This is a genomic window from Vibrio sp. VB16 (assembly GCF_015594925.2).
GTDB lineage: Bacteria > Pseudomonadota > Gammaproteobacteria > Enterobacterales > Vibrionaceae > Vibrio.
The window spans coordinates 575,142-630,911 of sequence record NZ_CP087590.1 but is presented as its reverse complement, the minus strand read 5'-3'; the positions used below and the strand labels follow the sequence as shown (position 1 = coordinate 630,911).

Genomic DNA, 55,770 nt, shown 5'->3' with positions numbered 1-55,770 from the left:
ATAAAAATTAGATTTTTTTATTGATAAACATCGCATCGCCGTAGCTAAAGAAGCGATACTTTTCATTCACGGCATGCTCGTAGGCTGCCATTACATTGTCATATCCTGAAAACGCACTCACTAACATGATCAATGTCGACTCAGGTAGGTGGAAATTAGTGATAAGACAATCAATTAACTGATACTGGTAACCAGGATAGATAAATATTTCTGTGTCATCGAAAAACGGAACCAATTCTGTCCCATTTTTAACGGCACTTTGTGCCGCGCTTTCTAAAGACCGAACCGACGTAGTACCCACTGCAATCACTCGACCACCACGGGCTTTCGTTGCGTTAACGGCGTCAACGACTTGTTGAGAAACTTCGACATATTCTGCATGCATATGGTGATCGAGAATATTATCAACCTTTACAGGCTGGAATGTGCCTGCACCAACATGCAATGTCACAAAGGCGAATTCAACACCTTTAGCTTGAATTTTTTCTAGAAGGTCATCATCAAAATGCAATCCAGCAGTTGGCGCAGCAACGGCTCCTGGGATTTCATTGTAAACCGTCTGATAGCGTTCTTTGTCTGCATCGTCGTCTGGGCGATCAATATAGGGAGGAAGTGGCATATGACCCACTTCGTTTAATATCTCTAATACCGCTTTATCCGATTTAAATCGAATTTCAAACAACGCACCATGACGGGCAACCATCTCCGCTTCGAATTGGTCATTTTCGCCAAGAAATAGTTCGGTTCCTGGTTTTGGCGATTTAGAAGAGCGCACATGTGCCAAGATTGAATGCTCATCGAGCATACGTTCAACGAGTACTTCTATCTTCCCGCCGCTAGCCTTACGACCAAAAAGTCGAGCTGGTATGACGCGCGTATTGTTAAAGACTAACAAATCGCCTTCTTCAACGAGATCGAGGACATCTTTAAATGTACGATCCGTTACCTCACCAGAAATGCCGTTAAGTTGAAGCAATCGGCTTGCTGTGCGCTCTGCCATAGGATAGCGAGCAATCAGTTCATTGGGCAGCTCAAAGCTGAAATCAGAAACTTGCATTGTGTTGTCTTTAACTCTATTTAACGAATAAATTTGCAGGAGCGTAGTATAGGGGGCATACCATTAATAGCAAGGCCTGCTAGCAATAAAGTGGACAAATACTCATCACGCATTCATCCCGCTTCTATCTCCTTAAAATATCATCAATTGTTGTTTTGTAAAAGTTTGTAACTGAGGCTAAGAATACTGCTTTGGCTCTCAGTTAATTCCTATAAACCCTCCTATAGTTAAGTCTATTCGTTCACTTTATAACGCCCCCTTTGGAGGTCGAGATGATCAAAATTGAAGACATGATGACTCGCAACCCTCACACGCTTTTGCGGTCCCATTCATTATCAGATGCAAAGCATCTAATGGAGGAACACGAAATTCGTCATATTCCTGTAGTAGATACCGAAAATAGGCTGCTTGGCGTTGTCACCCAAAGGGATGTTCTGGCAGCACAAGAATCTAGCTTACAAAAGATACCTGAAGACCAATCTCATACCTTGACTACCCCTTTAGATATCGCAATGCGCAGAAACGTAATGAGTGTTGATCCTCATGCTGGTTTAAAAGAAAGTGCGGTTTATATGCAAAAGCACAAAGTCGGTTGTTTGCCCGTTGTTTTTAATCAGGAACTCGTCGGTATTATTACTGATAGTGATTTTGTCACCATTGCCATTCATCTTCTTGAATTGCAGGAAGAAATAGAACCAAATGATGATGAGTTTACAGAACAAGAAACGGAAAAATATAACAACGAGTTTTGAGCTTGAGAGAATGAATACAGACATCATTTAACCAATAAAAATGATGTCTGTTGTTGTGCGGCTTAACCGAACGAAATGACCCCTTCATAGAGATGACGTCATTGAATAAAGTATGACAAGCCTCACCTTTGGAGTAATGAAGCTATCGCGCTTTAAGCTTTAAGCTTTAAGCGCATTGCGTGCAATACCGGTTCGGTATACCCGCTTGGCTGTGCGCATCCTTCAAAGACAAGTTCGCACGCCGCTGCAAAGGCAATACTTCCATCAAAATTAGGCGACATATTAAGGTAATTACCGTCACCCGCGTTTTGCTGGTCAACGATACCCGCCATTCTCTTCATGGTTCCCATCACTTGTTCTTTGCTGCATATTCCATGATGTAGCCAATTAGCAATATGTTGGCTAGATATTCGTAATGTTGCACGGTCTTCCATTAAGCCGACGTCATTGATATCCGGTACTTTAGAACACCCGACACCTTGGTCTATCCAGCGAACCACATAACCCAATATACCCTGGGTATTGTTATCCAACTCTTTTTGAATATCGTCCGCGGTCAGCTTTTGCTCCCCCAGTAGCGGAATCGTTAAAATATCATCGACACTCGCTTGCGTACGATGACGCAACTCCTCTTGGCGACTAGGTACATTCACCTGATGGTAGTGCAATGCATGCAGTGTCGCAGCCGTTGGCGAAGGTACCCATGCTGTGTTCGCGCCCGCTTGAGGATGACCAATCTTGGCCCCCATCATTTTGGCCATATTATCTGGCTCGGGCCACATGCCTTTACCGATCTGAGCCTTGCCCTTAAGACCGCACGCTAAACCTATATCCACATTTTGGTCTTCATAAGCTCCGATCCAAGTCATGGTTTTTAATTGAACTTTTGGTGCAAACGGTCCGGCTTCCATACTGGTATGTATTTCATCACCGGTTCGATCCAAAAAACCAGTATTAATAAAGACCACACGCTCTTGCGCTTCGCGGATGCACTCTTTCAGGTTAACGGATGTACGACGCTCCTCGTCCATAATCCCAACCTTAATTGTATTGCGTTCTAAACCCAGCGCGTCTTCAATACGACCAAACAGCTCCGTGGTAAACGCCACTTCTTCAGGGCCATGCATCTTTGGTTTAACGATGTTGATACTGTTCGCTGTTGAGTTTTGAAATGGGCTATTGCCTTTTAAATCGTGCATGGCTATCAGTGAGGTGATCATGCCATCCATAATACCCTCTGGTACCTCGTTACCGGCAGAATCCAATATCGCAGGGCTTGTCATTAGGTGACCAACATTGCGTATAAACAGCATACTGCGGCCTTTTAACGAGATTTCACCCCCGTGCATATTAGTGTAGTAGCGATCTGCGCTCATTTTGCGCACGACAATTTTGCCATTTTTATCGAATGATTCTTGCAAATCGCCTTTCATTAGGCCCAGCCAGTTTTGATAGGCTAAGGCTTTATCTTCACCATCAACCGCCGCGACAGAATCCTCGCAATCCATAATGGTGGTCAGAGCCGACTCAATAACGACATCTTTTACACCGGCTGTATCTAACTTACCAATAGGAGTTGTTGGGTCGATTTGAATCTCTAGGTGCAGGTTATTGTGCTTGAGAAGGATGGCCGTCGGCGCAGACCTATCACCCTGATAACCGATCAGCTGTGAGCTGTCCATTAAGGTGACTTGCTCGCCGTTGCTCAAAGTGGCATTCAGCGTATTGCTAATCGTATAACGAGTCGCATCGTGATGTGACGCCCCATTTAAAGGGGTCGCACTATCTAAAAAATCCCGAGCGTATGTGACAACCTTAGCACCACGAACTGGGTTAAATTGCGTACCTTTTTCGGCTCCGCTTTCTTCACTAATAACATCGGTACCATAAAGAGCATCATACAGGCTTCCCCAACGAGAGTTAGCTGCGTTTAAAGCAAAGCGCGCATTCATAATCGGCACAACGAGCTGCGGGCCTGCTTGTGTAGCAATTTCTGGTTCAACGTTACTGGTCGACACTTGGAAGTCATCACCTTCTACAACGAGGTAACCAATTTTTTGTAGAAAATGTTTATATTCAATCGGATCTAGCGCCTTATCTGAACGCGCTTTGTGCCACTCATTAATACGACGTTGTAGATCTTCTCGCTTAGTCAGTAACGCTTTATTTTTCGGTGCAAGGTCATCAAGAATCGCTTCAAACGATTGCCAAAAATCGTCGGCATTAAGATCGGTACCAGGAATAATGTGTTGATTTACTAATGCGTAGAGGGTGCTATCAATCTGTAAGCCGCCCTGTTGAATGCGATTGCTCATAATATCTCTCTAGTTTTACCGATTATAGTATGTATTTTATACTAGAGAGAGGATGATAATTTAGATAATTTATAGTTTTTATATTCAGTATTTTTTACATGAATATAGCTATGTCTATTTATTGAGCAGTAATGCCACTTTCTAACTCACTTGCTACATCCTTAATAAGACGACGCATCCACTGATGACCGGGGTTACTTTGCAACAATGGACTCCATGCCATCTTTAGTTCAAACGGTGCAACAGGGAATGGAACTGGCTTGATCATCAGCTTAGGATTGTTCATCTGTAACTGGGCGGCTTTGGTTGGAATGGTTACAATCAGGTTTGTTTCTTCCGCTAGGAGAACGGCCGCTAAATAGTGCCTAGTAAATACCGTAATATTGCGCGTTTTCCCTAGCCGAACTAATTCAGCGTCCACCCAACCTAACTTTTGAGAATCGCTAGGATTCACTCCGACCCCTGTCCCCATCCCTGTTTTGCTGATCCACACATGTTGCGCCTGAAGATAAACATCCAAATCAAACTGTTTTGCTGCTGGATTATCACAACTGAATAGGCAGGAGAAGGTGTCATGCCAAATATTAGTTTGATGGAACGATTGTGGAATATGGTCGAAACGGTTAATTACAATATCTACTGTACCCTGTTCCACATCTTGGTAGCTCACGTCACTTGGTGTCATAATATCCAAACGAACTTTTGGGGCGATGGTACCTAATCGCTTCAATAGTGCTCGAATCAGAGTCGATTCAGTATAATCACTCGCCATAATACGAAACAGCCGATCGCTATCTTCACAGCAAAATTCGGCTGTCGGTTGCACCGCCTTTTCAACGTTCGCTAAAACATTCCTGATAATTGGCTGTAACTTCTGAGCACGTTCAGTTGGCACCATTCCTTCGCTTGTTCGTATCAATAATGGGTCACCAAATAAGTCACGCAGACGTTTAAGCCCATTGCTCATTGCCGGTTGTGTGATACCAAGTTGACTTGCAGAACGAGTGACATTTCGCTCTCGAAGCAGTACATCTAAATATACCAATAAGTTGAGATCGATTCTGGCTACATTCATATAATAAATACCGAATATAATAGCTATAAATTAGCTAAATCATCACATGAATGGTTAAACTTTGTCCATGCCTAACCGCTAGCAATCGACCAGTTTTTTGGTCTACATCTCAACTTCATGGAACGAGGAATACCTATGTCACAAATAAATAAAGACATTGACACAATCGGAGCTGCTAAAAATGCAGCTGGTGCCCCGTGGGATGCAATTAGTCCAGAATCTGCCGCTCGTATGCGTGCTCAAAACAAATTTAAAACGGGTTTAGATATCGCCCAATATACCGCAAACATTATGCGTGCTGATATGGCCGCTTATGATGATGATCACTCCAACTACACTCAGTCATTAGGTTGCTGGCACGGTTTTATTGGCCAACAAAAAATGATTTCTGTTAAGAAGCATTTTGGTGGAAAAACAGATGGACGCTACCTTTACCTTTCTGGTTGGATGGTTGCTGCACTTCGTTCTGATTTTGGCCCTCTGCCTGACCAATCAATGCATGAAAAAACCTCGGTGGCAGGCCTAGTTGAAGAGCTGTACACATTTTTACGCCAAGCCGATGCAAGAGAGCTGGGTGGATTATTCCGCGCTTTAGACAATGCCCGTGAATCTGGTGATACGACAGCACAAGCATCGATTCAAGATCAAATCGATAACCATGTTACCCACGTTGTTCCGATTATTGCGGATATTGATGCAGGATTTGGTAACGCTGAAGCCACATACCTGATGGCTAAGCAGATGATCGAAGCCGGTGCTTGTTGCTTACAAATTGAAAACCAAGTAGCGGACGAAAAACAGTGCGGCCACCAAGATGGCAAGGTGACGGTTCCTCATGCGGACTTCCATGCAAAACTTCGTGCACTCCGTTATGCATTCTTAGAGCTAGGTATTGATAACGGAATTATTGTTGCCCGTACCGACTCACAAGGTGCTGGTCTTACGAAAGAAATCGCTGTGGTTAAAGAGCCCGGTGACCAAGGTGACGTATATAACTCATATTTAGATGCTGAAGAGATCGATGTTGCAGAGATGGCTGAAGGCGATGTTTGCTTTAATCGTGATGGCAAACTGGTTCGTCCTAAGCGCCTTCCTTCAGGTTTATATCAATTCCGCTCTGGAACGGGTGAAGATCGCTGTGTATTTGACTGTATCGAAGCGATTAACGCAGGGGCTGATCTCTTGTGGATTGAAACAGAGAAACCGCACATCGGTCAGATCAAAGAGATGATGGACGGTGTTCGCGCTGTTCACCCTAATGCTAAGCTTGTTTATAACAACTCGCCCTCTTTCAACTGGACGCTTAATTTCCGTCAACAGGCCTATGATGCCATGGTAGAAGCAGGAGAAGATGTCTCTGCTTACCATAGAGAAAGCTTGATGAGTGTTGAATACGATGAAACTGAATTATCCATTCGTGCCGATGATAAGATCCGCTCTTTCCAAGCTGACGCATCTCGCGATGCCGGTATCTTCCACCATTTAATTACCCTACCAACCTACCATACCGCGGCGTTGTCTACCGACAATCTAGCCAAAGAGTACTTTGGTGACCAAGGAATGTTGGGTTACGTTAAAGGCGTACAACGTAAAGAGATCCGCCAAGGTATCGCCTGTGTTAAACATCAAAACATGTCAGGCTCTGATTTGGGTGATGATCACAAAGAGTACTTCGCTGGTGAAAATGCACTGAAAGCCGGTGGTGCTTTGAATACTTCCAACCAGTTTAACTAACCCCTAGCTAAAGCTAAATCCGCCATCCTCCTAATGGATGGCGGAACTAAACGCCGATATGAGGATGCCTAAGATGACTCGAATTCCAACTCACCTTCAAGATGCAAAACAATTACTCACATCTGATGGTTTTGAAACGAATGATGTTTGGTACCACGGCACCTCTTCAGCTTTGCTCACTTCAATTCAGGGACAAGGATTAAAGCGTTCAGGAGATAAAGCATTGAACCAAGCCGCCGTCAGTACCATGGCAACCATTGGTAATCGCTATACAGAATCGCAAGAACCGATTTTCTTAACCCAAAGTAAAGAGCTGGCTTATTATTGGGCCGAGCAAGCCGTTCGAAACCGTACGGTACGCTTTGACGGAGAGGAAGATCCCATTGTGTTAGCGGTAAACTTATCAGAAAAACAACGTGTTAATGTGAAACCCGATGTAGGGGCAGCCAGTCTATTATTAATGGAAACTGGTGAGCATTTTATGGCGCATTTAGCAATAATCTATGAACGTTGTGGCCTTGCTGCACCCGACATTGATCTTATGAAAGCCGACCGTATGGCTTTTCTCAACAAATTGGGAATGGCCTATATCGACCAAGACGTTAGCCTTGCTTGCGTTGAGGTAGTACCAAACTAAATTGAACAGACTAGGTAAAATAGAACTAGCGCGTAACTGACTAAATAAAGTTTCAGCATTGGAAGGCCAAGCCCAACTTCCAATGCTTTTTTATTTCTTATGGGTATGAAAATAACGGCGAAACCAAGCTCAGAAAATTTATGTTCAGTTAATTCTTCAGGTTGGCATTACATAAGTTCAGAAACTACTTCAGCTAATTTCTCAAACGTCTCGTAACGCGAGGAACTTGGCCTCCAAACAAGACCGATATCTCGATAGGCCTGTTGACCGGGAGGATCGACAACAATCAAATTTTGGTTTTCTAATAATCCATGTTCGATCGCCATCTGTGGGATAAATGTTGTCCCTAACCCATTAGCGACCATCTGCACCAACGTATGTAAACTCGTGGCTGTAAATGGATTGATCTTATCTTTGTCCGTTAATTTACAAGCTGAAACCGCGTGTTCCGTTAAGCAGTGTTCATTTTCTAATAAAAACACGGATTCGTTTGGCAGTTCGTCATATTTTATTGGAACTCGAATCGCATCGGCCTGATTACGACTAATTACCATCCTGAAAGGATCCTGCCCAACAACCTTGCTGTGCATATTTCCAATATCGACTGGTAGAGCCAAAATTAACACGTCCATCTGGCCATGTTTCAATGCTTCCAGTAAATTTGTCGTAGTATCTTCTCTTAGCAGAAGGTTCAATTGCGGAAATCTTTGATTCACTTCTTGGACTAAATCGCACAGGAGAAAAGGAGCGATTGTCGGGATACAGCCCACTCTAAGTTGGCCCTGCATTGTTCCACCTTGGCAGAGTTTACCCAACTCGATGAGGTCCTGCCCTTTAGCCAGCAGCTCTTTGCCATGAGTAACAACCAATTCGCCAGCCTGCGTAAATACAAGCGGACTTTTTTTATCTTTTTTCTCATAAAGAGGACAGCCAATCATCTCTTCGAGGTTTTGTATTCCTTTGCTTAGAGTAGATTGACTCACAAAACATTTTTCTGCAGCATGACTAAAGTGCCGTGTTTCATGTAGTGTGACGATATAGTGCAGCTGTTTTAGACTGGGCCATTTATTCATATTATCTATCCATGCCAACCATTTTATTTACTGTTTAGTTTCTCAATAAGACGCAAATCAACCTAATCGCTTTTTTCGATTAAATCAATCTATTTAATTCGCTTTTTTAGATGCACAATTATGTACTATAGTTTGCTTGTAGAAACACAAACTCAGACCAAATGGTTTGAAGAAAATACTTAATTAGGAGCAAGAAAATGGTACTAGTAGGACGTCAAGCCCCAGATTTTACTTCTGCAGCTGTTTTAGGTAACGGCGAAATCGTTGATAACTTCAACTTCGCAGAATTCACTAAAGGTAAAAAGGCGGTAGTATTCTTTTACCCACTAGATTTTACTTTTGTTTGCCCATCAGAGCTAATTGCTTTTGACAAACGCTTCCAAGACTTCCAAGACAAGGGTGTTGAGGTTATCGGCGTTTCTATCGATTCTCAATTCTCTCACAACGCATGGCGTAACACGGCTATCGCAGATGGCGGTATTGGTAAAGTTCAATACCCACTCGCTGCTGACGTTAAGCACGAAATCTGCCAAGCATACGGTATCGAGCACCCAGAAGCTGGTGTTGCTTTCCGCGCCTCTTTCTTAATCGATGATGAAGGTGTTGTTCGTCACCAAGTCGTTAACGATCTTCCACTAGGTCGTAACATCGACGAAATGCTACGCATGGTTGATGCACTTAACTTCCACCTAAAACATGGCGAAGTTTGCCCTGCACAATGGGAAGAAGGTAAAGCAGGCATGGACGCGACTCCAACTGGCGTTGCAGCATTCCTTGCTGAGCACGAAGACGATTTAAACAAGTAATTACTGCTAAGCCTGTCCTCAACACAGGTTTATGGTTGGACAAAATATAAAAGCGTAAAACGCACGCCAATCAGTTATAAAGTAATCATCAGCCCAAGATCAAAGCCCAAGCGAAAGCTTGGGCTTTTTATTTGATTATTTCCCTAGAATTAATACTAATTACATTAATTCTGTGTTCAAAATAAACTCGATTCCACAGACCGCTCAAGACACCCTTGTTCGCTTAGCAAAGGGCATCCATGGCCTTTGCTGTCTGCTCTGTCGAATACATTTCATCTGATAAGTTGTTTAGTGTCATTGGTATTATACCAATCTAAAAAGTTTACTAATCAAGAATAATATGCGGAATGTAGCGCGATAGGTCTTGCGTCACTCTTGACGTATCTTCTCGAATGGACATACCTGCGGGCTTGTCATTTATCAGCCAACTGCCTATCAACGTGTAGTTATCACCAAATTTTGGCAGTGGATTATATGCTTGATAAATAACACCTTCTTCTCCATAGGGGCCATCCGTTTGCAGTGTTTTTTTTCCTTTCTCTACAATGGATATATTGGCACCTTCACGAGCGAAAAGCGGTTTAATAACGTAATCACCTAAGGTACTTATCTTTTTATCGTCGGGGAAAAAAGAAGGAATCAAATTTGGATGATTAGGGAACATTTTCCAGAGCAAAGGCAATAATGCCTTATTACTAATAATGGATTTCCACATAGGCTCAAGCCAGTTAACCTTTGCTTCTTGTAAATTACCTGCGTACTCCTCTCTAAACATAAACTCCCATGGGTAGAGCTTAAACATCCAGCGAACAGCTTGGTCATTGAGATCAACAAACTCTTTTTTGTTGTTAAGTCCAATATCTTCAGTAAAAACAAAAGACGTAGATAAACCCGCCTCTAAAGCACAATCTTCAATGTATTGAACGGTACCACGATCTTCGACGCTATCCTTGCAGCAACTGAAATGTAGTGTTTGCCCTGGCTGCTGTATAGCAATTTCTTGGAAGCGTTCTATCAGTAACTCTTGCAGAAGGTTAAATTGGTCTGCATCACGGCGTATCTGAGAGCTATTCACCATGTCTTCTAACCATAACCACTGCCAAAAACCTGTTTCGTAGAGCGACGTAGGCGTGTCAGCATTGTTTTCATATAATTTTGCTGCCCCTTTTCCATCATAGGCAAAATCGAGTCGCGAATATAATGACGACTCTTTTTGCTTCCATGATGTCAGTACGTTTTCCCACATCGGTTCTGGTATTTGAAACTTTCGTAACCAATAATCATCTCCAACCACTTTATCCACCACCTGTAAGCACATTTGGTGGATCTCTTCTGTTGGATCTTCAATATCTTTTTCAATTTGCTCAAGGGTAAACTGATAGTAAGCCGACTCGTCCCAATAAGGGTTTTCATATACCGAATGAAAGCCAAAGCCGTACTCTTTTGCCAGCGCTTTCCAGTGCTTTCTTTCTTTCGCGTCGACCCTCAACATGATTTAACCACCCCAACTTTTACTTGATGATGATTTGCTGCTTCCCCAGCTAGATTTAGCAGAAACGGTTGAACCAAAACCACCTCTAGACATGGTTTTAGTTGCCGTAGGTTTCGGCTTCATCTGATCTCGCCCGACCTTTACTGTCGATTTTTTGTAACGACTGGATCCGTAATCCTGACCATCAGAGCTAACCCAGCGGTCATGAAAAATACTACCGGGATAGCGCGAGGAATACATAGGTTGAGAGTAGTACGGTCGATTATTCGTCATCATGCGGGCAAACATAAAGCCCGTCATTGCGGGCATAAACCAGTTAGAGCGCGGAGCTTGAACACAGGCATTCGCACCAAACTCTTGACTGCACTCATTTTCAGTATTGTACTTTGGCCCCGTACGGCCTGCTTCTTCTAGCGCGTATTCATAGGCAGCCTTGCATTGCTCGGCAAAATCCGGATTATCGCCAGAGCAATCATCGACACCTTGGTAGATAGTGGCATCTTCAGTATCACCGCACCCTGCAAGCATGGCGGAAACGACGGCAACCGAAAGAGAATTTTGTGCAAATGGACGCCATGATTTTCGCATTCGTTGCAAAGATACTTGTTTGGTTTTTTTCATCCTCACAATCTCCTTATCAGTAAGTCATACATGCTGCGTTCAACAATCCAACCGAAACTGACGTCGCGGCCATCACTATACCAGCAGGAATCTCACCTTTTTCTATTCGCTCGACAACCTTGGGCATAAAGGTAAAACGTACCAAGAAGAAAGCCACGATTTGCGCTAAAAATGCAACAACGCCCCAAACAGCAAAATCAACAATATTCACTGAATTACTTGCCGCGCCCGAAATGGCCAAACTATAACCAAGTATAGAGCCAGCAAGTGCTACCGCGGCTGAAATGTTCTTTCCATCTTTAATTAATGCCCATTCATCGTAAGGAGTAAACCGGACGTAAACCACCTTAAAGAGTAGTAAAAATGCCAAGGAGAGAGAAAAATAGAGCAAAAATGCCCCTACATTTCCAATGGAGTCTATTAGTAATTGCATGCTAATCCCTTAAATTATTATTGTTTAATCTTGTCATTACCATCAACCAATAATTCTAAAATCAGTTGGTGACACATCAATACTGGTGCTAAAAACAACACTTCTTTGTGTTTGGTTGTTTTCAATTTTTTCTTCCGCGATGATTTGTAACCCTTCAAACAGCTCTGAGTTAATTTCTCTTTCGTATACCATCGCAAATTGGTCTGTTTCAGTCACACTGCCATCTTCAAACCATGTTTTTTCCGTCATCGCAACCGGGCGTTCATTGTCCCAGGCTTTGTAAAATGTGTATTCATCCAGTTTTTTATTTGGTAAAACCAACTCGGTGGCAAGCCAATGCTCCCACTGCTTGTCACTGTCTACTGGTTTTGTTTCATAAAAATAAACCAGTTTCACTTCCGTTACATCGGCATCTGTTTTACCGTTTTGTAGCACCTGAAAGTAGCCATCATCATCGGTATAGAATCGTAACAACCTCGTTTGACCATCTAATTTCACCTCCCCAACCGCTTTAATAAGCTGAGTTCGAGCAGCACCTTCTATTGTCAGATACTCTTCTATTAAGCGAAACTTGAGGTCGTCTAACTCGATAGCACCACCTAGACGCATCCCTAGAACTTCAGGAGCACTAAGCGCTTCAGGTTGCTGTTCTTTCTTTTTAAACCAATCAAACATGTTCGCTCCTATCAAGGCCAGTTTACATCTGAAATTCGCTCATCTGAGATATAGAAAAGAGTCATACCCTCAGCTATCTCTGATTTTAGGTTTGGATTAATTTGCAGGCCATTGCCATTATCGACGGCAATTAATATGGCATCATGTTTCTGTTTAAAAGAGTGGAATAAGGTTTCAAACATCGTTGTTGGGTGATTCGAAGGATAGATAACAGAATATTGAGTCATGCCAGTCGTGGTACTCAGCAACTCTTGATGAAGAGAGCTAGAGCCAGGATCAACCGCAGATTTAGCCAGCATTTCAACCGATACCGAAGGGATACATTCGATATTTGGACAATGCTTTTTGAGAAGGTTACTCAATTCTTCGTTATTAAAATACGCCAAAATATGTGCATTTGAATTTTGACCGCTCACAAAAAGTGCCGCACTCAACGTCACGTCATCTTCGGGCGTATCAATTATAATACAGCTCGCTTCCGCTATTCCTGCTCGAGCCATTTCTACACTGTCTACGTAGCTTGGAACTGAGACAAACTCGATAACACCTGGGAGTGGGTTTTCTATCTCCGCACAGGCGCATAATACGATAGCGCGATTCTTTTTTTCTTCATGCAAAAGCATGTCTAACATATTTAATGTACGTTTCTCGTTCCAACCGAGCACCAATATATGATCTTTCATTTTAAGGCTCCGCTTCCCCATTAATCCTTTACGCCAAGATTCCACAAGAAGACTTGCCACTTGCCCTACAACGATTGCAAATAGACCGAGTCCCACTGGAATGATAAATAACGACGTTACCCATTTCCCGATATCAGTAGCAGGCGAAAAATCACCATATCCCACAGTGGACGCCGTCACGACTAAGTAGTAAATAAATACACTGAATGAATTCGTAAGATCAGACTCGCCAACAAGATGAAGAAGCAACCAACTTGTTGAAATATAACCTATAAGTAAGAAAAAAAGATTTCTTCCGGTTAACTGACCTAAGTGACGAACCGTCCATTGGCGCATCGCCAACCATAACGACATATTCGTTCCCTCTTTTCAAAAGACCACTATCTAAATGGGCGGCGCTAAACCACCCATCAAAACAAGTCTGTATAAATCAATGAAAGCACCTTACGATGCTTTCATTTTTACTCTGTTTTATTATTTACCAAGAATTCGAGCTAACTCATCTTCTGCTGATGATTGACCAGAGGTTATCCCAGCTTCTGCTAGTTTCTTATCTAGAGAGCTACCCGACGCTACATCTGCTATTTCTGCCGCGGCTTCAAGCTGCGCCGATCTCTCTTCCTGACGCTTTTTAATCCTATCCAACGATTCCACAGCGGTATGCATTTTTGCATTCGCACCTACATTTGTCGCAGAAACAGCGGACTGTGCTTTCTGCACGGCTTCATTCGCTTTCACAACATCGACCTGTTGCTCAAGTTGACGAAGCTTATCTTTCGCTTGAGCGATATTCGTGCTCATGCTCTGTGCAGATGATTTAAATTGCTCTAAATATACGTTTTCTGCTTCTTGTTCATTTCTTAAGTTAGCGACTTTTTGAGCGCACTCAAGAGCAAGTTCTTGCTGGCTTTTTTCCATCGCTACACGAGTATGATTTTCATATTCAGCGATGCTTTTATCAAACGCATTGACTTTGTTTTGTGACATTTTACGCTTTGCAATAATGCTCACTAGCGCCTCATCAGAACGGCGTAATTCTGTTTTCGCCTCTCTGATTTCTTGGTCTAATATACGCAAGGCTTGATTGTCAGCAACGGATTCAGCTGCTTCATTTGCGCCACCCTTTACCGCTGAGAATAGTTTTTTCCAAACACTCATTGTCCACTCTCCATTATTTGTTCACCCGCGACTAGAAACTCTTGATATAATTCGATAAATGCTTCGACATTACGAAACAAGGTTGCGACTTCTATAATGACACTTTCTAATTTTGACTGAGACGAAAGCGAACCAAACGCAACATAATACTCATCACCATCAATCTCATTGATGCCTATCGTTGTTAACGGGAACATCTTATGGGTTTTCAGCACATAATCGTTAAGATCTTGTGAGTTCTTTACTTGATCTTTACTAAATAGAAGAACCTCTACAAGGATCTGCTCACCGGATATGGCAAGAAAAGCGTCAATGTTATCTTCATTGGTAATGACTAATGTATTTTCATTTTCTTTAACTACCCAACCTTCATGCTCTTTAAGAGCTGAGATTAGATCTGGAGATTGACAAATCATAGTTCCACCGTATCTATTGAGAAAAACCGTATGTTATTGAAATAAAGTATATATTTTTTAACGCAGTAAATCACAGTCTACGCATTGAAATTCACCCTGTCCATAGCATAGTGCTGTCCGTAGCATAGTGTTACTGCCTGTGTCATTCCAAACAGTCGACTAATTTATTAAATAACATCCAACTTGCATTAACCCTCTCAATTTCATTTAGCAAAACTTTTTCTTTTTCTGATAGTTGCTAACATTATGGCAACCACGAGGAGATCTTGTATGGCAAAAACTGATAAAAAAGTATACGAAAAAGAGCTGGAAAAACTTCAGGTTGAACTGGTTAAACTTCAAAGCTGGGTAAAACAAGAAGGCCTTAAAGTCGTTGTTATTTTTGAAGGTCGTGATGCAGCTGGTAAAGGTGGTGTCATTAAGCGAATAACAGAGAAGCTTAATCCTCGTATCTGTCGCGTGGCTGCACTCCCCGCCCCGACAGAAAAAGAAAAAACACAGTGGTATTTTCAGCGTTATGTCACTCACCTACCAGCCGCTGGTGAAATCGTTCTCTTTGATCGCAGTTGGTACAACCGCGCTGGCGTTGAAAAGGTCATGGGCTTTTGCGATGAAGACCAATACCAAGAGTTTTTACGTTCCTGTCCAGAATTTGAACGTATGTTAACCCGTTCAGGCATTATCCTTCTTAAATACTGGTTCTCTGTTTCCGATGAGGAACAGGAAAAACGCTTTCTAGAGAGGATCCGCACTCCCATCAAACGCTGGAAATTTAGCCCGATGGACCTTGAGTCTCGCAGCCGATGGGCGGAATATTCCGAAGCGAAAGATAAGATGTTCAATTACACCGATACCAAGCAATGTCCTTGGTGGGTAGTAGAATCAGACGATAAAAAACGTGCACGACTCAATTGTATTAGTCACCTATTATCGAGTATCGAATACCATGACATAGAGTTTCCTGAAATTACGCTGCCCACCATTAACAAGGATGGCTACATAAGAGCGCCGATTGAGGAACAATCTTATGTACCTGAGTATTTGGAAAAGTAGGTATTCTCACGGCACCGTAACAAAAGAAAGGCTATTTGATGTGCTCATCAATATCATCTTCATCCAGATGACGTACATCTTTACCTTTCACAAAATAGATGATGTATTCGCAGATATTCTGACAGCGGTCGCCCACTCGTTCGATCGCCCTTGCTGACCACATGACTTGCAAAATACTCGGGATATTTTTCGGGTTTTCCATCATGTTCTTGGTAAGCTGCTCTATCACCGCTCGATACTCTGTATCCAGCTGGTTATCAAGCTTGTATACCTCTGCTGCAGCATCGATATCCATTCGAGCAAACGCATCAAGGACTTGATGTAACATCGCAATAGCCTGACGGCTTAAAGTCTCTAATGAAACATGGTAATTTTTATGTTTTGTTGAAGGTGTTTCCAATGCAACACGTGCAATCCTAGTCGCGACATCGCCAATACGCTCGAGATCTGTTATCGTTTTAATTATTGCCATCACTAAGCGTAAATCCTTCGCCGTTGGCTGACGCTTAGCGATGATCAACGTACAGGCCTCATCAATAGAGACCTCCATTGCGTTCACTTTGTGGTCATCACGAACCACCTGTTGTGCAAGCTCCATATCTTCTTTGTTTAGTGCCTGCATTGAGAATGAAAGCTGTTGCTCAACCAGTCCACCCATAGTTAACACATGGGTTCGGATGGATTCGAGTTCTACATTAAACTGTCCGGATATATGACGACCAAAATGCATTTTTTGCCTATTAAATTAACGGTGGTATCAATTCGACTCAATAACTGTACAGATGAAACCTGTTCGATGGAACAAGCATAGATTACCCGTATCGGCCAGTTATGTAATCCTCGGTACGTTTTTTTGTAGGCGAGGTAAATATTGAATCTGTGTCGTTGTATTCGATGAGCTTTCCTAGGTGAATAAACGCGGTATGGTCACTTACCCTCGCTGCTTGCTGCATGTTGTGAGTGACGATGACAACGGTGTACTTCGTTTTCAGTTCATTAACCAACTCTTCAATGGTCAATGTCGATATCGGGTCGAGGGCAGAGGTCGGTTCATCGAGTAACAGCACTTCAGGTTCGATCGCAATAGCTCTCGCGATAACTAACCTTTGTTGTTGACCGCCTGAAAGGCCAAAGGCATTTTCATGTAGCCTGTCTTTTACTTCATCCCACAGCGCCGCGGCTCGCAGTGACTGCTCTACGGCATCGTCCAATGTTCTGGCGGTTTTAATCCCTTTGAGTCGAAGGCCGTAGACTACGTTTTCGTAGATAGACTTTGGGAAAGGGTTTGGCCTTTGAAATACCATGCCAACGCGACGTCGTAGTGTGGCTACATCGACATCTTCTTGATAAACATTCTTACCATGTAAATAAACTCGGCCATCCACACGACACCCTTCCACCAAGTCATTCATTCGATTAATACAACGCAATAATGTGGATTTCCCGCAACCTGACGGACCGATAAAAGCGGTCACCTTGCCTTTCGGAATTCGCATTGAGACGTCCGTAAGCGCCTGACCATTTTTATAATGCAGGTTGAGGTTTTCTATCGCGATAGCCGTATCTTTATCAGCTAGGTTTTGCACATCTAAAGGTGATTCATAACCCAATGTTGAACTAACTGAAAACATGATTAATCTTGTCCTAATGCACGATATTTTTCTCGCAAATTATTGCGAATATTTATAGCCGTTAAGTTTAAGCCCACCACCACCATTACCAACAGGAAGGAAGTGGCGTAAACTAACGGCCTTGCTGCTTCTATATTTGGCGTTTGAAAACCTACATCGTATATATGATAACCAAGGTGCATAAATTTACGTTCAAGATGCACATACGGATAATGGCCATCAACGGGCAAGCTCGGTGCCAACTTGGCAACACCGACCAACATAAGGGGTGCCACCTCTCCCGCTGCACGTGCTACGGCTAGGATTAACCCTGTAATAATTGCAGGGCTAGCCATTGGCAAAACAATACGCCACAACGTTTCAAATTGTGTCGCCCCAAGAGCATAAGAACCATCTCTAACCGTAGAAGGGATACGACCTAAACCTTCCTCCGTAGAGACAATCACCACAGGCAGAGTGAGCAAAGCTAGGGTTAATGCAGACCAAAGTATCCCTGGCGTACCAAATGTTGGTGTCGGAAGTTTATCAGCATAAAAAAGCTCATCTATAGATCCACCAATAGTATAAACAAAAAAACCGAGCCCAAAAACACCGTATACAATGGAGGGCACACCAGCAAGATTGATCACCGCAACTCGAATCGTTCGGGTTAGCGCATTGTTTTCAGCATATTCGTGTAAATAAACGGCCGCTAACACCCCTAAAGGGGTCACAATAATCGACATCATTAGAACCAAGAATACAGTACCAAATATGGCAGGGAAGACGCCCCCTTCTGAGTTGGCTTCTCTTGGATCATCTAACAGAAATTTTTTGGCTTGCTTAGTCCAATGAAAAAACTGCTCCAAATACGTCATATCATTAGGATACCAAGCATCCAGAATATCAATGAGAGGGATCTGATGTACACCACCCGACATCTCCTCTACTACCAAGTATTCACTACTCAGTTTAGAACGAAGTTGAGCGAGTTTCGCTTCAGCCTCTGAGATAAGCGATTCTAATGCCTTTTTCTTCTCGTCATATTCATCTAAGTAAAGCGTCGTTAGCTCGCCTTCAAATTCTACTTTTCTTTTCTTGAGCCGTATCTGACTTAGCTCCCAACCAATCTCCCGCACTTCTACATTTAGAATACGATCAATTTCAATACGAATTGAATTACCAAAGTCGACACCATATTTAAGGTGAGATTTTACATTCGAAGTATATCGACCATTCTCGGTGACATACGCGAGTGGCTTACCAAAAAAAGAGCCATTTTGAGTGCGTTCTAATACCACCCAATCTTGGGGATATTCTGGCTCGGATAGATTCGGTTTCAATACGGATATAAAATCGAGTGGGTAAAGCTCTCTATTCGCAACCTTAATGCTAAGTTGTTCAACACTACCCGCTTCAATCACCTCTTTGGGCAGGCTCTCTTGCCTGTGAGACAAGCGAGAAACCGGAATAGTCGAACGCTGATAAACCTGCCCTGCAATTTTATTACCGCCCTCATCCGTCCACACAGACAACGGCATCGGCCAAAAATAGACGAGGCCTTTCCAACCAATCAGTAATAGTAGGCCGAAAACAGATACCAGACTAACGCTGACTGCTCCTCCTGTAAGCCAAATCCAAGGCTTTCCTGATTTTATCCATTGAAAAAACACGTATTAATTCATTCCTAAAATTTCTGGTTCTTTAAAACTGACCAGCAGAATGGCTATTATTCCTCAGTGACAACACAGTAATATGGGACAACCAATTTAGGCTCAACCTACATTGAACTGTATTTATCTTTAAGTCTTTGTCTAACCAATTCGGCGAGCGAATTTACGGCAAATGTAAATATAAATAGGATCAACGCCGCCAAAAATAGAACTCTATAATGCGTATCACCCACTTCCGTTTCTGGCATTTCAACCGCTATTGTGGCGGACAGACTTCGCATACCTTCAAAGATACTAAAGTCCATGATTGGTGTATTACCCGTGGCCATAAGAACAATCATTGTTTCACCTACCGCTCGGCCTAACCCTATCATTATCGCCGAAAATATACCTGGGCTTGCGGTTAGTAAAACAACATAAAGCAGAGTTTGCCATTGAGTGGCACCTAACGCCAAAGAGCCGTCGGAAAGGTGTTTCGGCACGGAGAAAATAGCATCTTCGGCAATGGTAAATATGGTCGGGATCACTGCAAACCCCATTGCGATACCAACCACCAGAGCATTTCGTTGATCGTAGCTAATACCGTTATCAGCAAGAAAAACTCGAACATCGCCATCAAATAACCAACGCTCAATGTCCACGGAGTAATGGATACTGGTGTAACCAACAATCAATATAACAGGGATAAGGATCACCACATGCCAACCGATAGGCAGCCGACTCATTATCACTTTGGGGATCATCGCCCACAACAGGCTCATCAAAATAGCCGATACGGGCAGCATAATGAGCATCAAAACCACACCCGTTAGGTAGGACTCTACGATTGGTGCTAACCATAACCCGGCCAAGAAGCCAATAATAACGGTTGGTAGTGCTTCCATAATTTCTATCGATGGTTTAACAATCTTTCGCATCGATGAGGACATGAAATACGCCGTATAGACCGCACCAAACACCGCAAGAGGCACAGAAAACAACATGGCATAAAAGGTCGCTTTAAGGGTCCCAAATGCAATGGGCACCAAGCTAAATTTCGCTTCAAAATCGTCACTGGCAGAGGTCGATTGCCACACATATTGAGGTTCAGGATAGCTTTCATACCAAACTTCTCTCCAGATGGAAGAAAAGGTGACCTCTGGGTGAGCATTTTTTACTTCATGGATATGTAGCTTTTTATCATCGAGTGCGATGAGATAGCTTTCATTGTTCGACATAGCAACTATGTTGGGCAGTTGTGGATAGATTTTCCCTGAAAATAGCTGATTTTCGCTGGTCGAATAAAAGCTCTGCATTAAGCCATTTTCTGTAAAGCTGTAAAAACCCTTGCGATAGGTATCCGTCAATAGAAATTGATTACCTTCGCTCAATGGAAACTCTCGAATTTTAGTCAGTACCCTTTCACCGCTTTTGAGTACATCAAACCACTGTGAAATCGTATTGTCCTTGTGTGTAACAAGAATAGAGTACGCACCTGAGAGCAGATTGATCTGCTTGACAGATTTTTCTGCCTTACCACGAGACAAATCGACAAACTCACGAGCATGGAATCGATTTTTCGTAAGCTGAGCAATCATCAAACCATCTTCCGATAATAGAAACAGTTGTTTACCATCTGGAGATATATTCAGTTGATCGATACGGTCAGGAAATGTAGGTAACTCTAACTGCTTTGCTTGCCAGATTGGTTCATCAGTCCCTGCTTGATTTTTTTTACTCACTCGAACCGCGTTAACATCACCGGAAGCCGACACCGTAACAAACGTACCTATCTCATCTTGGATAGAAAACGCGAGCTGCTCTATTCGGCCTTTTTTTTCATCGATTAGAATAGAGTTCCCATCATTAAAAACCTTTAGATCCGGTGTCAGTACGCGTCCATCACTTATAAAAGACACATTAAAGCCGGGATTTACTGCCAGTACTTCGCCATTATCATTTGCATAAGCATACCAACCTTGCGACTGAGCGCTCTTTGCAAATGCGGTTGGATTTTCAAGAATAGTTGTCGTTAGTAATGTTTTAGCTTCCCCTTGCTCGAACCCAACATAAACCAACTGACCTACATCATCGAATACGAACGCATTTTCGCCGTAATCCCCAACACCAAACCCTATCGCGTTGTTCTGTTGTTGATAGCTATAGTCTGCTAATAGGTTTACTTCGGCACGAGAGAATATCGGCAAAACCATCGATACAAGGTAAAAAAAGATAAGCAATATGGCCGCAAGGATACCAATACCACCACTCTTCACGACGAAACGAGCTAAGCGATCTTTTAGGTACCTCACCCTATCTCGTTCGTTTAAAGAAAATTCGGCGTTTGCCATGGTGAAATTAATCCTTTTTATCAGCGCATCAATAATATTTCGTTTACGTGACAGTTACATTACAATGAAGCTGTAAACGACTGAAAAACGCCACCAATAACAAAAGTAGGCAGCATTGAAATAATTATGTAACAGAAAGGGCCTACCTTTCACTATCTATTTTTCCCTGTTTTTAGGGGATGATCGGTAAACACCCTTAATATTTGTCGGAAGGTATCATGAGTGCAGAAAAACTTTATATCGATAAAGAGTTAAGTTGGCTATCTTTTAATGAGCGTGTATTGCAAGAAGCGGCAGACAAAACCGTTCCGCTGATTGAACGCATCCGCTTCTTAGGTATCTATTCAAACAATTTCGATGAATTTTACAAAGTCCGTTTTTCTGATGTAAAACGACGAATTCTTATTGCCCAAGAAAGCGGCAACAAAGACGACGGAAAAAACCTTCTTGCGAAGATGCAATCCAAGGCGGCTCAATTAGAGAAAGACTTTGCCGAACTGTACAACGAACTACTCTTAGAGATGGCTCGTCGCCGCATATTTTTAGTTAATGAAACTCAATTGAGCGAGCCGCAAGAGAAATGGATCAGAAAATACTTTAGAAAAGAAGTATTGCCCCATATTTCTCCCCTTATTATGACGGAAGATATCGATGTACTCTCTTTCTTAAAGGATGAGTACGCCTATTTAACGGTCGAAATGAGAAAGAAAAAGAAAAAAGACAAAGCTCAATACGCACTTATTGAGATCCCAACCGATCAATTACCTCGTTTTGTTATGGTTCCAGAACAAAAAGGGAAGCGTCGAAAAACCATCATCTTGCTCGATAACATTATCCGTTACTGCTTAGATGATATCTTCCAGGGGTTCTTTGAATATGAAGAACTGCACTGCTATTCGATGAAGATGACTCGTGATGCTGAATATGATTTAGGTTTCGAGGTTGAACACAGTTTACTAGAACAAATGTCTGAAGGTGTGGCACAGCGTTTAACCGCGATGCCTGTTCGATTTGTCTATGAGCGAGAGATGCCTAAAGAGATACTCTATTTCTTGTGTGAGACGCTTAAAATATCAAACTATGACAGCCTCATAGCCGGTGGCCGTTATCATAACTTCAAAGATTTTATCGGCTTCCCAAATGTCGGACGAGACTATCTAGAAAACAAACCATTACCACCATTAACCTGTGCCGATTTTGAAGGGTATAACAACAGTTTCGACGCGATTAAGGCTAAAGACATTCTTCTTCATTACCCTTACCACACCTTCGATCATGTTGCAGAATTGGTCCGTCAGTCCTCTTTTGACCCAAAGGTTCGTGGCATTAAGATCAATATCTACCGAGTCGCTAAAAACTCTAAGCTAATGAACTCGCTGATTGATGCTGTACATAGTGGCAAAGACGTAACGGTTGTGGTTGAGCTACAGGCTCGTTTTGATGAAGAAGCCAACATTGAATGGTCTAAGGTATTAACCGACGCAGGGGTACACGTTCAATTTGGCGCTCCCGGTCTAAAAATCCATTCAAAATTATTGCTTATCTCTCGTCGTGAAGAAGGTGAAATCGTTCGCTATGCTCATGTCGGTACCGGTAATTTCCATGAAAAAACCGCACGTATCTATACCGACTTTGCACTTCTAACCGCAGACAAAGAAATTGTTGAAGAAGTACGCAACGTATTTGGCTACATAGAAAACCCCTATCGCCCCGTCAAATTCAATCATCTGATTGTTTCTCCTCGCAACTCCAGAAGTCGACTTTATAAACTAGTCGACCAGGAAATTGCGAACAAAAAATTAGGTAAAAAGGCCGGCATAACTCTTAAGATCAATAACCTAGTCGATAAAGGGTTAATCAGTAAGCTGTATGGTGCGAGCGCTGCTGGTGTGAAGATAAAGATGATTATTCGCGGTATGTGCTCTCTTGTTCCCGGAGTCGAAGGGATTAGTGATAACATTCAGATTATCAGCATTGTAGACCGCTTCTTAGAACATCCTAGGGTAATAATCTGTGAAAACGACGGAAATCCATCGGTGCATATCTCATCGGCTGATTGGATGACACGTAACATCGATTATCGAATTGAAGTTACGGTGCCTATACGCGATGAACGACTTAAACAACGTATTATAGATATAATTAATATTCAGTTTACGGATACGATGAAAGCTCGTGTAATTGATAGCGGCATGAACAACGATTATGTACCTCGTGGTAACCGGAAAAAAATTCGCTCGCAACTTGCTATTTACGATTACATCAAGCAAGTTGAAAAGCAGACCAGAATAGAACATGAGAATCCGATAGAAGATGAATGAAAAAATAGACCTTCAAAGACGTAAAGTCGCCGCAATCGATTTGGGTTCAAATAGCTTTCATATGGTTGTTGCACACATTGTTGGAGAAGATCTACAGATAGTAAGTCGCCACAAACAACGTGTGCGACTTGCTTCAGGCTTAAATCCTAAAGACAAATTACTTAATGAAGCCGCCATCGTTCGCGGGCTGGATTGCCTCACGATGTTTGCAGAGCGATTACAGGGATTTGAGCCAGAAAATGTTCGTATTGCGGCTACCCACACACTAAGACAAGCTCGAAACGCGAGTGCCTTTATGCGTCGCGCACGCGAGGTATTACCTTTTCCAATTGAAATCATTCCCGGTGTAGAAGAGGCTCGCCTCATTTATGCAGGCGTTGCACACACCCAACCTGAATCGAAGAGTAAGCTAGTTATTGATATTGGTGGCGGCAGTACCGAAATGATCATCGGCCAAGCGTTTGAGCCAGAATTAGTCAACAGCACAATGATGGGCTGTGTCAGCTTTACCGATCAGTTTTTTGCCAACGGCAAGCTTTCTAAAACCAATTTCGCTCACGCCAGTATCGCTAGCCAGCAACGATTTGAATCGCTCATAAAACCTTATCGAAAAAAAGGCTGGGAAGCAGCAATAGGTTCATCTGGCACGATCAAGGCTATTCGCGAGGTGTTAATTGGTTTGGGCTTTGAAGATGGCGTTATAACCCCTAAACGTCTCAACAAGCTTATCGATACACTGTGTGAATTTGAATCCATCGATGAGATCGACCTTCAAGGTTTGACGATTGAACGTAAACCTGTATTTGCAGCGGGAGTTGCGATTCTGGAGTCGATTGTTACGGGCCTAGGTATTAAAGAATTACATTTCTCCGATGGGGCGTTACGCGAAGGTTTGCTCTACGAAATGGAGGCACGTTTCGAGCGATCCGATATTCGCATGCGTACTACCGAATACTTAGCCAGAAAGCATATTGTTGATTTAAATCACGCTGATAGAGTCAGAAAGCAGGCCATGAGTTTCCTAATGCAGGTATCTTCCGATACCGGTATTAAGAGAAATGGTGAACTCTCCTCATTGTTGGGGTGGAGCGCACTACTGCATGAGGTTGGTTTAAGCATTAGCTATCAAGGGCTTCATCGCCACTCTAGTTATATACTTCGACACACGACCATGCCGGGCTTCAACCAAGAACAGCAAATTGTACTTGCTACCCTCGCACGCTTTCAGCGCAAATCACTAAAGTTGCAGGAAATGCAGGAGTTCAACCTGTTCAAAAAAAGGCATATTATCCAACTGATTCGAATTCTTCGCCTATCCATTGTATTAAATGGCCAAAGAAACGAAGAAGGTTTACCTGAACTGAACCTCAAGATCAAGGGGGACGATCATTGGAAGATAGAGTGTGAAGATAAAAATTGGCTCAACAATAACAAACTGCTTCAAGCTGACCTAGAAACCGAAAGTGAATTTTGGCAAAAAGTAGATTGGGTGATTGATTTCTAAACGTCACAACCCAATATTTTCTAGCTCTTTATTGGCTAAATCGGCAGAAATCGCGACGTATCCATCTTTTTCGACCACCATCTGACCCTGCTTGGAGTAGATAAAACGGATGAATTCCGTTTCGATCAGAGATAGCTGTTTACCAGGATGTTTGTTGATATACACATACAGAAAACGCGATAACGGATACTCACCACTCAGAATTGTCTCTCTCGTCGCCTCGACATAATGCGTACCATCAACCGAGATAGGCAACCGTTTTGCGTTTGAAACGCTGTAGCCAACGCCAGAATAGCCAATTGTGTTAATCCCCGATGCGACGGCCTGAACGACCGAAGCTGAACCCGGAAGTTCATTAACGTTACGTTTAAAATCGCCACCACATAACGCCGTTTTCTTAAAGTACCCATAAGTCCCTGATACTGAATTTCGACCAAATAATTGGATTCGACGTTTCGCCCATTCACTCTTAACATCTAACTCGAACCAATATTCTAGAGGCTTATTACTACCGCAACGTAACGTGGACGAAAAAATACTATCGATCTGAAAAAAACTTAACCCTTCGATAGGGTTGTCCTTATGAACAAATATTCCAATAGCATCAATCGCTATCTTTAATTCTGTTGGTTTGTACCCATGCTCTCTTTCAAAAGCCTCAAGCTCTTTAAGTCGCATTGGTCTACTCATTGGGCCAAATTGTGCCGTCCCTTCCGTTAATGCAGGCGAAGCAGTGGAAGAACCAGAGGCCTGAACCTGCACATTAACATTGGGATAATACGTTTTGAAAGCCTCTCCCCATAGGGATAACATACTTGCGAGAGTATCGGAGCCTACCGAGGTTAAATTACCTGACAAGCCAGATACTTTATTATAGTCCGGTAGTTCTTTTGCCAACGCCTGAGGGCTCACACTGAACAAGCTCAAGGTGATAAAAAGTAAACGGATTATCGACAAACGGGTGACCACTCTCATTCCTAAACTACATTCCTATTTTACGATGAGTCGTTTTGGCAAAACAAAGGAAAATTGACTACCTACACCGACTTCACTACGGATATCTAAAGCTGAATCATGATGGCTTAATGCGTGCTTCACGATGGCTAATCCTAACCCACTGCCGCCCGTCTCTCGGGAGCGAGCTCTGTCCACACGATAAAACCGTTCCGTAAGTCGCACGATATGTTGAGGTTCTATCCCTTCACCACTATCTTCTACATCCAAATGCGCCCCCATATTGGTTTGATACCATCTGACATGCACATTCGCACCGTCCGGTGTATATTTGACCGCATTGTAAACAAGGTTAGATATTGCGCTTCGCAGTTGATCTTCATCACCAAGGATCTTTAACAACGGGTCGATATCGAACACAAATTTATGGCCTCTATCCCCACTCAGAGCTTGAGCCTCTTTTTCCAACACATCGAGCATGGATGGTACATCCACTACCTCATCAAGGTCGTGCATTGGAGCCGCCTCTATCTTAGACAACGTCAGAAGCTGATTGACCAATGCATTCATGCGATTCAATTGTTCCGTCATCACGCCATGTGCCTTGGGCCACATAGGACCAACGAGCATATCTTGGTCTTCTGTCATCTCAAGATAGCCTTGAAGAACCGTCATGGGAGTACGTAGCTCATGAGATACATTAGCGAAAAAGTTACGACGCATCCCTTCCAATTGATTAAGTTGGGTAACATCACGTACCACCATTAAATGCTCACCTTCCGTGTAGGGCACAATACGCAACTCAAGCATACGTTCAACATTCAGGGGAGATCGCATCTCTAACGGTTCTGTAAAATCGTTATTACCAAGGTATTTAATAAAATCAGGGGTACGTATTAGGTTAGAAATAGGTTGTCCGGAATCATCTGGCCACCGGAAACCCAAAAGGTGTTGGGCAAGCTTATTACACCAAACAATATTGCCTTCGTCGCGAAAAACCACCACCGCATCGGGTAATGACTCTGCGCCATTTCTAAAGCGCCGGATAAGATTAGTCAGGTCTTTACGCTTCTTTCTTTGTCTTTGACCTAAACGATAGATACCGTTAAACAACCCTTCCCAATGGCCAGTACCAGAGGGGGGTGTTAAACGCTTTTCATCCCACAACCAAGTCGATAGTCGTATCTGATTGTGAATATGCCATAAAAGCTGAATAGCCGTCGCCGCAAGAAGCAACCACGGCATATATCCAAACAACCAGCCAATCATAATCCATGGTGTGTAAAAAAAAGCTAGTGACCAGACTAGTTTTTTCCATGTTAGCTTCTCTACCATCTATTTATCCGAAAAGTTCCTTTAAGCCTTGGTTGAGAAACGATAGCCAGCTCCACGTACTGTTTGTACTAGCTTGTCGTGTCCTTCGAGTTCGAGTGCTTTACGAAGGCGACGAATATGTACATCGACCGTTCTATCTTCGACATAAACATTTGTGCCCCAAACATTATTAAGTAACTGCTCGCGGCTATAGACTCGTTCTTGATGCGTCATAAAGAAATGCAACATCTTAAATTCAGTTGGCCCCATATCAACCGCTTGATCACTAACGGTTACTCGGTGTGAAACTGGATCCAATTTAAGGCCTTGAACATCAATGACATCTTCTAGCGCTGTTGGCGATACTCGACGAATAACCGCCTTGAGTCTTGCGACAAGCTCTTTTGGTGAAAACGGTTTAGTGATGTAGTCGTCTGCACCCACTTCGAGCCCGCGAACTTTATCTTCTTCTTCCCCGCGAGCGGTTAACATCACAACAGGGATATTGCGAGTAAGTTCTTCACGTTTAAGATGTTTAATTAGATTGATACCCGAACCACCCGGTAACATCCAATCAAGTAATATGAGATCTGGGTATGGTTCGCACAGTTTATTTAGAGCAGCGTCATAGTCTTCTGCTTCCACTGCTTGATAACCCTTTTGCTCAAGAACAAAACACAACATTTCACGTATTGGTGCTTCATCTTCAACAACCAGAATCCTTCTAGACATAATTGAGCAACCTTTAAGTTTTAATCAACGCTAAGCATTATCTTCGCTAAGTATGACACTTTTGTGACCTTTGCAAACTATTTTTCACATAACTGTCGCATAGTGGTCACATCTTCACGTCGCCTAAAAATACCCTATCCTAGCGGTACTTATAGAAAGCACACTGTGCATTTTTTCGTAGCAACAGAGATTCTTGGTATAAAGCACTCAACAAATTTTGATTATTCCCCTATTATGTGTCGCCTAAATCTAAGATAAGAGAATGACTATGTGGTTTAAGAACTGTCTGGTATATCGCTTTAACCGTGATATTGAATTTGATGTAGAGCAACTAGAGAAGCAACTTGAAGAGTTTCGCTTCACGCCATGTAGCAGCCAAGATAAAAGCAAATTTGGTTGGTGTAATGTAATGGGCAAATTCGGTGACATGCTTACTCATGTATCAGAGAACCGTATCCTTATCTGTGCAAAGAAAGAAGACAAAATGCTACCGGCCTCTGTTATCAACGAATCGATGGCCGAAAAAATAGACGCAATGGAACTCGTAGAAGGTCGCCCTCTTAAGAAAAATGAGAAAGACAACATTAAGGAAGATATCGTTATCGATCTCCTTCCTCGCGCCTTCAGCAAGAGTCAATTTACCAATGTATTGATCCTTCCTAAGGAAGAACTGATCGTGGTAGACGCAAGTAGTTTCAATAAAGCTGAAGATGTGTTGGCGCTGTTACGTAAGACCATCGGCAGCCTACCCGTTGTTCCTGCTATTCCGGAACAACCACTCGAAGGCTTGATGACTGAGTGGGTCAAATCGGGTAGCACACCGCAAGGTATCACCATGCTAAATGAAGCAGAATTGCAATCGCTTAAAGAAGATGGTGGCGTTATTCGTTGTAAAAAACTGGAGCTCAGCTCGGAAGAGATCATTAACCATATTAACGCGGATAAGATAGTGACTAAGCTAGCGCTAAACTGGCAAGAGCATATCGATTTCATTCTAGCCGATGATTGCAGTATTAAACGCTTGAAATTCAATGAAGATTTAAAAGATCAAAATGAAGATATCCCAAGAGAAGACCGAGCAGCACGATTTGATGCTGACTTCTCTTTGATGAGTTCAGAGTTAGCGAGCTTCTTACCTAATCTTTTTAAAGAGTTAGGTGGGTTAACAAATAACGCCACTTAATCTTGGCCTAAATCTGTGACTAGGATGGTCGTTCTAATACCCTATCCATTATTAAGTCCAGCATTACTATCATTCTCGTGAAAACGGGAATGATAGTTTTAAAAATAGTAATATTAGATGGCATTACCCGAGCAACTTTCACTCGCATAAAAGCGGCACCCTCTACCTATTTCTCGCTCAATTTATACACAATTAAAAACCCAAACCACTAGGAAACTCCCCCCTTTTCGCGTAATATTCGCGCTCCCAATTATTGCGCTATTTGGTAGTGCAATTCTGACTTGCAATCAGACTAGAGAATATAAATATGTTTAAACCAGAACTACTGTCACCTGCTGGAAGTCTTAAAAATATGCGTTATGCATTCGCCTATGGAGCCGATGCCGTCTACGCAGGACAACCACGCTATAGCCTTCGTGTTCGTAATAACGAATTCAATCATGAGAATTTGCAGATCGGTATCGATGAAGCTCATGCTCAAGGGAAAAAGCTTTATGTGGTATGTAATATTCAACCGCATAACTCTAAGCTAAAAACCTTTATCCGAGATTTGAAGCCTATTGTTGAAATGGGACCGGACGCATTGATAATGTCGGATCCTGGTTTAATCATGATGGTCCGAGAGACTTTTCCTGATGTTGCAATCCATCTATCTGTGCAAGCTAATGCTGTAAACTGGGCTACCGTTAAGTTTTGGTCTACTCAAGGTGTCGAGCGAGTCATCCTTTCAAGGGAGCTCTCTTTAGAAGAGATTGAAGAGATTCGAGAGCATTGCCCAGAAACAGAGCTTGAAATTTTTGTCCATGGTGCACTTTGCATGGCGTACTCTGGCCGCTGCTTACTTTCAGGCTACATGAACAAGCGCGACCCTAACCAAGGCACGTGCACTAATGCTTGTCGTTGGGAGTACAACGTAGAGAAGGCTGAAGAGAGTGACTCAGGCCAAATAGTAGAGATCCAAGAAGCAACAGAACGCCCAGACAATACACTTGGCTTTGGCAAACCGATTGACGATGTTGTATTACTTTCTGAAAGCCATCGCCCTGATGAAAAAATGGCCGCATTTGAAGATGAACATGGTACTTACATCATGAACTCGAAAGATCTTCGTGCCGTGCAGCATGTTGAACGTTTAACTAAGATGGGGGTCCATTCATTAAAAATTGAAGGCCGAACGAAGTCTTTTTATTACTGTGCACGTACTGCACAGGTTTATCGTAAAGCCATCGATGATGCAGTGGAAGGTAAGCCTTTTGATGAGAATCTACTCGGTACCCTTGAGAGCTTGGCTCATCGTGGTTACACCGAAGGGTTCTTACGCCGACATACTCACGATGCATACCAGAACTATGAATACGGTTACTCTATTTCTGATACACAGCAATTTGTCGGTGAGTTTACCGGTCAACGCCGTGGTGAATTGGCAGAAATTGATGTTAAGAACAAATTTCTTGTTGGCGATCGCTTAGAGTTAATGACACCAAATGGAAACATTACTTTTACGCTTGAAACAATGGAAAACCGAAAGTCTGAATCGATCGAAGATGCAAAAGGTAATGGACACTTTGTATTTATACCCGTCCCAGAGGAACTGAACCTAGAATTCGCTCTGCTAATGCGAAATCTTGGTAACGGTCAAGATACCAGAAATCCCACTGGTAAGTAATTTGTATGTAAACGTTATCAAAAATCAGGTTTATTTATCAATAAACCTGATTTTTTAACGATTATATGAGATTTACTATTGTCATATGGTGATGAATTATGCATATTAATCACCATGTCAACCAAGTGGCAGTTTTCTGTTAAATAGATTCCAATCAATTTAAGCAGGGAATTGTGAATCTGTATTATGAATGATATCTACAAAATCGAAACGTATTGTGAGAAAAGTAAAGAGCAACTTGCTGATTTGATTATAAAATCTGGAAGTCAGTGTATTGTTCGTGGATGGGCACTGATTACAGATCATGTATTCAACGAATCACAAACTAAACAAGCATTGCATCTTGTGGCCCGTATTACTGACAATCTGACCGATGATGACCTCTACTCTTGGTCAACTGCGAGCAAAAAAGCAGCGTAATTATTTCCTGACATCACCTGTTTTTCACCTTCCTAGCCTGTGGTACACTTCGCGCCACTTTAAAATTATGCTCTCGATACTTATTGCGTATGAGCTTCGTTGTGCGTACGTATTGATACCAAGGTATATCTCATGGCTCTGCTAATTCAAGACACCTGTATAAACTGCGACATGTGTGAACCAGAATGTCCTAATTCGGCAATCTCAATGGGTGACGAAATCTATGAGATTGACCCTGATCTCTGCACTGAATGTAAAGGCCACTACGACATACCAACCTGTCAGTCAGTTTGCCCTATCACTAAATGTATCATCACTGATCCTAAGCATATAGAAAGTGAAGAAGCACTTTTAGAGAAATTTGTTGTTATACAAGGTTTAGTTTAACTAGAAAGTAATCCTTGCTTCACACCCACCATCAGCAAGATTTTCCAATACAAAACCCCATGAGAAACGGCGACAGAGGTGATCGACGATAAGCAGCCCCATTCCATGCCCTTTTTCGTCATAGGTTTCTGTTAACCCGTTACCTTCATCTCGAACAGACAAACTTTCTGGTTTCATCTCTATACTAATCTTGCCTTTGTTCGTCGCAGCAATGGCGTTTCTAATCAGATTTCCAACCACCATATTCAGCACCGCTTCACTGGCTTGAACTTGAGGACCATCTTTAATATCCAGTTCAAAATCTAACTTTTTATCCATCGCTTGAGCCCGATTTTGTTCTACTATTTTTTGAATTTCACTCGCCTTTAAACGGCGTACGGGCGCATCGTCTTTGCTTCTTTCATAACGCACCAAGCTGAGTAGTGCATCAACCATGGTGCTCATCTGATAGGTGGCATCGCTAATCCGGGTGATCTGCCTTTCTTGAAATTCATTCTTTTCACTGCGAAACAACAACTTTGTAGATCCTTGCATCACCGTGAGTGGGGTTCTCAGTTCATGGCTTGCATATCGGGCGAACGCTTGTTCTCTCTTAATTAGGGACTTAATTTCCGAACGATAGCTATTAAGTTCCTCGGTTAACGTTTGAAATTCAATAGCAGCGCTATCTGGCACCTCAAATTCCTGACTGAATTCGCCTCGACTATTTTCCAATTGCTGTGTTAACTCGTTAATCGGCTCAATCAATCGTTGAGAAAGTTTGTAAAGCAATGCACCAAAGGAGAACATCATTAAAGCGATCAAAGATATAACCGTAGCAATAGCATAAACCCGCTCCTCCACACTAAACTCAACCCGATCTATTTCTGATTCAAGAAGGATAGGAAACGAGACCCCATCATCGGTATACTCTCCTAAATAGAGCATACGAGATTCTGTCTCGCCTAAATAGTAGCTCTCACCCTCGATATATTGTGCAAGAACTTCTGGGACCAAAGAGAGGTCATTGTAAGCAACGGTAAGAATATCCAGTCTTATTTTTCCCTTTTCCCCGGCCAAAAATCGTTCTATCGCCTGATCTCTATCGAATAATATTCGTCTTTCACCTACTCTGTCTTCTGACCAATCCAATGCCACACTAAAAATGGCATAGCAAAAAATACCCACCATGATAGAGACGCCGATAAAAAACATCGCAAGTCGTCCGGTCATGCTTTTAGTACTGATAAAAAGTGGCTTTTTCATTCTCCACTCTCCAACCTAAAACCAATCTTGGGTATGGTGATAAGAAGTGCAGATTCAAATGGTTTGTCTAACTGATTTCTAAGCTGATAAATATGGCTACGCAAAACATCGTTATTCGGTTCATCTTCCTGCCAAAGTTGATAAGCAATCTGGTTACGTGTCACGACATCCGGTGCTTTTAAACAGAGCAGTTCTAAAATGGTATAGGTAGTTGGATTGAGTGCCAAAAGTTTGTCTCGACGGTAAGCACGACGAGTTTTTTGATCAATAGTAATTTCACCAAATATAAGCTTGCTGCTTGAGACCTTTCCTTTATAGCGTCTTAACAGAGCCTCCATTCGTGCATGTAAAATATCGAGGTCAAATGGTTTCGTTAGATAATCATCCGCACCATATTTAAAACCTTTTAACTGGTCATCTCTACTATCTAATGCGGTGAGCATCAAAATTGGGGTATTTTTTCCACTTTCTCGAAGCTTATTACAAACGGCTAACCCATCCATACGGGGCAACATTAAGTCGAGTAAAATAATGTCGAAATCATTCTCCAAAGCAAGTTTTAAGCCCAAAGCACCATTGTCAGCGTAATCCAGTTCCATATTCATGCTTTCAAAATAATCAAATAGCATGCCTGCAATTTCACGATTATCCTCAACCAGTAACACTCTTTTCATCTTAATTCGCCTTGTTCCCTTCAAGAAAGGATCGCTTATTTGATGTGGAAAATATGTCGACGACATCTCTTTCACATCACTTACTTTAAATTGCACTCTGTTGTTTATTATAGAGTAGTTAATTATGACCGCGCATTCTATCCATAGCATAAAACGAACCAGCCCTAAGTGTCATTCAGACGACCATATTACACTGTCTGTTATCGTACCATTCTATAATGAACAAGATGTGTTACCTGAGTTTCATCGCCGTTTAACCGCTACATTAGATCAGATACCAATTGTGAGTGAGATTGTCTATATCGATGACGGTAGTACGGATAAAAGCCAAGCTTTGGTTGAATCTTTTTCCCTCTCTTCGAGTTTGATACGTTGTATCTCACTCAGTCGTAATTTTGGCAAAGAGTCAGCCATGAGCGCAGGATTAAAACACTGCCAGGGCGAAGCTATCATCCTAATAGACTCCGATTTGCAGGATCCTCCAGAGCTCATCCCAAATTTATTAGCTAAATGGCGAGAAGGTAATGATGTTGTTAACATGCAACGTAGCGATCGCTTAGGTGAAAGCTGGTTTAAACGTTTCTCTGCGGCTTGTTTCTATAAATTACTCAATAGTATTGCAAAGCTAGAAGTACCTGAAAACGTAGGCGACTTCCGATTGTTAAGCCGTGAAGTAGTGAATCATATCAATCAACTTCCCGAACGTAACCGCTACATGAAGGGTCTTTTTTCGTGGCCCGGATTTAGACAAACCACGATGACGTTCCAGCGCGATGCACGCTTTTGTGGTGAAACTAAGTGGAACTACCTTAAACTGCTGGGACTAGCAGTGGACGGTATAACTTCTTTTTCCATTCGCCCATTACGCATTGCCACCATTATCGGAGCATTAACCGCTATAGCGGCCTTCCTTTATGGGTCATTCATCGTCACTAAAACTGTTTTTCTTGGCGAGCCTGTTTCGGGCTACCCATCAATTATGGTGATCCAATTGGCACTTGGTGGTATTCAACTACTTTGTATCGGCTTGATGGGTGAATACATTGGTAGGATCTTCATCGAAACTAAGCAACGACCACTCTATTTAATACAATCCATTCATGAACAACCTGCAAGCAAACAAACCGTTAAACTAGGACATACCGCGTGAATATCAATAAAAATCATTTATGGCTAATGCTCGGTTTTGCGATGTTATTACGCTTAATATCCCTTTCAACGTACCCATTAATGGACACCACTGAAGCGCGCTATGGCGAAATGGCCCGGCTTATGGTGGAGACAGGAAACTGGCTTACTCCTCAGTTCGACTATGGTGTGCCATTTTGGGGAAAACCACCCCTTTTCACGTGGATGAGCGCCGTTGGGATAAACGTGTTCGGATTAAGCGAATTTGCAGTGCGCTTTCCTCACTGGTTAGCGGGCTTATTCACGATTGGCTTAATTGCCTTGTTTGCTAAAAAATCTGGATTGAATGCGTTGGTTGCCGCGACAGTTCTTGCAACCTGTGGCATTTTCTCGATTGCGGCTGGCGCGGTAATGACCGATATGGCACTAACTCTTTCTATGACAATGACCATGTTAGGATTTTACTACTGCTGGTTAGCTCAACCAGATAAAGCAAAAAGGTGGGGATACCTATTTTTTGTCGGCCTTGCGTGTGGCTTATTAGCCAAAGGACCCGTAGCACTAGTCATTACCGGTATCGCGGTTTTCCCTTGGTTAGTTTTACAACATGGATTCGTTGGGGCATTTATAGAGTTTAAACGTCGCTTTCCATTGGTAACAGGCATCGTGCTTATGCTTGCTATTGCGCTTCCATGGTATTTTTTAGCGGAACTCGCCACGCCAGGCTTTATCGACTATTTCATTGTCGGTGAACACTTTAAGCGTTTCTTCGTCAGTGGATGGGAAGGCGATTTATACGGTTCTGCCCATGATCAACCAAGAGGCATGATCTGGCTGTTCTGGCTAGAATCTGCACTTCCATGGTCAGTAGTATTACCCGTTTTACTCTGGGTTCGTCGAAAGAACAACAGCCCAATACATGCTTCTCACAAAGGATTAACCAGCTTTCTGTTCTTATGGTTATTGTCCCCTCTCATTTTATTTACTATGGCAGGCAATATTCTACCCGCCTACATACTGCCAGGAGTGCCTGCGTTAGGGTTATTAGTCGCATCGCTGGTTACTAATAAGGATTTCAGGTGGTTTTCAGGAACAGCGGCTGTATTACCCGTACTATTAATGGTTGCGATGCTGGTCCTGAACTTAGGAAAGGCCGATGAGAAAAGTGACCGAGTTATTTTCAATCAGATTACAACTGACTCCCCTGTTTTCTACGTCAGCAAACGCCCATTTTCTGGACAATTTTACAGCAATGGCAAAGCTAAACAGCTCGACTCTGTTGATATGCTGACTGGACTTAACAACTACTATCTCATTGGTAACGCAAATAGCGTAGAGCCGTTAATGGCAGAGGAGAACCTGAGTTGCAGTACCGATTTCATCGCAAATTCAAAGCGCACACTCTATCACTGTCAGGTCAGTTATGGACGCAACTAAATTATTGAAGTTTGCCTTCGTTGGCGGTGTCGGTTTTGTCGTCGACACCTTGGTATTTATCTTACTTTACCAAATACTTGAACTCGACATGATGGTTGCTAGACTGTTCGCATTTATCGTTGCTGCCACTACAACATGGTTAGGGAATCGACTATTTACATTTTCTAGCCAATGTACAAGCAACAAGCTTATACAATGGCAAAGATTTATTTCTGTCGCTTGCTTTTCTGCAATACCTAATTTTTTAGTTTTCAAGCTCGTTATGAGCTTGATTAATAGTTATTTTCTGAGTGTTTATATCGCCCTCGCCCTCGGCGTATTGACCGGTATGGTAAGCAACTTTTTGTTAAGTGAACGATGGGTATTCGCGACACGCGAACCGAATTCAAATCAGTGAAGGTGATTTCTATTTATAACATCTAGAGTAGTTAAATTAACCGGACGAACGTGTACATATTAAAGGGACTCAAGATGTACACTTAGTAAATGCATACAACGAAAAAAAAATGATGAAGGTGGTTATGAAAGGTCGCTTAAATTGTCCCTATAAACCGTGACTTTATTTCTACCGTCACCTTTTGAGTAATACATCGCTTTATCCGCTCTCGACAAAATAAACTTAATATTATCGTCCGTGTTTATCAACCGAGAAATACCGATACTCACCGTCACATTAACCATGTAACCATCGATCTCACACGGACAAGATGACACTGACTTCCTGATTCTTTCGGCAATATCGACCGCCCTATCCATTTCAGTATGCCCTAAGACAATAGCAAACTCTTCTCCTCCAATTCGTCCCAAACAATCGACTTCTCTAATTCCCAATTGGCACAAATTCACGATATGTTTTATTACTTCATCCCCAGATTGATGACCCAATTGATCATTCACATTCTTGAATCGATCAATATCCAGCATCAATAACGTCACATTCGTTTGATACCGGTGATACCTTTTAAGTTCTTCGGCAAGATGAGACATGAAGGCTCTTCTGTTCAAAATACCGGTCAATTCATCGGTTTCAGATAACCTTTTGAGTCGTTCCTCTAAATAATAACGATGCGTGATATTTCGAGCCATCCAAACGACAGTTCTCTCACCATTCTCAGTGATAGGTAATGGTTTAATCGTGCCTTCAAACCATAGTTCTTTGGGAGGGGTAACATCATTAGGGAGCATAATCATATCTTGATTAGCAAAGTGATATTGAACAAACTGCGTTGCATTCTCATCTAATGCGCGACGAATATTGGAATGAAACTGAGTGGCCATCTCCGGAGGAGCAACATCATACAAAGAGCGACCTATAAATGGCTTACAATCGAAACCCGTTCTATTATCTTCCCCTCCGTAAACATCGATATAGATGCCTGATTCGGAGAAAATAAATACGTGATCAGGAAGCGAATCCAAAACCGTATAATACCGCGTAAGTAACTTATCTTTGCATTCCATGCGTCAATTAGTATTAGTAAGTAATTTCACCAGTATACATGAGCACTGTGTCAAAAGTGATATGCATTCCACAAAACACTTTCTGAATAGAGCAAACACTTTATAAACACGAAGTATTTTTTAACATTACCGTTCAGAACACTTCAGCCGTTTTGATAAAACCTTTAATTATGGTAGACGAAGAAAAGTCCCCTTACTCAACAGGTAAATTTCACCTCCCTTTACCGCCCTAAAAATCAATGTTTAATAACAAGGGAAAAGGCTGTCTCTGGTTACGTTTGAGAGTCAACATAAAATGAAGTCTCTCTCGGCAAAACAGGAAGAGATAGCGTCCTCTATCGATAAAAACAAAGTCAATTCACTTGAATAAATGTCTTCTGTAGAGCAGGTAGCAACTGCCGCTACCGAGTTATCATCGACGGCGAGAAATGTTGAGTTAACCACTATTGCACAAATAACGACGGCTGAATTAACCGAGTCTTTTAAACATGTATCCGACAGAGTATTGGCCATCTCAGAGGTGAATTCAATAGTAGCTACAGCAGCAGAAGAACAGAGCGCGGTAACGTTAGATATTTCAAATCAATTAGAGGATATCAGCAACCTTGTTCAAAGTAATCTTAATGGTATCGAGGACACTAATCGCGCCAATCAAACGATAAATGAGCTAACCGAAGAATTAAACGATGAACTGTCATTCTTCAAGGTTGGCGAGAAAACAGCATAATAGAGAGAGTTCGATAGTAAGGGCTTCAAATAAACAAAAGGCCGCTAGATTAGAGGCCCTTCAATTACAGAATCATTTAATTAAAATCAACAATCTTCACTCACTTTTGGACAGTTGCTTAATCTTGTTAGATTCATCCGCATAAGTAAGCGAGTCTTGATACCCAAAAATGTTTGTTCTATGCGTATCACTTTAATTGCTGTAAGACAAAATGGTTCAACTCGGTAACGGTTCTGATTACGTGGACATCTTTACTATTCGATTTTTCTTTTAACCTAGACATAAAGTCATCATTCCAGAACTTTGGACATAGCCTTAATACTTTGTAGCTTTCCATTGTTCCTTTCAGTACTGAACTACCATCAGGCCAACCTTCTGGTTTTACAAAGAGTCCCTTGAGAAAGCGCTTAGTAACAAACCAATAACTAACTGGATACGGGAGATCGATATAAACTAATGTATCCGCCACCTCCAGACGTTTGTTAAATGAGCCTATAGGTCCAAAACCATCAATGATCCAACTTTCCGAGCACAAAATACTTTCGTGTGCTTCATCAAATATTTCGCGTTCTACAAGTTCGCCATTCTTCTTATAAACTATTGAATCTAACTGATGAAGTGGTATACCTGTCGCTAAAGCTAACGATTTACTTACCGTAGACTTTCCACTGCCCGGCTTACCAAAAACGGCTATTTTTCTCATGTCAGCTCCTAGTGAGATAATACTCATCAGGCAGATACAAAAAACCCACCTTATGGGTGGGTTAGACAAATAAAAAGCGCATCAGAAGTCCCACCATTCCTATGGAATGATGATAATTCGTACTGTATGTTGCTCTACATTTGTATTCATTCAACCACTCTCATATAAGGGGACCTGATTGTCAATGGATACTATAAAAAACATCCCCTGACTCGTCTGCACAGAGGATTATACCTTTGCGAGTTCTTCTCAATAATTCAATAGCGTCTCTAAGCCGTACTTATCGTAGATTGGTTTTTTAGCGTATAGCGTTTATGGTGACCAGTTTCGACGACCTCTCTATCTACATTCAAGGCGACACTATTAGAAAGTCCGCTGGTAAGCGTAACGACAGCAAAAACCGTGTGGAAAGCTTCGAGTCAATGAACATGGCGTATGTGGTCGAGCAACTTGGCAAAGCGGCCACTATCGAATTCGATAATGTGAAGTTGAAAAAACTGGGTACGGACGTGTGGGCGTAACACTAGGATAATTCGCCAGAGAGACAAATATGTTTATATCCGATCAAATCTGCATTCTAACCGCCGGAATCGCCGTTAATGGTAAAGAAATTAGTCAGCAAATTATTGATGAAATGGCCGAGAGTTATAACCCAAGCGTATATACCGCTCGAATAAAAAAGACCAGGTGCAGTTCGGCGATGCGCTCGGCTCTGTTGCTTCGCTAGAAAAGCAGGGAAACAAGCTGTATGCCGTGCTAAAGCCTAACTCAAAGCTACTGCGTACCGTTGTGCAAGGACAACGGTTACATAGTGCTTGTGAGTATATAGAAGAGTTTGCAGGCACTGGTAAGTCTTGCTTTAACGGATAGTCCATCCTCTCTGGGTACCATTCAAATTCACCTTTCGGCAACGTCTAGCAATAGGGTTGTAGAGAAGAATTCATTCTATGAAAAAGAAGACCAAATTAGCGTGTTAAAAAGCAAAATAACCAAGTTATCGGCCCAACTCGACAGCCTCACCCTACAGGCTGATGCACTGACAAATAAGCCAGACATAGATGAAGAAGACGTTTATCTCTGAAGTGTTACGACGACAAAATACAAAAAGGCCGCTAAATTAGCGGCCTCGTTTATAAACTAAACTCTGCTACTCGAATATCGGAGCATCATAGTTCTCTGCTTCATCCGTATAGGCCGTCACTATCGCATCATCAACTAGGCCTGTCTCAGCGACAACCTGAGTATCGAAAAAGTTCTGTATTTGTTTTCTACGTCCGTGCGCCGCCCAAGATTCAGCATCTTTCCAAATCTCGTTAAAGACGATTGTGTATTCGTTTCTTGTTGCACTAGGGTGAGATATTTGACGAGTCAAAAGATATTGAACACAACCTTCTTCTCTATTCGCATCTGGTTCAAGCGCCTTAAGCACTTCAAACAATTCCGCTTCTTTATTTTCTTTGGGTTTAAATTGGGCTAGAACGTAAACTCGACTTGTCATAATACCAATTAAAGTAAAAATATGATCTAATTGAGGCTACTTGAAACAAACTTATTATCACTATGAAAAGCCTCAATAATATCGACTTCAAAAAGCTTGCTAGTCAGCAAAAATCTATGCAGATGAAAATGCGTTTTTTGGCCTTGGCACACTTCAAAGACGGAGCTTCTAGAACCCAAATTGCAAAATCTCTTAAAGTGAGCAGAACCAGCGTGAATAAATGGGTTCAAATCTTTCTAGAAGAAGGTATCGATGGTTTCCAAGAAAAACCACGAACTGGAAGACCAGCATTTTTGACTCTGGCTCAACGTGAGCAACTCAGCCAATACATCAAAACAGAAGCTGAAAACTCATCAGGTGGTCGACTGACTGGCAGTGATATACACGCTTACATAATTAATAATTTCGATAAGCACTATCACCCAAACTCCATCTACTATCTGCTCGAGCATATGGGCTTTTCTTGGATAACGTCACGCTCAAAACACCCTAAACAATCGCCACAAGCTCAGGACGATTTTAAAAAAATTCAAAATTGAAACGATCCTCAAGATCCCTGGTCACATAAGGCTTGAGCACGTTGATGTTTGGTTTCAGGATGAAGCCAGATTCGGCCAGCAAAACACGACAACACGACTTTGGGCAGAACGAGGAACTCGGCCTCGAGTTGTGAAACAACAGCAATTTGAATACGCCTATCTGTTTGGTTCCGTTTGTCCCGCAAGAGGTATAGGTGAGGCAATGGTCGTCCCTTGGGTCAATAAAGATATTATGATTGAACACTTGAAACAGATATCTGAAATGACCCAAATTGGGCGTCATGCAGTGGTGATAATGGATGGTGCAGGATGGCATACCGAAGATATCGTTAACCAATTCGATAATGTCAGTATCATCAAACTTCCACCATATTCCCCGGAGTTGAATCCTATCGAGCAAGTTTGGAGTTGGCTACGACAACATTACCTCGCCAACCAAAGTTTTGAGCGCTATGACGATATAGTTTCTCAAATATGCACCGCATGGAATGGCTTTTTAGAAAGCTCAAAGAGAGTCACGGAAATGTGTTCTAGAAGCTGGATAGACCTGACCAGTTAATTTTCCGGAATGGTATAATACTGCCTCTAAAAATGCCATGTTTTATAGCGTTAAATACAAAAAGCCCACTCCGAAGAGTGGGCTTTCTTTTTGCATAAATATGCAATTGTAATGGCAGGGGTGGAGAGATTCGAACTCCCAACACGCGGATTTGGAAAACCCTTAACGCACCTAATAAATCAATAGGTTAAAAAAAGGGGAAATATCATATCAGGTGTATATAGGTATATGTAGTCGTAGCATGTAGATCTGCACATGAAAATAGATTCAAACACATTTTAACGAGGAAGGGCGGAAGTGAATAGATAGACTGAAACATGCAAATATCTGGAAGTAAGAGGGGTTGTGTTGGGATTAAAAATTACGCCCTAAAAATTTAAAGCCACAGCCAAATAATACAGATAACCAACTTTCCTCTCAGAATATGAACAAAGTTAAGTATTTAGCTGCAAAATAAAATAAAATCGCATAGTATTTCTACTTAGAAAAACATTGTTTCATGGGCAATGTCCAAATAAATACTGTTATGTTTTCCTTAGGATATATCGATAAATGGCACAAAAAAATATTGTTACGATTGGCTTCGAATTGAACAACGACAATGTCAATCATTGCGAATTCAATAGCGATTCATCATTGTTAGATTTTGACATCATTTTATTCAAACCAGATATTAGTGAATTTATTTCGTACAGTGATATGTTTGAAGGTAAACCATGTTTAACTGATCATAAATCTTTCCAGCTGAAGGACAGGATTCAGCATTGGAGAAGAGAGATACTTGAATCTGTAGACTGCGGCAAAACAGTAGTTGTTTTCCTTTCTGAACTAACACAAGTATTCATAGCTACAGGGGAAAAATCATTTTCAGGAACAGGAAAGAATCGGCAAACAACAAGGCATGTAGGAGCCTATGATAATTATAAAATAATCCCTGCTGAATTAGATGTAGTTAAAACTCAAGGGCATGAAATTAAGATTGCTCCAAAAAGCTCAGAATTGATCGCTTCATATTGGAAAGAATTTTCGGAGGAATCTTGCTATAAAGTAACTCTTGGAGATAAAGTTCCACCATGTTTACTTACAAAGAACGGTGATAAAGCAGTCGGCTCTATTGTCAGGCATAAAAGTTCAAACGGAACCTTAATACTTCTTCCTTATATGGACTTTTATCCAGATAACTTTTTGGATCATGAAGGAGACTGGACTAATGAATCGGGAAAATTTGCTTCAAGACTCATCAAATCAATTGTAACGTTAGAAAAAGCCATAAAAAACACCGGTGAAGTCACTGCTGAACCTGAGTGGTGTAAATCAAAAGATTATAAACTTAAATCAGAAGATGCATTAGATACACAGTTACTTAAGGTTGAGTCTGAGCTTGAACAAATTCAACTAAAAAAAGAATCTATTATCAACAAACTGAAAGATAGTGGAACATTAAGAAACCTCTTATTTGAAAAGGGTAAACCTTTAGAGTTTTCAATTTTAGACGCATTAAAACAACTAGGCTTCTCGGTTTCACAGTTTGAAAATAGTGAATCTGAATTTGATGCTGTTTTTGAATCTAAAGAAGGCCGCCTTATTGGTGAAGCTGAAGGAAAAGATAATAAAGCGATTAATATAGATAAGCTTAGACAGTTGGCACTTAATATTCATGAGGATCTTGAAAGAGAAGAAGTTGAATCGCCAGCTAAGCCTGTTTTATTTGGCAATGCCTACAGACTTCAAGAACTAAGTGAAAGAAATGATCCTTTTACTACTAAATGTCATACCGCGTCTAAGACAAATTCCACAGCTTTACTGTTTACACCTGATTTGTTTATGGTGGCCAAATACCTTTCAGATAACAAAGACTTAAGGTTCGCTACGAAATGTAGGAAAACTATATTGAGCAGTATTGGAAGAGTTAACTTCCCTGAAATTCCAAAGGAAAAGGCTACAAGTAAAACACTCAAAAACGAATCATAACAAGAAAAACACTACATATGTTGGTTCAAAGGATTCAGTCTAACGGCATCCGTTAAATGACTAGGCGCAAGATGCGAATAGCGCATGGTTGTAGTAATTTCGCTATGACCAAGAATGTCTTTTAAAACAACTATGTTCCCTCCTCCCATAACAAAATGGCTTGCAAACGTATGGCGTAGAACGTGAGACATTTGTCCCCTTGGTAAGCTTATTTTTGCTTTTTGCACCGCTTTACGAAACGCACTTAAGCTAGACAAAAACAACCGTTCATCCCCTGACCTACCCAATGCTTGAAGCTCATTTAACAACGAATCATTGATAGGAATTGAACGGTTCTTACCTGATTTAGTATTTAGATAAGTGATCCGGCCGTTAGCGACTTGCGACATTTTCAGGTTTTCCGCTTCACTCCACCGAGCACCCGTAGCCAAACAGATCTTAACTACATAAATCAAAGATTTATTAGTAGATAGATCACAGGTGTCCAAAAGCTTACTTATCTCTTCATGGCTAAGAAAACGCAGCTCCCCTTCTCGCTCCCTGAACTGGCGAATAAGTTTAAGTGGGTTGTCATAATCGATAACACCAAGACGGGATAGTTCATTGAAAACAGCCCTTAAGTAAGCGTGCTCTCTGTTTACAGTTGTGGTGCTAACATCTTGCGCCCTGCGTTCGCGGTACTCGGCAAACAGTTCGCTGGTAAATTGCCGTGCAACAGGGTTACCAAGTTGGTCACTTAATCGGTAAAGAAGTTTTCTTAAACGAACATGGTCACGCAGTGTTTTTCCATGCAGACGATACCAAAGCGTGATTAACTCTTCTAACCTACGGTTGTCTTGAATTTTATCACTATCTCGTTCGGCTTGAAGCTGTAAGCGTTTTGCATACTGTAATGCGTCACGCTCTAACCTAAATGATCGCTTCGGTTCTTCTACAAAAAAATAGAACCCACTCGCATCTTTTTCTATCATTATCTTATATTTCCCGTGATGAGTTGCTCTGCGCAAACCAACAATTGGCAATATTGTACAAACCACAGCTTGTTTATAGCTATGGGATAAAGACATGATTAACTTAAAACAAAAACAAGCACTTGAAGATATTATTATTAAAGTCGAAATGCTCTCAAATGCGCTTGGTGCATGGGACACCAACAAGGTCGACCCAACCAATTCAGATATGGAAGCATTCTCTTACGAATTAAAAACCATCCAATCAAAACTAGAGCGCATCCAAGAAAGTTAATACTCCTCTATACCATCAATCGCAGGCGGGGCTATTTGTTCCGCCTTGCTAGTATCAAAATTTTCCGTCATTAACCAAAGCGTATATTTCTGAAATTGGAAGTGGGTCGTGATTTTTAACAAATTGGTAGAGTTTATTGAACTTCTCCTAGATAACTCATAATTTTTTAATGATATCAAAGGTATACCGACAATTTCAGCAAAGTTCTTTTGTGTTAACCCTTCAGATATCCGCATCTGTTTTATTTTTTGACCTAATTCCATATTGACCTCTTAGTATCCATATGGATACACTATGAAAAAGTATCCATACGAACACCACGACACATAGCTACAAATAAACCCACATGATAGCAAAACGGGAGTGCCATGTATTTACCGCCTTTCATGACAATCAAGAAGTTAGTCGAAGTTACTGGGTGGTCACGGACGGCTATTTTAAGAGCAATACAGCAAGAAGAAATCCCTGTTTTGCCTAATGAAATAGCAGGTAGTACCTACCTGATAGATTGTCATGAATTACAAAGAAGAATCGATGCTGGGCAATTTACTGTTCCTACATCAAAGAAATAAAGACTTCATTTTTTTACCTATTTCAGGAGCACGAATCATGGACACACCACTACACAGCATCAATATGGATTTTTCACATTCGAGTGAAGCAAAAAAATTCTACGAAGTGATCAACAAAAACCTTAACTCATTACCTGAATCTAAACCGTTATCTGATGAGTTTGTATTTTGGTTCAACATGCGAGAACAAGCCATTGATGCTATTGAACTAATGGAAAGTGTGGAGGATTAACCATGGATATTGATTACAACGTGGGTAAATCAATTGTTGACTTACCCATTACAGACCCGATTCATAAGCCATGTAAAAGCATGGCGGGAATGGTCGATTTTGACCCTAAGAAGTGCAAGCGCGGTTTATATCTTTTAGATAAATTACGTGAAAAACATGGTTTAAAAAGAACGGTCCAATCATGATTTGGACAATGGATACACATAAATCATATCAAAACCCTTGGTTGGGTAGTTGTCTTTTTTGTTGATGCATATGAATCCTAAGCTATCGAGCTTTTCGGTGATTGCAATACCTGAATGCATTCCTTCGACTTCTATTACGCGGTATGGCTCGGGGTCTCTAGGTGTTTTCCATGGTCTATCTAAAATAGCGAATCTCATAGAATGCCCACCACAATCCGTTGACGTTCTTTTATTAAGAAATGCCATAAGCTCTATATCAACACGAATCACCGCATCTCTATCTGACGCGAACACTAGATTTGTTTTCATATCACTTTCCTTTACATGGATGACACGATGATTGTATCAAGCTTTCAAACTCACTTTTATCCAACCCTGCCAAAGTTTGTCGTTAAAGATATAAACAAAAAAGTATACGCTCGTTCTAAACGCAAAAATTCCACCTCAAGGACTCTCGAACAGTTCGCGATGGAAACTACAAAAAATAGCTTTAAATCTGCAGAGCACATTGAACAACGCTATCCCTTCGCTAGCCGTCGAATTGACCGCCAAGAATACAAAAAAATATCTCGTTATACAGAGCGAAAAAAAAGGCGCATCGGAAAAATTCAAACCAGTATCAAGTCAAACATGCACGCCTTAACACACGATATATTGATGATTGATGAGAAGCGTAAGGAGTTTGGTTTGTCGTTAGTGACACACCTAAAAAAATTAATTCTTGAATGCGAAGGTGATGGGGATGAACATCACCTTCGTTTACTGTGTAATACATTGGCTAAATCAGTCCGTCGATATTACATAGCACTGCCTAAATTACCCAAACACCCTACTTTCGAACAGTACTTTTCCGCACTGACTAAAATGACCACGGACGATTGGATAAATGACAGATTAGAGCGCTTAAAGTTTGAGTACATCGAGTACTCACAGATCTCACTTAGTCGAGTGGGCAGTAAAGCTCATCAATCAAAATACGTTAGTGTGATGACACTTAACAACTTTCTAGAAGCCCAAGATAAACAAGCCAAATTCCTAGCCGATTATTGTATCTATAACGCCGATGAGGATATCAGCGTTGATCTAGAAAATGTCTTTATGGCGAGCACATCAAACCCAGAGAATCGCCGGATTGAAATGATGGTGAGAAGCCGAGGCTTTGAAGAGCTGGCCGACAGCAAAGGTTATACCGCCGCTTTTGTAAGTTGGACACTTGCCAGTAAGTATCATCGCAATAGTAAAAATTGGAATGGTGCCAATCCGAAAGACGGTCACAAGAACCTCATGAAACAGTGGTCACGAGGCAGAGCAATACTCGCTAAACAAGGGATAGATTACTTTGGTTTTCGAGTGGCCGAACCACACAAAGACGGCACCGCACACGCGCACTATTTCTTATTTTGCAAAGAAGAAGAAAAGGAACTGATTATTTCTACCTTGCGAAACATTGCCATTGAAGAAGATAAAGATGAGCTGTACTACAAGACCGTTAACGGAAAATTGATAAAGCGAAATAAGCCGGTATTAAGAGCGCGTTTTGACTGCAAATACTGCGACCCCTCCAAAGGTGGCGCGACTGCATACATCGCAAAATATATTGCTAAAAACCTTAACGGCTCCCATATGTCTGAGGCCGACAAAAAGGCCGCGCAGTCGGTGCGCGCTTGGGCATCCCTTTGGCGTATTCGTCAGTTTCAACAATTCGGTGGTGCGCCTGTTTCTATTTGGCGCGCACTACGAAAAACCTCAACCGAGGAAATTAAAGCACTCAAATGTGACGAATTAACAGAGCTTCACGGCCATGCAGATAAATCTCGTTGGAAAAGCTTCGTTCAAGGTATCGGTGATGCCCAAATTCAGTATGAAGAGAAAGAGAATCGATACTTTGAAACGGTAAAGCACATAGTAGGCTTTTCGTTCATGAGTCATTGTATTTCAACGGTCAAAGCGCAGTGGGAAATCATTAAAAAATCCGATTTAAAAGCAACCCAAAAAAGGGACGGAGTCCCGTCTCGGAGCACTGAAAATAACTGTAACCAACCCCAAGAAATCAAGATTTCGCCTCTTGAAAAAGAGTTGATGACCGTGACCGGATGGAGCGTTAAAGGAGTTCAATGTCTTATTGTTCCTTTGATGAGAGGTTCAAGAGTATCCATTGACCGGTACACCAATATTTCATTCACCAATAACCGTTTATTGGTGAACTAACGAACACGCCAACGATGTGAATCAGGGGCAATCTAATAAACTAACGTCGTGAGACAGGAGTCACCAATGACAAAGCAAGACTTGCTAAAAATGGTTCAACGCTCGGAAGAGGTTGAAAATGAAATCAGAACCCTTGCCAGTAGTCCAACCGCTATGCTTCACATGCAAAAAATACAGACACTTGGTGTTGAGTACCAAGGGTTGACCGCTACACTGCGCGAAATTTTACTCTCTACTATCTTAAAAGGGGTGAGCCATGAGCAATAAAAACCCTAAGCATGGTTACATCCGTTGCTTTAGTTGCGGTGAACCCTCAACAGTTCACATTATGGGTGAGGCCAAGCTATTAGAAATGGGAGAGCCGCCGAAAAACAAACGCAATACAGGTCGTTATTACTATGTCTGCCCTAAGTGCGGTACATCGCAACCTAAAAACTCGCAAGAGCGCATTCAAGCGGCATTAGTCGAGGACGTAAACCAGTTACCCCCTATCGAAATCAGCACCGAAAAGCCTTTGCCTGTAGAAGTCACGAAACCATCAACCGATTTAACCGTTATTGAACAAAAATATAAAACGGTTAAATCAGTGGCAAACGAACCAGAGCCAACCAAGTCGAAAAGCACGCTGTTATGGGTTGGCGGTGCCGCCGCTCTTGTTCTTGTTTTTGTGTTAATTAATGTCTTTCCTAAGGGTGGCCACAATGAGTAACTCAACGCTTAATGACGATATTGAAGTCACTGAAACTCCTACACCTACCGCCGAAGACAGACAGATAAGCCCTACCGATTTTGATGGTGAGGCATTCGATGATGTTTTAGCGCAATACGATGCAAAAAAAACCGATGAAGAAGACGAAACCGATACAGAAGATAAACCCCAAAAAAAGCTAGATACTAAAGCTGCGGTTGGCATGGTGTCCGTTGGGTTTGTTGTTTCTGAAAACCTGATTAGTGGCATTACTGGGCTACCTTTCAAATATGAACAAGGGGCAAAACAAAGTGTACTTGAATCACTAGAACCTCTTATTGATAAGCACGGCCTTGCGTGGCTTGGATGGTTTGAAGCCTACAAAGAAGAGATCATGTTTTCTGTTGCGTTCGGTGGCCTCGCCTTCACCAGTTGGACTCAACTTAAAGGCTTGAAAATAGAAAAGCTTAAAGAGTTGCACCAGGAACAACAAAAAAAACGTGTTCATGCTGTCGAACAACAAAAGGAGGCCGAAATTGAAAAAGCCAACGCGACATCTCATTAAGCTGCCTAATCCGATTAACTCTAACCCGTCTCTGGACGCTGAGCATACGGTGTATATAGGCACAACCGGCAGTGGTAAAACAACAGCCGTTAAAGTGATGGATACCATTCCCAAAAGTGGGGCTCAAGTGGCCTTTTTCGATCCGTATTTAAACTATGCAGGGAGCAAGTTTAAAGGCCAGATGGTTCAAGTGTTTAGAAGCCATCAAAAAGACATGTTTATACGGGCTCTATTTACAGCCCGAAAGAAAAACAACGCCTTTAAAATTTCGTATATTCCAGAGTCGGCGACTGAAAGCGAACTGGAGTTTTTCTGCTCGGTGATCTGGTCTTTAGGTGATGGCCATCGAGCCCCTTTTCATACTGTGATAGAAGAATTAGCTTCTTGTGTGGAAACCGCAGGAAAACTAAAAGGTAAGGCAGGCGAGCTGCTTCGCGGTGGGCGTCAGTTTGGTATTGTGGTTCACACCGTATTTCAACGAACTCAAGAAGTACCCAAAACCGTTATAAGCCAATCAGATACTTGGTGGGTTGGGGCTTTAGCCAGTGCAAAAGATGCAGAATACATCGCCAACGCGAAAGGCATAAGCCTTTCTCAGCTAACCGCTTTAAAATCGGCAAAAGCCAATAAACTCAAGCTTGGCAAACCGATAGCCGAATACCTTCTAATAAAAAATGGCATAGGGAACGTGCATAAGTCCTCGTTTGATTGCTCCAAGCAATAAAAAAGGTCGTTTTAAACCTATAGGTTAGAGATTTAACCTATAGGTTACTCCCCCTTTCTCTTCCCTCTTTTCTAATGAATGATGTCCCCTCTTTCAATGAAAGTACCTTTATTAATTCAACGTCGTGAGACAGGGGAAACAATGAAACTTAACAAAGCAACCGTGATGCCAATTGTTATTACTGCGGGGCTAACCATCGCCCTTATCGCTGTTATTAATAATGTCAGCACTCTAAAACCTGTTAAGGATACCGTTTACGGTAATAGCGGGTGGTTCTAATGCCATATAAATATTCGGGTATTCGACCAACAACAGTAACCAGTTTTGATGGTGTGAAATTCAATGGTAAAGCATCTGTATCACTGCCATGCGGTGATACTTACGATTACATCTACTTACGCTCAAATCTGCCCGCAGAACGTTTAGCAGTTAAGCTTCGCCTAAATGGCAAAGTATTCTTTGATGCTCCAATGCGTATTTTTAACATGCTTGATAAATACAAAGGTTTGGCTCAAAGCGTAGATACTGCAAAAGACGGTTATGTGTACGTCATTCCCTTTGCCGATTTGTCCATGCGTCTTAAAGACGGCCAGAATTTAACAGGCTTAGTAACACAAATTGGTGAGAGCCTTGATTTAGAAGTAACCATAGGAGCCAAAGAAAGTGGTGATCCAGAACACCCAACTTTGTCCGCGCATCCTTTAATTGGCCTACCACGAGCACAACGCATTTATTTGCCTCGCTTGGAAGTCGCCAATATTCCAACACCGTCGATTGGTACAAACCAATTTTCTAGCCTACCAAACGTACCAAACCGAACCGTTCGCCGTATGCACTTTGATACCGGTGCGATTAGTCGCATTGATATTAAACGTGACGATGACGAAGCCTATAACACGGATTGTTTTTTAGAGCGGTTTCGTGCCGGGCGAAATAACAAAACATGGCAAGCCGGATGGACACACTTGGACTTTATTCAACGTGGTTATATTCAGTTAGAAATGTTCCCAACTGTGCGAGATAAACAGCTTATTTTCACGCTAGAAACTACCGAAACCACGGGCACCATCGACGTTTATATTGAGTACCTCGATTGTGAAAAACCAGAGCTACTCATTAAAGGCGGCTAATTATGGAATGGTGGGATTCGATACTGGATGTGGTCAGTGATGTGAGCGATACCGCAGGGGGTATTTATAACGATTGGACCACTAATACGGGTAACTCCACATCAACCCAAAAACCGAATGCAAACGACACGGGCAACACGTACCCACAAGTCGTTCAACCTGCCGTTATTCCTGTTTGGGCGTATGGCATGGGAGGTCTATTACTTGTGTTGGTCATCGTTCTTGCACTCAAAGGGGGTAAGTAATGCCTTACGCAATTCCGTTTTTGATTGGTGCAAGTGGCCTTGGTTTAGGCTATGGCGCCTACAGTGCCACACAAAAAGTGATGACGTGGGTGATTGCCCTTGCGTGCCTTTACTTTGCTTACAAGTTCATCGTTTAAGGAGCAGTCAATGCTAGGTTCATTAGCAGGAGGTATGACAGGCGGTGCCGGAGGTATGACAGGTGGTGCAAGTGGTGATATTTACACAACCAATACCAACGACACAACCAACAACAGTGGTTTTACTGGTGGCACATACAACTTCGGCAGTAATAACGGTGTCCCGTCGTGGGCAATAGTGGCAATAGGACTCGGGGTGTTGTGGTTCTTCTTCAAAAAGTAAGCTTTTTTGAAGCGTTCCCCCACATTGAAAAAGCCTTGAATGGTTATCTTTGGGGAGCGTTTCAAGAATGTTTACTTCATCAAGCTCAGTGCTATCGAATAGATAATACCTACCTGTTGTTACGCATTGAGTTCTCACAATTAGAGCTTGTTGTGGTCGCACTTCAAGGTGACATGATTGTAGGAACACAAGCTGCAATTGCACACGCAAAAACACTGAATTTATCGTCCATTCGGGCGCATTTTTTTAGACGAGGTGCAGAGCGATTCATTAGACGAAAACTCAATGAATGCGCAAAAACCATCAGCATCACAAACAACAATGAGCACGTTGTCAGAATAGTTTTTTAAGGGGTTTTTATGGGAGGCTCAAGCAAGAGCAACGCAACCAACAACACGACCACTAACACAACAAATAAAAGTAATTCTGTTGGGGTCGGTGGTGATAACAGCGGAATAATTTTAAGTGGTAATGAGGGCGATATACAACTAACTCAAACAGACCACGGAGCGATACAAGGTGCGTTTGATTCTAACAACAACGCATTAGATGGTGCGTTCGAGTTTGGCGAAACTGCGATCAATGAAGCCTTTGGATTTGGTAGTGATGCGTTAAGTTTTGGTGTTGGTGCACTCGATGCAATGAACAGCTCTACAGATGCCGCGCTCAATTTTGCCAATTCCGTGAATGCGAGTAAATCAACAGATGGGGCAAGTGACATGATGAACAGCAAACCACTTGTTTATGGAGCTATAGGTATTGTATTGCTTCTGGCCGTTATGTTGCTAGTCATTGGGAGTCGTAAATAATGCAAAACATTGTCGAAGAAACCCTTCAGGTAGGACAATCGATTCGTACTGGTGGTGCAAAATATTTGTTAATGCGCGATGCGTCAAATAGCGTCAGTTTGCAGTTAGACGCGAACGAGCCTGTCGAAGTTAAGAAAAACGATGTAATTTTGATTGAAGGTTGTGTCACGGTGATATTTCACAATCACCATTCAAGCCCCACAACAATCGAATACCAAATCACAGATACAGCCATCAATACTCAGTCTGATGCAGTGGCAATAAATGGTGCAGTAAAAATCAGCGATATTGAAGAGCCAATTGTCATTTCTCATGTACAAAATGATGTCGGTGTTCTTGTTAACAATGAAATTGCCATTTCCAACTACCCAGACATACAGAAAGTCGCTGTGACGAATCAAGGAAATGCGCTCACATTCAACACTTTAACGCCCGTGGTTATTGGTAACAAAAACGATAATGTCATCCCTAAAAACTCTAACCGTGTTGAGCTTTTAGTGACAGCGCCAAAAGCAAACAGAGACACAATCATAATTGCAGGCGTTATCCCACTCGAAGCCGGAGGGCACACAACTATCGCAGCAACAAATGCGCTAATTGTTACAGGTAAGGACGGTGACATGCTTAATGTAGGGGAATTCGTATGACGCTATTTACTCTCAATAACCCTAATTCGGGTTCCAATGTAGATGAGTCCGTTTTAAGTGATATTTATCCTATCGGAAGCCCTATTCCGTACCCGCTGGATAAACCGCCAAGTGATGATTTCTTTATTCTAAAGGGCCAGTCATTTGACATAAAAGCCAACCCTATTCTGCATAGCATTTACGGTGTTCGACTTTTAGATATGCGAGGCATGGCGATTGTTGGGTCAAAAGACGGTGAAGAATTACTGTCCTACGAAGAAGATAACATCAAACAGCATATTCACTTTGGAGAAGCTAAGCGTGCAGGGGGAGTAAAAAAAAGCACTGACTTACAAGGTGGTCACACACACCCAATAGGTAGACCATTATCTGAAAAACTGGCTGTTTCCGATGGAACAAATGATGCCGATGTAGAGTATACACCTCATAACACGTACTACCCCATCGGTTCTGAAATTATGCACACTTATCCTGCAGGTCTGCATACTCATATCTTCGATGTTCCATCGCACGGGCATATACTCTCAATTAGACCAACAGGCCACCCTGAAAACACAATTAAAAACTACAAGTTCAACTGGATAGTAAGGAAAGGTTAACCATGAACAATATTCAAAAACAAAATATTACGTTAGCCGTATCTGAATTTGATAAGGCGGGTTGGTGGCTAGGTAATAAAACTGAATTCGTTTCAAAAAGCACTGCGCTAGGGGATGAATATACCGAGATAATTTACGAGCCTACGACGTCCAATCTGATTGGCAAATTTGATGCAGACACACAGACATGGTCCGAGTTCGTCAATAATCAAATTACCCCATTTTGGAATGGGGACGGTATCGAGCAAATCGTCAACACACCTAATTCGCCATTTCCTGAATGGGCTATCTATGACCAACCGCCAGTGTATAACGCTCAAACACATTGTATTACCCGAGTCGACGGTGATTGGTTGGTAAACGAATTAAACGGTGAAACGGATAACTTAGAAGACAAGGCGAGACACTATCTCGATACAACCGATTTTTACGTCACCCGTAAACTAGAAGCAGGAACCGCTATCCCTAAGGACGTGAAAAGCAACCGAGATAAATGTCGAGCAATATTGGTGAGTGCGTTGCCAAGCACTCAATTTTTAGACGAACGGTGAATCTGTCCTATGAAATCAGCTTACCTCTTCCCAATAATACTATGCACGCTAATAGGTATTTACGTAATGAATAATAAGAAAATAAATCAAACCGTCAGCGGATGGGTACTATCTGCTCGGAGTGAAGCTAAAATGCTCGGTGTAAAAGATGACTTGAGAAAAGTTGTCAGACTCGCCCTGCGCTATTCTAAATACGATTTCGGCATTACTAGTGGAAAACGTACAGCCAAAGAACAAAACGCACTGTACTGCGATAAGAAAAGCAATTGTGATGGGTATACCGTCTTAAGCCGTCATCAAACGGGCGATGCTATCGACTTTGTGGCCTACGATGAAAACAACAAGGTCACGTGGGACATGGATTATTACCGTGGCATATCACAAGCCTTTAAAAGTGCAGCTCGTGAACTCGGTATAGATATTACGTGGGGCGGTGATTGGACAAACCTTGTTGATGGACCACATATAGAATTGAAGAGGTGATCATGTTTGGAGCCATTGCGAACCTAATCACGGGCGGCATTAATGCCTACAAGCAACACGGCATCAATAAAGCCAACGCGCTCAAGCGAAAAGATGTAATACAACAAGAGCAGCACAACGCAAAAGTAAAGCGCTTGCAATCTGGTGACGAGAAAGCCGCGACACTGGACGAACTCAGCATTAAGGAACGAGGCTACAAAGACGAGTTCATTATGTTTGTCGTGTTTATTCCTCTTATCCTTTCATTTTTGCCCGACTACGCAAAATATGTCAAAGCCGGATTCGAAGCCCTTCAAAACGTACCGGATTATTACTGGTATGTCGTTGCGGCGGTGGTCATTGATACGTTAGGTATGCGAGCAATGGTTCGGTATTTATTGGAGTTTTTTTCTCATAGGTTTAAGGGGAAGTAAGTGGAATTTTTAAGTGGCTGGCAGATAACGCCAGATACATTAATTATGGTCTGGTTGGCATGGCGTTTACATGGGATAGCCAATAACCATGATAAGCG

The 55,770-nt window shown here is 42.0% G+C and carries 66 protein-coding genes and 1 pseudogene (1 of these 67 cut by a window edge); 41 read left to right on the top strand and 26 right to left on the bottom strand.

The window, feature by feature from the left end:
• Positions 1-7: 7 nt before the first annotated feature.
• Positions 8-1,057 (bottom strand): tRNA preQ1(34) S-adenosylmethionine ribosyltransferase-isomerase QueA, encoded by a 1,050-nt coding sequence (gene queA / locus IUZ65_RS03060; RefSeq protein WP_195702332.1) that lies wholly within the window; start codon positions 1,055-1,057, stop codon positions 8-10.
• A 272-nt stretch (positions 1,058-1,329) separates the two neighbouring features.
• Here queA and IUZ65_RS03055 point away from each other — a divergent pair, with 272 nt between their 5' ends.
• Positions 1,330-1,809: a CBS domain-containing protein gene (locus IUZ65_RS03055; RefSeq protein WP_195702331.1), complete on the top strand. Its 480-nt coding sequence runs from the start codon at positions 1,330-1,332 to the stop codon at positions 1,807-1,809.
• Between the two features lie 152 nt (positions 1,810-1,961).
• Here the strand turns inward: IUZ65_RS03055 and IUZ65_RS03050 are convergent, their stop codons facing one another.
• The gene (locus IUZ65_RS03050) at positions 1,962-4,124 is read right to left on the bottom strand and encodes a malate synthase G (RefSeq protein ID WP_195702330.1); all 2,163 of its coding nucleotides are present in this window, start codon (positions 4,122-4,124) and stop codon (positions 1,962-1,964) included.
• Between the two features lie 118 nt (positions 4,125-4,242).
• Entirely contained in the window at positions 4,243-5,199 is a 957-nt protein-coding gene (locus IUZ65_RS03045) for a LysR family transcriptional regulator (protein ID WP_195702329.1), read from the bottom strand.
• Positions 5,200-5,334: 135 nt separating this feature from the next.
• Here IUZ65_RS03045 and IUZ65_RS03040 point away from each other — a divergent pair, with 135 nt between their 5' ends.
• A complete protein-coding gene (locus IUZ65_RS03040) occupies positions 5,335-6,933 on the top strand; it encodes an isocitrate lyase (protein WP_195702328.1) in 1,599 nt (532 codons plus the stop codon).
• A 73-nt stretch (positions 6,934-7,006) separates the two neighbouring features.
• Entirely contained in the window at positions 7,007-7,570 is a 564-nt protein-coding gene (locus IUZ65_RS03035; protein WP_195702327.1) for a hypothetical protein, read from the top strand.
• A gap of 167 nt (positions 7,571-7,737) precedes the next feature.
• Here IUZ65_RS03035 and IUZ65_RS03030 read toward each other — a convergent pair whose 3' ends face one another.
• Positions 7,738-8,643 carry a hydrogen peroxide-inducible genes activator gene (locus IUZ65_RS03030; RefSeq protein ID WP_195702326.1) on the bottom strand — a complete coding sequence of 302 codons (906 nt, stop codon included), beginning with the start codon at positions 8,641-8,643 and terminating at the stop codon, positions 7,738-7,740.
• A 197-nt stretch (positions 8,644-8,840) separates the two neighbouring features.
• On the opposite strand from IUZ65_RS03030, the gene IUZ65_RS03025 reads away from it, so the two are divergent.
• Entirely contained in the window at positions 8,841-9,449 is a 609-nt protein-coding gene (locus tag IUZ65_RS03025; protein ID WP_195702325.1) for a peroxiredoxin C, read from the top strand.
• Between the two features lie 325 nt (positions 9,450-9,774).
• Here the strand turns inward: IUZ65_RS03025 and IUZ65_RS03020 are convergent, their stop codons facing one another.
• The 7 genes from IUZ65_RS03020 to IUZ65_RS02990 all read right to left on the bottom strand — a co-directional run bounded on the left by IUZ65_RS03020 (position 9,775) and on the right by IUZ65_RS02990 (position 14,927).
• Entirely contained in the window at positions 9,775-10,941 is a 1,167-nt protein-coding gene (locus IUZ65_RS03020) for a glutathionylspermidine synthase family protein (protein ID WP_195702324.1), read from the bottom strand.
• A 3-nt stretch (positions 10,942-10,944) separates the two neighbouring features.
• Positions 10,945-11,562, bottom strand: a complete 618-nt coding sequence (locus tag IUZ65_RS03015) for a DUF1190 domain-containing protein (RefSeq protein ID WP_195702323.1) — start codon at positions 11,560-11,562, stop codon at positions 10,945-10,947.
• A gap of 16 nt (positions 11,563-11,578) precedes the next feature.
• A complete protein-coding gene (locus tag IUZ65_RS03010) occupies positions 11,579-11,995 on the bottom strand; it encodes a DUF350 domain-containing protein (RefSeq protein ID WP_195702322.1) in 417 nt (138 codons plus the stop codon).
• 42 nt (positions 11,996-12,037) lie between these two features.
• On the bottom strand, positions 12,038-12,670 hold the full coding sequence (locus IUZ65_RS03005) for a YjfK family protein (RefSeq protein ID WP_195702321.1): 633 nt from the start codon (positions 12,668-12,670) through the stop codon (positions 12,038-12,040).
• An 11-nt stretch (positions 12,671-12,681) separates the two neighbouring features.
• Positions 12,682-13,707, bottom strand: coding sequence for a potassium channel protein (locus IUZ65_RS03000; protein WP_195702320.1), 1,026 nt, complete (start codon positions 13,705-13,707; stop codon positions 12,682-12,684).
• Positions 13,708-13,827: 120 nt separating this feature from the next.
• Positions 13,828-14,511 carry a PspA/IM30 family protein gene (locus IUZ65_RS02995; protein WP_195702319.1) on the bottom strand — a complete coding sequence of 228 codons (684 nt, stop codon included), beginning with the start codon at positions 14,509-14,511 and terminating at the stop codon, positions 13,828-13,830.
• Entirely contained in the window at positions 14,508-14,927 is a 420-nt protein-coding gene (locus IUZ65_RS02990) for a DUF2170 family protein (RefSeq protein ID WP_195702318.1), read from the bottom strand. The genes IUZ65_RS02995 and IUZ65_RS02990 overlap by 4 nt, the downstream gene beginning before the upstream one ends.
• A 270-nt stretch (positions 14,928-15,197) precedes the next feature.
• Here IUZ65_RS02990 and ppk2 point away from each other — a divergent pair, with 270 nt between their 5' ends.
• Positions 15,198-15,980 carry a polyphosphate kinase 2 gene (ppk2, locus tag IUZ65_RS02985; protein WP_195702317.1) on the top strand — a complete coding sequence of 261 codons (783 nt, stop codon included), beginning with the start codon at positions 15,198-15,200 and terminating at the stop codon, positions 15,978-15,980.
• 31 nt (positions 15,981-16,011) lie between these two features.
• Here ppk2 and phoU read toward each other — a convergent pair whose 3' ends face one another.
• The 4 genes from phoU to IUZ65_RS02965 form a co-directional block, all read right to left on the bottom strand.
• Complete coding sequence (gene phoU, locus IUZ65_RS02980) at positions 16,012-16,710, bottom strand: phosphate signaling complex protein PhoU (RefSeq protein ID WP_195702316.1); 699 nt, start codon at positions 16,708-16,710, stop codon at positions 16,012-16,014.
• A gap of 82 nt (positions 16,711-16,792) precedes the next feature.
• Entirely contained in the window at positions 16,793-17,611 is an 819-nt protein-coding gene (gene pstB, locus IUZ65_RS02975) for a phosphate ABC transporter ATP-binding protein PstB (protein WP_195702315.1), read from the bottom strand.
• A 2-nt stretch (positions 17,612-17,613) separates the two neighbouring features.
• Positions 17,614-19,263 (bottom strand): phosphate ABC transporter permease PstA, encoded by a 1,650-nt coding sequence (pstA, locus tag IUZ65_RS02970; protein WP_195702314.1) that lies wholly within the window; start codon positions 19,261-19,263, stop codon positions 17,614-17,616.
• 107 nt (positions 19,264-19,370) lie between these two features.
• Positions 19,371-21,593, bottom strand: a complete 2,223-nt coding sequence (locus tag IUZ65_RS02965) for an ABC transporter permease subunit (RefSeq protein WP_195702313.1) — start codon at positions 21,591-21,593, stop codon at positions 19,371-19,373.
• A 218-nt stretch (positions 21,594-21,811) separates the two neighbouring features.
• On the opposite strand from IUZ65_RS02965, the gene ppk1 reads away from it, so the two are divergent.
• On the top strand, positions 21,812-23,914 hold the full coding sequence (gene ppk1 / locus IUZ65_RS02960) for a polyphosphate kinase 1 (RefSeq protein ID WP_195702312.1): 2,103 nt from the start codon (positions 21,812-21,814) through the stop codon (positions 23,912-23,914).
• Positions 23,907-25,418, top strand: coding sequence for an exopolyphosphatase (gene ppx, locus IUZ65_RS02955; protein WP_195702311.1), 1,512 nt, complete (start codon positions 23,907-23,909; stop codon positions 25,416-25,418). The genes ppk1 and ppx overlap by 8 nt, the downstream gene beginning before the upstream one ends.
• 3 nt (positions 25,419-25,421) lie before the next feature.
• Here the strand turns inward: ppx and IUZ65_RS02950 are convergent, their stop codons facing one another.
• Genes IUZ65_RS02950 through phoB form a run of 3 tightly spaced genes read right to left on the bottom strand, consistent with a single transcriptional unit; the run spans position 25,422 to position 28,418 of the window.
• Positions 25,422-26,393, bottom strand: a complete 972-nt coding sequence (locus IUZ65_RS02950) for a PstS family phosphate ABC transporter substrate-binding protein (protein WP_195702310.1) — start codon at positions 26,391-26,393, stop codon at positions 25,422-25,424.
• A gap of 15 nt (positions 26,394-26,408) precedes the next feature.
• Entirely contained in the window at positions 26,409-27,707 is a 1,299-nt protein-coding gene (phoR, locus tag IUZ65_RS02945; protein WP_195702309.1) for a phosphate regulon sensor histidine kinase PhoR, read from the bottom strand.
• A 21-nt stretch (positions 27,708-27,728) separates the two neighbouring features.
• Complete coding sequence (phoB, locus tag IUZ65_RS02940) at positions 27,729-28,418, bottom strand: phosphate regulon transcriptional regulator PhoB (RefSeq protein WP_195702308.1); 690 nt, start codon at positions 28,416-28,418, stop codon at positions 27,729-27,731.
• 268 nt (positions 28,419-28,686) lie between these two features.
• Here phoB and rdgC point away from each other — a divergent pair, with 268 nt between their 5' ends.
• The 4 genes from rdgC (at position 28,687) to IUZ65_RS02920 (ending at position 32,074) form a co-directional block, all read left to right on the top strand.
• Positions 28,687-29,601, top strand: coding sequence for a recombination-associated protein RdgC (gene rdgC, locus IUZ65_RS02935; RefSeq protein ID WP_195704978.1), 915 nt, complete (start codon positions 28,687-28,689; stop codon positions 29,599-29,601).
• Between the two features lie 307 nt (positions 29,602-29,908).
• Positions 29,909-31,267 carry a prephenate-dependent tRNA uridine(34) hydroxylase TrhP gene (gene trhP / locus IUZ65_RS02930; protein ID WP_195702307.1) on the top strand — a complete coding sequence of 453 codons (1,359 nt, stop codon included), beginning with the start codon at positions 29,909-29,911 and terminating at the stop codon, positions 31,265-31,267.
• Between the two features lie 186 nt (positions 31,268-31,453).
• Positions 31,454-31,687, top strand: coding sequence for a hypothetical protein (locus tag IUZ65_RS02925; RefSeq protein WP_195702306.1), 234 nt, complete (start codon positions 31,454-31,456; stop codon positions 31,685-31,687).
• A gap of 132 nt (positions 31,688-31,819) precedes the next feature.
• Positions 31,820-32,074, top strand: a complete 255-nt coding sequence (locus IUZ65_RS02920; protein WP_195702305.1) for a YfhL family 4Fe-4S dicluster ferredoxin — start codon at positions 31,820-31,822, stop codon at positions 32,072-32,074.
• Here the strand turns inward: IUZ65_RS02920 and IUZ65_RS02915 are convergent, their stop codons facing one another.
• Positions 32,075-33,319 carry a sensor histidine kinase gene (locus IUZ65_RS02915; protein WP_195702304.1) on the bottom strand — a complete coding sequence of 415 codons (1,245 nt, stop codon included), beginning with the start codon at positions 33,317-33,319 and terminating at the stop codon, positions 32,075-32,077. It abuts the gene before it with no gap.
• Positions 33,316-33,993, bottom strand: a complete 678-nt coding sequence (locus IUZ65_RS02910) for a response regulator transcription factor (RefSeq protein WP_195702303.1) — start codon at positions 33,991-33,993, stop codon at positions 33,316-33,318. Before IUZ65_RS02910 ends, IUZ65_RS02915 begins: the two co-directional genes overlap by 4 nt.
• Positions 33,994-34,117: 124 nt before the next feature.
• Between IUZ65_RS02910 and IUZ65_RS02905 the strand changes: the two genes are divergently transcribed.
• Genes IUZ65_RS02905 through IUZ65_RS02895 form a run of 3 tightly spaced genes read left to right on the top strand, consistent with a single transcriptional unit; the run spans position 34,118 to position 36,955 of the window.
• Entirely contained in the window at positions 34,118-35,143 is a 1,026-nt protein-coding gene (locus IUZ65_RS02905) for a glycosyltransferase family 2 protein (protein WP_195702302.1), read from the top strand.
• Positions 35,140-36,558, top strand: coding sequence for an ArnT family glycosyltransferase (locus IUZ65_RS02900; RefSeq protein WP_195702301.1), 1,419 nt, complete (start codon positions 35,140-35,142; stop codon positions 36,556-36,558). Before IUZ65_RS02905 ends, IUZ65_RS02900 begins: the two co-directional genes overlap by 4 nt.
• Positions 36,545-36,955, top strand: a complete 411-nt coding sequence (locus IUZ65_RS02895) for a GtrA family protein (protein ID WP_195702300.1) — start codon at positions 36,545-36,547, stop codon at positions 36,953-36,955. Before IUZ65_RS02900 ends, IUZ65_RS02895 begins: the two co-directional genes overlap by 14 nt.
• Before the next feature lie 122 nt (positions 36,956-37,077).
• On the opposite strand, the gene IUZ65_RS02890 is transcribed toward IUZ65_RS02895, so the two are convergent.
• Positions 37,078-38,019: a sensor domain-containing diguanylate cyclase gene (locus IUZ65_RS02890; protein WP_195702299.1), complete on the bottom strand. Its 942-nt coding sequence runs from the start codon at positions 38,017-38,019 to the stop codon at positions 37,078-37,080.
• Between the two features lie 370 nt (positions 38,020-38,389).
• On the opposite strand from IUZ65_RS02890, the gene IUZ65_RS02885 reads away from it, so the two are divergent.
• Entirely contained in the window at positions 38,390-38,746 is a 357-nt protein-coding gene (locus IUZ65_RS02885) for a hypothetical protein (protein ID WP_195702298.1), read from the top strand.
• A gap of 187 nt (positions 38,747-38,933) precedes the next feature.
• Here IUZ65_RS02885 and IUZ65_RS02880 read toward each other — a convergent pair whose 3' ends face one another.
• Positions 38,934-39,449, bottom strand: a complete 516-nt coding sequence (locus IUZ65_RS02880) for an adenylate kinase (RefSeq protein WP_195702297.1) — start codon at positions 39,447-39,449, stop codon at positions 38,934-38,936.
• Between the two features lie 314 nt (positions 39,450-39,763).
• On the opposite strand from IUZ65_RS02880, the pseudogene IUZ65_RS02875 reads away from it, so the two are divergent.
• Both IUZ65_RS02875 and IUZ65_RS02870 read left to right on the top strand, forming a co-directional pair.
• Positions 39,764-39,970, top strand: a pseudogene (locus IUZ65_RS02875) (P2 family phage major capsid protein); the annotation flags it as partial.
• 166 nt (positions 39,971-40,136) lie between these two features.
• The gene (locus IUZ65_RS02870) at positions 40,137-40,319 is read left to right on the top strand and encodes a hypothetical protein (RefSeq protein ID WP_195705165.1); all 183 of its coding nucleotides are present in this window, start codon (positions 40,137-40,139) and stop codon (positions 40,317-40,319) included.
• Positions 40,320-40,596: 277 nt separating this feature from the next.
• On the opposite strand, the gene IUZ65_RS02865 is transcribed toward IUZ65_RS02870, so the two are convergent.
• Positions 40,597-40,947 (bottom strand): putative quinol monooxygenase, encoded by a 351-nt coding sequence (locus tag IUZ65_RS02865; RefSeq protein WP_195702293.1) that lies wholly within the window; start codon positions 40,945-40,947, stop codon positions 40,597-40,599.
• Between the two features lie 62 nt (positions 40,948-41,009).
• Between IUZ65_RS02865 and IUZ65_RS02860 the strand changes: the two genes are divergently transcribed.
• Both IUZ65_RS02860 and IUZ65_RS02855 read left to right on the top strand, forming a co-directional pair.
• Positions 41,010-42,045, top strand: a protein-coding gene (locus IUZ65_RS02860) for an IS630 family transposase (protein ID WP_195702292.1) whose coding sequence is annotated in 2 segments (ribosomal slippage) — positions 41,010-41,468 and positions 41,470-42,045 — 1,035 coding nt in all. Because the reading frame shifts where the segments join, the coding sequence is not laid out codon by codon here.
• Between the two features lie 552 nt (positions 42,046-42,597).
• Complete coding sequence (locus IUZ65_RS02855) at positions 42,598-44,016, top strand: hypothetical protein (RefSeq protein ID WP_195702291.1); 1,419 nt, start codon at positions 42,598-42,600, stop codon at positions 44,014-44,016.
• Positions 44,017-44,027: 11 nt separating this feature from the next.
• Here IUZ65_RS02855 and IUZ65_RS02850 read toward each other — a convergent pair whose 3' ends face one another.
• Positions 44,028-44,987, bottom strand: a complete 960-nt coding sequence (locus IUZ65_RS02850) for a phage integrase (RefSeq protein WP_195702290.1) — start codon at positions 44,985-44,987, stop codon at positions 44,028-44,030.
• A gap of 94 nt (positions 44,988-45,081) precedes the next feature.
• Between IUZ65_RS02850 and IUZ65_RS02845 the strand changes: the two genes are divergently transcribed.
• Entirely contained in the window at positions 45,082-45,261 is a 180-nt protein-coding gene (locus IUZ65_RS02845) for a hypothetical protein (protein ID WP_195702289.1), read from the top strand.
• On the opposite strand, the gene IUZ65_RS02840 is transcribed toward IUZ65_RS02845, so the two are convergent.
• Entirely contained in the window at positions 45,258-45,524 is a 267-nt protein-coding gene (locus IUZ65_RS02840) for a helix-turn-helix domain-containing protein (RefSeq protein ID WP_195702288.1), read from the bottom strand. The two genes, IUZ65_RS02845 and IUZ65_RS02840, sit on opposite strands and share 4 nt — an antisense overlap.
• Before the next feature lie 105 nt (positions 45,525-45,629).
• Between IUZ65_RS02840 and IUZ65_RS02835 the strand changes: the two genes are divergently transcribed.
• Genes IUZ65_RS02835 through IUZ65_RS02825 form a run of 3 tightly spaced genes read left to right on the top strand, consistent with a single transcriptional unit; the run spans position 45,630 to position 46,250 of the window.
• Positions 45,630-45,833, top strand: coding sequence for a hypothetical protein (locus tag IUZ65_RS02835; RefSeq protein ID WP_195702287.1), 204 nt, complete (start codon positions 45,630-45,632; stop codon positions 45,831-45,833).
• A 37-nt stretch (positions 45,834-45,870) separates the two neighbouring features.
• Positions 45,871-46,065, top strand: coding sequence for a hypothetical protein (locus tag IUZ65_RS02830; protein WP_195702286.1), 195 nt, complete (start codon positions 45,871-45,873; stop codon positions 46,063-46,065).
• 2 nt (positions 46,066-46,067) lie between these two features.
• Positions 46,068-46,250: a hypothetical protein gene (locus IUZ65_RS02825; RefSeq protein WP_195702285.1), complete on the top strand. Its 183-nt coding sequence runs from the start codon at positions 46,068-46,070 to the stop codon at positions 46,248-46,250.
• Here the strand turns inward: IUZ65_RS02825 and IUZ65_RS02820 are convergent.
• Complete coding sequence (locus tag IUZ65_RS02820) at positions 46,245-46,559, bottom strand: hypothetical protein (protein WP_195702284.1); 315 nt, start codon at positions 46,557-46,559, stop codon at positions 46,245-46,247. The two genes, IUZ65_RS02825 and IUZ65_RS02820, sit on opposite strands and share 6 nt — an antisense overlap.
• A 27-nt stretch (positions 46,560-46,586) precedes the next feature.
• Between IUZ65_RS02820 and IUZ65_RS02815 the strand changes: the two genes are divergently transcribed.
• From IUZ65_RS02815 to IUZ65_RS23400, 18 genes are all read left to right on the top strand, one after another.
• A complete protein-coding gene (locus IUZ65_RS02815; protein WP_195702283.1) occupies positions 46,587-48,458 on the top strand; it encodes a replication endonuclease in 1,872 nt (623 codons plus the stop codon).
• A 66-nt stretch (positions 48,459-48,524) separates the two neighbouring features.
• Positions 48,525-48,725, top strand: a complete 201-nt coding sequence (locus IUZ65_RS02810; protein ID WP_195702282.1) for a hypothetical protein — start codon at positions 48,525-48,527, stop codon at positions 48,723-48,725.
• On the top strand, positions 48,715-49,167 hold the full coding sequence (locus tag IUZ65_RS02805; protein WP_195702281.1) for a hypothetical protein: 453 nt from the start codon (positions 48,715-48,717) through the stop codon (positions 49,165-49,167). Before IUZ65_RS02810 ends, IUZ65_RS02805 begins: the two co-directional genes overlap by 11 nt.
• Positions 49,160-49,711 carry a hypothetical protein gene (locus tag IUZ65_RS02800; RefSeq protein ID WP_195702280.1) on the top strand — a complete coding sequence of 184 codons (552 nt, stop codon included), beginning with the start codon at positions 49,160-49,162 and terminating at the stop codon, positions 49,709-49,711. The genes IUZ65_RS02805 and IUZ65_RS02800 overlap by 8 nt, the downstream gene beginning before the upstream one ends.
• Entirely contained in the window at positions 49,683-50,435 is a 753-nt protein-coding gene (locus IUZ65_RS02795) for a hypothetical protein (RefSeq protein WP_443083723.1), read from the top strand. The genes IUZ65_RS02800 and IUZ65_RS02795 overlap by 29 nt, the downstream gene beginning before the upstream one ends.
• 141 nt (positions 50,436-50,576) lie before the next feature.
• Positions 50,577-50,714 (top strand): hypothetical protein, encoded by a 138-nt coding sequence (locus tag IUZ65_RS02790; protein WP_195702278.1) that lies wholly within the window; start codon positions 50,577-50,579, stop codon positions 50,712-50,714.
• Complete coding sequence (locus IUZ65_RS02785) at positions 50,714-51,565, top strand: major capsid protein P2 (protein ID WP_195702277.1); 852 nt, start codon at positions 50,714-50,716, stop codon at positions 51,563-51,565. Before IUZ65_RS02790 ends, IUZ65_RS02785 begins: the two co-directional genes overlap by 1 nt.
• Before the next feature lie 2 nt (positions 51,566-51,567).
• Positions 51,568-51,810, top strand: coding sequence for a hypothetical protein (locus IUZ65_RS02780; RefSeq protein ID WP_195702276.1), 243 nt, complete (start codon positions 51,568-51,570; stop codon positions 51,808-51,810).
• Positions 51,810-51,947, top strand: a complete 138-nt coding sequence (locus tag IUZ65_RS02775; RefSeq protein WP_195702275.1) for a hypothetical protein — start codon at positions 51,810-51,812, stop codon at positions 51,945-51,947. The genes IUZ65_RS02780 and IUZ65_RS02775 overlap by 1 nt, the downstream gene beginning before the upstream one ends.
• Before the next feature lie 10 nt (positions 51,948-51,957).
• Positions 51,958-52,170, top strand: coding sequence for a hypothetical protein (locus IUZ65_RS02770; RefSeq protein WP_195702274.1), 213 nt, complete (start codon positions 51,958-51,960; stop codon positions 52,168-52,170).
• Positions 52,149-52,520 carry a hypothetical protein gene (locus tag IUZ65_RS02765; protein WP_195702273.1) on the top strand — a complete coding sequence of 124 codons (372 nt, stop codon included), beginning with the start codon at positions 52,149-52,151 and terminating at the stop codon, positions 52,518-52,520. The genes IUZ65_RS02770 and IUZ65_RS02765 overlap by 22 nt, the downstream gene beginning before the upstream one ends.
• Before the next feature lie 9 nt (positions 52,521-52,529).
• Positions 52,530-52,979, top strand: a complete 450-nt coding sequence (locus IUZ65_RS02760; protein ID WP_195702272.1) for a hypothetical protein — start codon at positions 52,530-52,532, stop codon at positions 52,977-52,979.
• Positions 52,979-53,626 (top strand): hypothetical protein, encoded by a 648-nt coding sequence (locus tag IUZ65_RS02755; RefSeq protein ID WP_195702271.1) that lies wholly within the window; start codon positions 52,979-52,981, stop codon positions 53,624-53,626. The genes IUZ65_RS02760 and IUZ65_RS02755 overlap by 1 nt, the downstream gene beginning before the upstream one ends.
• Entirely contained in the window at positions 53,623-54,225 is a 603-nt protein-coding gene (locus IUZ65_RS02750; RefSeq protein ID WP_195702270.1) for a tail fiber protein, read from the top strand. Before IUZ65_RS02755 ends, IUZ65_RS02750 begins: the two co-directional genes overlap by 4 nt.
• 2 nt (positions 54,226-54,227) lie before the next feature.
• Positions 54,228-54,776 carry a hypothetical protein gene (locus IUZ65_RS02745; RefSeq protein ID WP_195702269.1) on the top strand — a complete coding sequence of 183 codons (549 nt, stop codon included), beginning with the start codon at positions 54,228-54,230 and terminating at the stop codon, positions 54,774-54,776.
• Positions 54,777-54,842: 66 nt separating this feature from the next.
• Positions 54,843-55,259, top strand: coding sequence for a M15 family metallopeptidase (locus IUZ65_RS02740; RefSeq protein WP_195702268.1), 417 nt, complete (start codon positions 54,843-54,845; stop codon positions 55,257-55,259).
• A gap of 2 nt (positions 55,260-55,261) precedes the next feature.
• Positions 55,262-55,672 (top strand): hypothetical protein, encoded by a 411-nt coding sequence (locus tag IUZ65_RS02735; protein ID WP_195702267.1) that lies wholly within the window; start codon positions 55,262-55,264, stop codon positions 55,670-55,672.
• Positions 55,673-55,770: the 5' portion of a hypothetical protein gene (locus tag IUZ65_RS23400; RefSeq protein ID WP_269213768.1), read on the top strand. Its footprint extends 31 nt past the window's final position; only the first 98 of its 129 coding nucleotides appear in the window; it begins with the start codon at positions 55,673-55,675; its stop codon lies off the right edge, out of view. It abuts the gene before it with no gap.

Excerpts from the sequence above, each read along its gene's own strand:
- ppx (WP_195702311.1), top strand. The coding sequence starts at position 23,907 with ATGAATGAAAAAATAGACCTTCAAAGACGTAAAGTCGCCGCAATCGAT.
- IUZ65_RS02905 (WP_195702302.1), top strand. The coding sequence starts at position 34,118 with ATGACCGCGCATTCTATCCATAGCATAAAACGAACCAGCCCTAAGTGT.
- IUZ65_RS03040 (WP_195702328.1), top strand. The coding sequence starts at position 5,335 with ATGTCACAAATAAATAAAGACATTGACACAATCGGAGCTGCTAAAAAT.
- IUZ65_RS02950 (WP_195702310.1), bottom strand. The coding sequence starts at position 26,393 with ATGAGAGTGGTCACCCGTTTGTCGATAATCCGTTTACTTTTTATCACC.
- IUZ65_RS02815 (WP_195702283.1), top strand. The coding sequence starts at position 46,587 with ATGATTGTATCAAGCTTTCAAACTCACTTTTATCCAACCCTGCCAAAG.
- IUZ65_RS02885 (WP_195702298.1), top strand. The coding sequence starts at position 38,390 with ATGTCTTCTGTAGAGCAGGTAGCAACTGCCGCTACCGAGTTATCATCG.
- IUZ65_RS02850 (WP_195702290.1), bottom strand. The coding sequence starts at position 44,987 with ATGATAGAAAAAGATGCGAGTGGGTTCTATTTTTTTGTAGAAGAACCG.
- IUZ65_RS02785 (WP_195702277.1), top strand. The coding sequence starts at position 50,714 with ATGCCATATAAATATTCGGGTATTCGACCAACAACAGTAACCAGTTTT.
- IUZ65_RS02810 (WP_195702282.1), top strand. The coding sequence starts at position 48,525 with ATGACAAAGCAAGACTTGCTAAAAATGGTTCAACGCTCGGAAGAGGTT.
- IUZ65_RS02845 (WP_195702289.1), top strand. The coding sequence starts at position 45,082 with ATGATTAACTTAAAACAAAAACAAGCACTTGAAGATATTATTATTAAA.
- phoU (WP_195702316.1), bottom strand. The coding sequence starts at position 16,710 with ATGCATTTTGGTCGTCATATATCCGGACAGTTTAATGTAGAACTCGAA.
- IUZ65_RS02995 (WP_195702319.1), bottom strand. The coding sequence starts at position 14,511 with ATGAGTGTTTGGAAAAAACTATTCTCAGCGGTAAAGGGTGGCGCAAAT.
- trhP (WP_195702307.1), top strand. The coding sequence starts at position 29,909 with ATGTTTAAACCAGAACTACTGTCACCTGCTGGAAGTCTTAAAAATATG.
- ppk2 (WP_195702317.1), top strand. The coding sequence starts at position 15,198 with ATGGCAAAAACTGATAAAAAAGTATACGAAAAAGAGCTGGAAAAACTT.
- IUZ65_RS03000 (WP_195702320.1), bottom strand. The coding sequence starts at position 13,707 with ATGTCGTTATGGTTGGCGATGCGCCAATGGACGGTTCGTCACTTAGGT.
- IUZ65_RS02865 (WP_195702293.1), bottom strand. The coding sequence starts at position 40,947 with ATGACAAGTCGAGTTTACGTTCTAGCCCAATTTAAACCCAAAGAAAAT.
- IUZ65_RS02780 (WP_195702276.1), top strand. The coding sequence starts at position 51,568 with ATGGAATGGTGGGATTCGATACTGGATGTGGTCAGTGATGTGAGCGAT.
- IUZ65_RS03005 (WP_195702321.1), bottom strand. The coding sequence starts at position 12,670 with ATGTTTGATTGGTTTAAAAAGAAAGAACAGCAACCTGAAGCGCTTAGT.
- IUZ65_RS03055 (WP_195702331.1), top strand. The coding sequence starts at position 1,330 with ATGATCAAAATTGAAGACATGATGACTCGCAACCCTCACACGCTTTTG.
- IUZ65_RS02820 (WP_195702284.1), bottom strand. The coding sequence starts at position 46,559 with ATGAAAACAAATCTAGTGTTCGCGTCAGATAGAGATGCGGTGATTCGT.
- IUZ65_RS02790 (WP_195702278.1), top strand. The coding sequence starts at position 50,577 with ATGAAACTTAACAAAGCAACCGTGATGCCAATTGTTATTACTGCGGGG.
- IUZ65_RS02805 (WP_195702281.1), top strand. The coding sequence starts at position 48,715 with ATGAGCAATAAAAACCCTAAGCATGGTTACATCCGTTGCTTTAGTTGC.
- IUZ65_RS02740 (WP_195702268.1), top strand. The coding sequence starts at position 54,843 with ATGAATAATAAGAAAATAAATCAAACCGTCAGCGGATGGGTACTATCT.
- IUZ65_RS02990 (WP_195702318.1), bottom strand. The coding sequence starts at position 14,927 with ATGATTTGTCAATCTCCAGATCTAATCTCAGCTCTTAAAGAGCATGAA.
- IUZ65_RS02855 (WP_195702291.1), top strand. The coding sequence starts at position 42,598 with ATGGCACAAAAAAATATTGTTACGATTGGCTTCGAATTGAACAACGAC.
- phoR (WP_195702309.1), bottom strand. The coding sequence starts at position 27,707 with ATGGTAGAGAAGCTAACATGGAAAAAACTAGTCTGGTCACTAGCTTTT.
- IUZ65_RS03030 (WP_195702326.1), bottom strand. The coding sequence starts at position 8,643 with ATGAATAAATGGCCCAGTCTAAAACAGCTGCACTATATCGTCACACTA.
- rdgC (WP_195704978.1), top strand. The coding sequence starts at position 28,687 with ATGTGGTTTAAGAACTGTCTGGTATATCGCTTTAACCGTGATATTGAA.
- IUZ65_RS03035 (WP_195702327.1), top strand. The coding sequence starts at position 7,007 with ATGACTCGAATTCCAACTCACCTTCAAGATGCAAAACAATTACTCACA.
- IUZ65_RS02915 (WP_195702304.1), bottom strand. The coding sequence starts at position 33,319 with ATGAAAAAGCCACTTTTTATCAGTACTAAAAGCATGACCGGACGACTT.
- IUZ65_RS02925 (WP_195702306.1), top strand. The coding sequence starts at position 31,454 with ATGAATGATATCTACAAAATCGAAACGTATTGTGAGAAAAGTAAAGAG.
- IUZ65_RS02835 (WP_195702287.1), top strand. The coding sequence starts at position 45,630 with ATGTATTTACCGCCTTTCATGACAATCAAGAAGTTAGTCGAAGTTACT.
- IUZ65_RS02890 (WP_195702299.1), bottom strand. The coding sequence starts at position 38,019 with ATGGAATGCAAAGATAAGTTACTTACGCGGTATTATACGGTTTTGGAT.
- queA (WP_195702332.1), bottom strand. The coding sequence starts at position 1,057 with ATGCAAGTTTCTGATTTCAGCTTTGAGCTGCCCAATGAACTGATTGCT.
- IUZ65_RS02735 (WP_195702267.1), top strand. The coding sequence starts at position 55,262 with ATGTTTGGAGCCATTGCGAACCTAATCACGGGCGGCATTAATGCCTAC.
- IUZ65_RS02840 (WP_195702288.1), bottom strand. The coding sequence starts at position 45,524 with ATGGAATTAGGTCAAAAAATAAAACAGATGCGGATATCTGAAGGGTTA.
- IUZ65_RS02895 (WP_195702300.1), top strand. The coding sequence starts at position 36,545 with ATGGACGCAACTAAATTATTGAAGTTTGCCTTCGTTGGCGGTGTCGGT.
- IUZ65_RS02760 (WP_195702272.1), top strand. The coding sequence starts at position 52,530 with ATGGGAGGCTCAAGCAAGAGCAACGCAACCAACAACACGACCACTAAC.
- IUZ65_RS02910 (WP_195702303.1), bottom strand. The coding sequence starts at position 33,993 with ATGAAAAGAGTGTTACTGGTTGAGGATAATCGTGAAATTGCAGGCATG.
- IUZ65_RS03020 (WP_195702324.1), bottom strand. The coding sequence starts at position 10,941 with ATGTTGAGGGTCGACGCGAAAGAAAGAAAGCACTGGAAAGCGCTGGCA.
- IUZ65_RS02965 (WP_195702313.1), bottom strand. The coding sequence starts at position 21,593 with ATGGCAAACGCCGAATTTTCTTTAAACGAACGAGATAGGGTGAGGTAC.
- ppk1 (WP_195702312.1), top strand. The coding sequence starts at position 21,812 with ATGAGTGCAGAAAAACTTTATATCGATAAAGAGTTAAGTTGGCTATCT.
- IUZ65_RS02745 (WP_195702269.1), top strand. The coding sequence starts at position 54,228 with ATGAACAATATTCAAAAACAAAATATTACGTTAGCCGTATCTGAATTT.
- IUZ65_RS02775 (WP_195702275.1), top strand. The coding sequence starts at position 51,810 with ATGCCTTACGCAATTCCGTTTTTGATTGGTGCAAGTGGCCTTGGTTTA.
- IUZ65_RS02880 (WP_195702297.1), bottom strand. The coding sequence starts at position 39,449 with ATGAGAAAAATAGCCGTTTTTGGTAAGCCGGGCAGTGGAAAGTCTACG.
- IUZ65_RS02755 (WP_195702271.1), top strand. The coding sequence starts at position 52,979 with ATGCAAAACATTGTCGAAGAAACCCTTCAGGTAGGACAATCGATTCGT.
- IUZ65_RS03010 (WP_195702322.1), bottom strand. The coding sequence starts at position 11,995 with ATGCAATTACTAATAGACTCCATTGGAAATGTAGGGGCATTTTTGCTC.
- IUZ65_RS02830 (WP_195702286.1), top strand. The coding sequence starts at position 45,871 with ATGGACACACCACTACACAGCATCAATATGGATTTTTCACATTCGAGT.
- IUZ65_RS02750 (WP_195702270.1), top strand. The coding sequence starts at position 53,623 with ATGACGCTATTTACTCTCAATAACCCTAATTCGGGTTCCAATGTAGAT.
- IUZ65_RS02770 (WP_195702274.1), top strand. The coding sequence starts at position 51,958 with ATGCTAGGTTCATTAGCAGGAGGTATGACAGGCGGTGCCGGAGGTATG.
- IUZ65_RS03045 (WP_195702329.1), bottom strand. The coding sequence starts at position 5,199 with ATGAATGTAGCCAGAATCGATCTCAACTTATTGGTATATTTAGATGTA.
- IUZ65_RS03025 (WP_195702325.1), top strand. The coding sequence starts at position 8,841 with ATGGTACTAGTAGGACGTCAAGCCCCAGATTTTACTTCTGCAGCTGTT.
- IUZ65_RS02920 (WP_195702305.1), top strand. The coding sequence starts at position 31,820 with ATGGCTCTGCTAATTCAAGACACCTGTATAAACTGCGACATGTGTGAA.
- IUZ65_RS02800 (WP_195702280.1), top strand. The coding sequence starts at position 49,160 with ATGAGTAACTCAACGCTTAATGACGATATTGAAGTCACTGAAACTCCT.
- IUZ65_RS03015 (WP_195702323.1), bottom strand. The coding sequence starts at position 11,562 with ATGAAAAAAACCAAACAAGTATCTTTGCAACGAATGCGAAAATCATGG.
- IUZ65_RS03050 (WP_195702330.1), bottom strand. The coding sequence starts at position 4,124 with ATGAGCAATCGCATTCAACAGGGCGGCTTACAGATTGATAGCACCCTC.
- IUZ65_RS02825 (WP_195702285.1), top strand. The coding sequence starts at position 46,068 with ATGGATATTGATTACAACGTGGGTAAATCAATTGTTGACTTACCCATT.
- phoB (WP_195702308.1), bottom strand. The coding sequence starts at position 28,418 with ATGTCTAGAAGGATTCTGGTTGTTGAAGATGAAGCACCAATACGTGAA.
- pstB (WP_195702315.1), bottom strand. The coding sequence starts at position 17,611 with ATGTTTTCAGTTAGTTCAACATTGGGTTATGAATCACCTTTAGATGTG.